This window comes from Collinsella sp. 4_8_47FAA, from assembly GCF_000763055.1.
Classification (GTDB): Bacteria; Actinomycetota; Coriobacteriia; order Coriobacteriales; family Coriobacteriaceae; genus Collinsella.
On record NZ_KN214136.1, the window covers coordinates 90,558 to 147,314 of the forward strand.

Genomic DNA, 56,757 nt, shown 5'->3' on the forward strand with positions numbered 1-56,757 from the left:
CCGCAGCGCCNCGGTCGCGCCCTCGCGTAGAGCCTGCACCAGCGCTCCAGCGGGGACTTCGACCTGATCCCGAACTCGGCCATAGCGTCGGCCTTCGCCATCCCGCCGTCGACCACGGCCGACGCCGCGGCGACCCTCTGCTCGAATGTGTACCTGGATTGTTTCCCGCCCATGGACAGCAGCGCCTCGCTTCCGAACGCCCGGTATACCCACTGCCATTCTCTCACGGTCTCGCGGGGGACGGACAGGGCCTCGGCCGCCGGCTTGCAGCCGACGCCGGCGTCGAAGAGCTCGACGGCCCGCCTCCTGGACTCCAGGTCGTGCTTCACCCTGAGGTCTATACTCATGGAAAACCTCCCATTTCCCGATGTCCAAGAAATGGGAGGCAGTTCACTGTCCCCTTTGCGGTGGTTTTGGGCTGCGAATCTTAATACTGCCACATGTGATTGACGGGGCCGGAGCCTTTGCCCATGTCAAAGCCGGCGGCGAGAGCGCCCGTTAGGTAGGCCTTGCCGGCGTTGACGGCATCGGCAAGATCCATGCCCTGGGCCAGCGCGCAGGCGATGGCGGACGAGAGCGTGCAGCCGGTGCCATGTGTGTTGCCGGTCTCGATGCGCTTGTGGCGGAACCACGTGGTGAGCGGATCGCCCAGATGGTTGCCCTCGTCATCGAGCGGCGCGGGCTCCGCCAGAACGTCGTTGGCCTCGTTGACAAAATGTCCGCCTTTAACCAGAGACGCGCATCCAAAGCGGCGGGTGAGAAGCATGGCGGCATTTTGCTGAGTGCGCTCGGAATCGACCTCATAATCGAGCAACGCCATGGCCTCGGGAATATTGGGCGTGATGACGGTCGCCAGTGGGAACAGGCGGCGTGTAAGTGCTTCGGCGGCGTCCTCTGCGATCAGGCGAGCGCCCGAGGTGGCGACCATAACGGGATCGACGACGATATTTTGTGCGTCCCAGGCGCTCAGGCGGTCGGCGATAACCTCGATAATCTCGGCAGAGGAAACCATGCCGATCTTGACGGCGCTGGGTCGGATATCATCAAAAACGGTATCGATCTGCGCCGCGACAATATCCGGGGAGATGTTCTGCACAGCAGTGACGCCGAGCGTGTTTTGTGCGGTTATGGCCGTGATGGCCGTCTCGGCATACAGACGGTGCGCCGTGATGGTCTTGATGTCGGCCTGAATGCCGGCACCGCCGCTGGAATCGGATCCTGCGATGGATAGAACGGCGGGTACCTTACTGCGATCCATGTTCGCTCCCTTGTTCGGTCGGATTCAAATGGGTCTTCTGCCTGCATTATAAAGTTGCCCGGGCCGGCTGTATGCCGATCCCGGGCGGGTAGTGCAATCTTTACGCAAACGCAAGCAAATGTTCACATGTCAACAATTGACGAACACCTTGTGGCCGTTTGTGGCTCCGGTGACGAGTTAGTCCTCCATGCCGAGGTCGATCGTCGTGCCTTCGAACACCTTGTTAACGGTGCGGACGGCGCACATCTTGCCACACATGGTGCAAGTGCCCTCGGTGGCGGCAGGGGATTCCTCGTAGCGCTTCTTGCCGGTGACCGGGTCGAGCGCGCACTTCCACATGGCGTCCCAGTCGAGCTTGCGGCGTGCCTGGCCCATCTTGTCGTCCATGTCGCGGGCGTGGGGCACCTTCTTGGCGATGTCGGCGGCGTGTGCGGCAATCTTGGTGGCCATGAGGCCGTCGAGCACATCCTGGGCGTTAGGCAGGCATAGGTGCTCGGCCGGCGTCACGTAGCACAGGAAGTCGGCGCCGGAGCTGGCGGAGATAGCGCCGCCGATGGCTGCGGTGATGTGGTCGTAACCCACGCCGATATCGGTCACCAGCGGCCCGAGCACATAGAACGGGGCGTTGTGGCACAGACGCTTCTGCAGCTTCATATTGGCGGCGATCTCGTCGAGCGCCATGTGGCCCGGGCCCTCGACCATAACCTGGACGCCGGCGGCCCATGCGCGCTTGCACAGCTTGCCCAGCTCGATCATCTCGGCGGTCTCGGTGGCGTCGTTGGAGTCGTAGAGGCAGCCCGGGCGGCAGGAGTCGCCGAGCGAAATCGTCACGTCGTACTCGTGGCAGATTTCGAGCAGCTCGTCAAAGTACTCGTAGAAGGGGTTTTCGTTGCCGGTGACCTCCATCCAGCCAAACAGCAGCGAGCCGCCGCGGCTGACGATGTTCATGAGACGGCCGGTCTCCTTAAAGGTTTTGGTGACCGATTTGTTGATGCCGCAGTGGATGGTCATAAAGTCCACGCCGTCCTCGGCGTGCGCGCGCACGACCTCGAAAAGGTCGTCCTTAGTAAGATTGACCAGCGGCTTTTCCATGTAGCCGATGGCGTCGTACATGGGGACGGTACCCACCATGAGCGGCGTCTCGTCGATGAGCTGCTGGCGGAACTGGCGCGTCTTGCCCGAGTTGGAGAGGTCCATGATGGCGTCGGCGCCAAAGTCCTCGGCGATCTTGACCTTCTTCCATTCCTCGGCGGCATCGGCCTTGTCGCCTGAGATACCCAGGTTGACGTTGACCTTGGTGGACAGGCCCTCGCCGACACCAAAGGCGCGCATGCCCTTTTTGATATGCACGATGTTGGCGGGAATGGCGATGCGTCCGTCTGCCACGCGCTCGCGGATGTATTCGGGGTCGCGATGCTCGCGATCGGCGACCTCCTTCATCTGCGGTGTGATCTGCCCGGCGCGGGCGAAGTCGATTTGCGTGACGAGCTTGGGCTCGGTCTGTGTGCTCATTGGCACGGCTCCCTTCGTTGGCATTACCCATATCAGGTTTGCGGGTCAGGGCGGGCGCGCCCAGTCTCAGCCTGCCGTCTTGTCCTGCAAGCTCCCCGTTTATGTGGTGGGCTCAAGTATAGCTCGAATGGGTACGATTGACGCGATGAGCATGTCCGTGGGGAGGCGAACATGGAAGACGAGCATCTATATCGAGAGACGCAGTGGGATGTGTCGGCCGAGGAAGGCCGTGCCCATCAAGGGCTGGTCGCAATTGGTTTTGCGGTGCTTGCCGTGCTGGTGATTGCCTTTTTTATCTGGACGTTTGGCGGGCGTGGGAGAGCTGCCTGGACGTTTGAGGCGGACGATGGCCTGCCGATAATGACGGTGAAGGTCGCGGGTGGCAATACCGTTGCCGCGCCGGGCGACTATTGGTATCCGCGCGACGAGTTTGTGCAACTGCAGCTGAGCGGTGGGTCCATTCCAGGCGAAGAAATCGAACGCGTGACGTTTGACGTGGCGCTCAAAACGCTCACGGTGAAGCTCAAAGATCAAGGAGATGTGCCCACGACCATGGATATCGCCCTGACGGAATGGCGCCTGGAGCCTCCATCGGGTGTTGCGGTGTCCGAGGTTGAGCACGTTAAGGTTGCCTACCAAGATGGCTCGACAAGCGAGATTGCCAAGGCAGACGGCTTGGCGGAATAGCGGGATGTTCACCGAATGTCATGAAAGCATGCCGAGGTGGAGTTCGGCGCTGGCGACAGGCTTTTAGAATGCCTGCTCGTTGATGAAGACCAGGCTATCTGGGGACGAGAGCTCGGGGACATAGCGGTAGCCAAGGTTGAACTCGGTAAGACCGGCGGCGTCCTCGACCTTGTTTTCCGCCATCCAGCGGACCATCGAACCGCGTGCCTTTTTGCTGGCGGTCGATCGCTGGATGGGCTTATCGTTGCGGACGCCTTCGCCAAAAAAGCAGGTGATAACCGTTGTATCCTGTGCAGCATGGGGCAGGACGGCTTTGGCGTATTCCACGCTGGCAAGGTTGACGATAGTGTTGTCGGAACCGGCCGGCGCAATTGCCTGCGCAAGTCGATTCCCCCAGAAGGCATAGAGATCGCGAGCGCCGTCGACGGAGAGCTTCGCCCCCATTTCGAGCCGATAGGGCGACACGCCGTGGAAGGGGCGCACGCACCCGTAGAGGCCGGAGAGGATCCACAGATGGTCTTGCAGCCATGCGAGCTGCGCGGAATCCATCACCTCGGGTGCCATGCTCTGGTATTGAATGCCGTGATAGGACATGACGGCAGGGGAGAGGTGACGGGCGAGTGCGGGATTGTCGAGATCGCCGTTTTTCAGGATGGGCTCGAACTCATGCAGGGTGCTGAGGCAAGACCCCAGCAGTTTGTCACTCACGTTCCACAACGCCTGCAGGCCGCCGCTGCCTTCATTCCGCTCGATATCTAGCAGTGCACGGTGGAGGCGAGCCGTCTCGCGCACAAAGTGTGGAATGCCCAGGACTTCAAAAGCATCTTGGGCCGCGCGCATCTGTTTGGCGGGCGAAATGATGACTTGAAGCATAGACTCTCCTCTGCCAAAAAAGTTGCGGTGGAATACGGTCTGTTTTGGCCGTTTATGGGCCAGTTTAGTCCGTATTCCACCGCAAGTTATGGGTGGGGTGGATTAGGCGCGCTCGAGGAAGGCTTTGTAGCCGCGGTAGGCCTCGTAGATGTCGGCCTTGTTGGCGACCTCCCACAGGGCGTGCATGGACAGGACGGCAACGCCGGAGTCGATGACGTTCATGCCGTACTTGGCCATGATGTAGGCAATGGTGCCGCCGCCGCCCGCGTTGACGCGACCGAGCTCACAGGTCTGGAAGTCCACGCCGGCCTCGTCCATGATGTCGCGGACGAGGGCCACGTACTCGGCATCGGCGTCGTTGGAGCCGCCCTTGCCGCGGCTGCCCGTGTACTTGTTAAAGCACAGGCCACGACCCATAAAGGCTGCGTTTTTAGTCTCGAACTTGCCGGCATAGCCCGGGTCGAAGCCGGCGGACACGTCGGAGGAGAGCATGCGGCTGCGGGCGAGTGCGCGGCGCAGGGCCAGCGGGCTATCCTCGCCGGCGAGCGTCATGATCTCGGCGACGGTGTTCTCGAAGAAGCGGCTCGTCATACCGGTGGCACCCACGGAGCCGATCTCCTCCTTGTCGACGATGAGTGTGATGCTTGTGCGCTCCACGTTGGCGACGTCGATCTGGGCGAGCATGGAGGGGTAGGCGCAGACGCGATCGTCGTGGCCATAGCCCAGAATCATGGAGCGGTCGAGGCCCATGTCACGGGCGGGACCGGCGGGCACGACCTCGATCTCGGCGGAGAGGAAGTCCTCCTCCTCGACGTCGTACTGCTCCTTGAGGATGTCCAGGAACATCTGCTTGACGGGCTCCTTGGGGGCGTTCTTGTCGTCCTCATCGAACTTGACGGGACGGCCGCCCACGATCACGTCGAGGATCTCGGCGTCGACGGCGTCCTTGGCGGGCTTGGCCATCTGCTCGCTCGAGAGGTGGATCAACAAGTCGGAGATGGTAAAGACCGGATCGTCGGCCTTGTCGCCGATGTTGATGTCGACGGTGGTGCCGTCCTTTTTGCAGATGACGCCCACGAGTGCAAGCGGGGAGGCCACCCAGTGGTAGCTCTTGACGCCACCGTAGTAGTGCGTGTCGAGGTAGGCCATGTCGCCGGCCTCGAAGGCGGGATTCTGCTTAAGGTCCAGGCGCGGCGAGTCCACGTGGGCGCCCAGGATGTTAAAGCCCTGCTCGAGCGGGGCGGTGCCCAGGTTGACGAGCATAAGGTCCTTGCCGTGGTTGGCGGCGTACACCTTGTCGCCTGCCTTGAGCTCGCGGCCTTCGGCGATCACGGTCTCCAGGTCGACGTATCCTGCCTTTTCGGCCATCTTGATGCCGGTCTTGACGCACAGGCGCTCGGTCTTGTTTTCGCTTAAAAACTGCTTATAGCCGCGGCAAAGCTCCTCGAGCTCCTCGACTTGCTGTGGCGTGTACTTTTTCCATGCGCAGGGACGCTCCATGACGCAGGCTCCTTTCGGATCGATCGTGCTGGTTGATGTACCGTGAGCCATCGTATCACGCGCGGGCTCACGGTGGCGGGGGAGCTTGATGTGAGGTGGCCGCGGGGCGGGGAGCGTGTAAACTGGAGTGAGCAAACCGTACCCAGCCCAAAGCGAGGTATTTAAAATGTCTGACAAGCGCCGCACTTTTGCCGTTATCGACGGCAACTCGCTCATGCATCGCGCCTTCCACGCCGTGCCGCCGACCATGAACGCGCCGGACGGTCGCCCCACCAACGCGATCTTTGGCTTTCTGAACATGTTTCTTAAGATGATCGATGCCTTTAACCCCGACGGTGTGGTCGTGGCGTTTGATAAGGGCAAGCCGCGCGTGCGCATGGAGATGCTGCCGCAGTATAAGGCGCAGCGCCCGCCCATGGACCCCGACCTGCACGTGCAGTTCCCTATGATCAAGGAGCTGCTCACCGCGCTCAACGTGCCGATTCTGCAGTCTGAGGGCTGGGAAGGCGACGATATCCTGGGAACCATGGCGCGCCTGGGTGAGGAGGCCGGCTGCGACATGCTGCTGGTGACTGGCGACCGCGACATGTATCAGCTTGTGACCGAGCACGTCAACGTGGTCTCGACCCGCAAGGGCCTGTCCGACGTGGCGATTATGACGCCCGAGAGCGTGGATGACCTGTATCACGGCATTACGCCGGCGCTCGTGCCCGATTTTTACGGTCTAAAGGGCGATACGTCGGACAACATTCCCGGCGTACCGGGCATCGGCCCCAAAAAGGCGAGCGCGCTCATCGCACAGTACGGCAGCTTGGACGGGGTCATCGCGCATGCCGACGAGGTCAAGGGCAAGATGGGCGAGAACCTACGTGCGCATATCGACGATGCCTTGCTGAGCCGCAAGGTTGCGACCATCCGCACCGATGCGCCTGTCGAGCTCGACTTTGACGAAACGTCCTTCCCGACGTTTTCTGCCGACGAAGTCTCCGCGGCGCTGGGCGCACTCGGCATTACGGCCATGCAGAACCGTTTCTTGTCGCTGATCGGTGGCGAGGGTGGGGCTGCGGCCACTGTCAGCACGTTTGAGATACCCGCGGTTTCGCGCGCTGCCGCCGGCGATGCCGAGGCGCTCATTGTCGCTGCCGCCGAGATCTCTCGCGCGATCGAGGCAGGCGAGTGGATTGCCGCTGTGGTGGACGATGACAAGGAGGAGGGCGCGCTTTTTGGCTTGACGCGCACGCTGTGGCTGGCGACGTCCAAGGGCCTGTTCGCGCTCGAGGAGGGCGACAGCTGTGCGGCGGCTGAAGTTGAGGGCTTCAACTTCGCCCACGGCGTGATCGCCGGCGTGCTTGCGCGCCTGTTTATGGAGGGCTGCGTGGCGAGCCCGGATACGAAGGCTCTGCTGCATGAGCTTTCGCCCATCGATTCTTCCGAGCCTGAGCTCATGGATCCGCTGGCAATCGATTCCACGCGCATCTTCGATACCGTGGTTGCCGCCTATCTGTTGGATTCCGACCGCTCCGAGTTTGACGAAGCGTATCTGGCTGATACCTATCTGCAGATGGCGCTGCCTGCGGTGCGCGGTGCAGAGGGCGCCGGCGAGGACGCTCCTGCGCCCGCCGCTCGCACGGTGGCCTTGACGTTGGCGCTGGTCGCACCGCTGCGCGACCGCATGGCCCGCGAGAACGCCGCCAACGTGTTCGATGGGATCGAGATGCCGCTCGTGCCGGTGCTTGCCAAGATGGAGCGCGCGGGCATGCTTGTAGACCCCGACCGTCTGCATAGTCTGTCCGAGGGGCTTGCTACCCAGATTGCCGAGGTCGAGCGCAGCATTCGCGACCTAGCCGGCGACGAAACCTTTAACATCGGCAGCCCCATGCAGCTCTCGCATGTGCTGTTTGACGTCATGGGGCTTCCGACCAAGGGCCTCAAAAAGACCAAGCGCGGCTACTATTCGACCAACGCCAAGGTGCTGAGCGACCTTGCCCGCGACCACGAAATCGTGCGTCTGATTTTGGACTGGCGTGAGAAGTCCAAGATCAAGTCCACCTATCTGGACACACTGGGCCCGCTACGCCGTGGTGACGGTCGCGTACACACTACGTACAACCAGACCATCACCGCGACGGGGCGTCTGTCCTCGAGCGACCCGAACCTGCAGAACATCCCGACGCGCTCGGAGCTGGGTCGTACCGTCAAGACGGCGTTTTCGGCAGGCGAGGGAAGTGTCTTTTTGGCGGTGGACTACTCGCAGATCGAGCTGCGTCTGCTGGCGCATCTCTCGGGCGATGAGCACCTGGTGCGCGCCTTTAACGAGGGCGAGGACTTCCATGCCGAGACGGCGGCGCGCGTGTTTGGTGTGCCGGTGTCCGAGGTAACACCCGACCTGCGCAGTCGCGCCAAGGCCGTGAACTTTGGCATCGTGTACGGTCAGCAGGCCTATGGCCTGTCGCAGTCGCTGCATATCTCGATGGCCGAGGCGCGCGACATGATCGACCGCTACTACGAGGCCTACCCAGGCGTGCGCACGTTCCTCGACAACGTGGTGGCACGTGCCAAGCAGACGGGCTACGCCGAGACCATGTACGGCCGCCGTCGCCATATTCCGGAACTCAAGGCTAAAAATCCGCAACTCCGCGGCTTTGGCGAGCGCACGGCCATGAACCACCCCATGCAGGGCACCGCCGCCGACATCATCAAGATCGCGATGGCCCGCGTAAGCCGCCGCCTGGAAGAAGAGGGCTTTGCTGCCCACATGATTCTGCAGGTACACGACGAACTGGACTTTGAGTGCCCCGTCGAAGAAGTCGAGCGCCTGACCACCATGGTCCAAGACGTCATGGAACATGTCGTAGACCTACGCGTACCCCTAATCGCCGAAGCCAGTACCGGCATAACCTGGGCTGACGCTAAATAGGGAAGCGCCCACAATTCCAAAGTAACCAAAAGCAGAAGGGGGCTCCTTGCCAACAAGGAGCCCCCTTCATTCCAAAAAATCAGCCAAGTATCTAGACGCCAAGACGCCATTCAGGCGGCAAGCAAGTCAACGTAGCCATGCCCGGGGCCGGCCGTTTGATTTTTGTAGATTCCGCACGAGCCGAAGAGCACTTAATGTGCTCTTCGAGCGAGCCCAGGACCTGACCGAACAAAAATCAAACGGCCGGCCCCGGGCATGGCGGCGAGTTTAACGAGCCGCCAGGATGGCGTCGATGAGCGTCAGTACGCCCCCGTCGTTGTTGCTCGGAATGCGCCACTTGGCATGCGCGTTCATATGCTCCTCGGCGTTGTCCACGATAAAGCTGTGCCCGACGCGCTCCAGCATGGGGATATCGTTGTAGGTGTCGCCCACGGCGGCCGCGTCGGCGATATCGATGCCCAGGTGATCGCACAGGTGCGCGACGCCGGCGCCCTTGTCGACGCCCAGGTTCATAAAGTCGATCCACTCGCGGCCCGCATTGGTGACATAGAGTCGGTCCGAGAATGCCGGGCTGTAGTCCTCGCGAAACGCTGGCTCGGCATCGTAGGCGGGGAAGAAGATCGAAATCTTGTTGGACTCGATATCAAGGCCCTCAAAGGTGTCGACGTAGTTGATCGTGTTGTAGTACACGCTGATCTCGTCGTGGTACTGATGGTCGCGGGCGAGCACATAGAACTCGTCGTAGCAGCACAGGACGGGAACGGCGCGCGGGTCCTCCGAGGCACGAGCGAGCACCTGCTGATACAGCGCCACATCGATGTTGCTCTTATAGATATAGTTGCCGCGATAGATGACGCAGGCTCCGTTGTCGGGACAAAAAGCAAGGCGGTTTTTGATGCTCTCGAACATCTCCTCGAGCTTGGGGGCGGGACGTCCGCTGGCGGGGCAGAATACGATGCCGGCGTCGGCGAGCTTGTCCAGGCGCTCATCGAGACCCTGTGGTAACACGCGCTCGTCGGTGAGAAGCGTCTTGTCCATATCAACGGCGAGAATCTTAATGCTGCCGATATTGGCGTCCGATTCGTAAGTTTGCATAAAAGTGAGCCTTTCGTTTCGAGATTGTTTCAGACGTTATAACCATCAACTCGTAGTCGGGCGTATTTTCGCAGGATTGGCGCGTATTTGCATCACTATTCACAAACTAATGAAAAATCTTTTCAGAAATTTGAATTTGTCGCTTGTGCTGCGGGCACTTTAGCGTAATATAGCGACCATCGAAAACGGAGACGGAAAAACAACCGCTTACCGAGGAAAAGGTACCGTTTACGATATTAGAATTGCGCCCGGCGATAGGTGAAAGGAGAGGCAGATGCAGTTCGTAAAGATCATCACCACTGCAGACAATGCCATCCGACGCCAGCGCGCAATTTCCCGACGACGATAACAATCGTCTCTGTCCGCATGGGGCGCAATGCCTCAACAGAGTCATTTTGAGGTCGTTGGGTTCTAAGCACGACATAGCCGCATGTTTCTAGGGCATGCCTGTGATGCATTCTGCTGAATAACCTGATATTGCACGGTTTTTGACCTCAAGGTGACTTGCAACTGACCGATGTTCTAACTAGCTACCAAGGGCGAAAGGAAACAGCCATGAGCAAGGAAAAAGTCGTTCTCGCATATTCCGGTGGTCTTGATACATCCGTATGTGTCAAGTGGCTCCAGGACGAGAAGAATCTCGATGTCGTTTGTGTCTGCGGTAACGTGGGCCAGGAAGAGACCGGACTGGATGCCAAGAAGCAGAAGGCGCTCGACCTGGGCGTTCTCGATTGCCAGGTGCTCGACCTGCGCGACGAGTTCTCCGATGAGTTCCTGACTAAGGCCATCGCAGCAAACTCCATGTACGAGAACAAGTATCCGCTGCTCTCCGCCCTGTCTCGCCCGCTGCTTGCAAAGAAGCTTGTTGAGGTCGCCCACGAGTTTGGCGCGACCTACGTCGCCCACGGCTGCACCGGCAAGGGTAACGACCAGGTCCGTTTTGAGGCCGCCGTCAAGGCCCTCGACCCCGAGCTCAAGGTTATCGCCCCGGTTCGCGAGTGGGACCTGAAGTGCCGTCCCGACGAGGTCGCCTATGCACACGCCCACAACGTGCCGGTTCCCGAGGGTGCCAACGACAACCCCTACTCTATCGACGACAACCTGTGGGGTCGTGCCATTGAGTGCGGTCACCTGGAGGATCCCTGGAACGAGCCGCTCGACGACGCTTGGGTTATGACCAAGAACCCCGAGGACACGCCGGACACCCCGACCTACACCGAGATTGAGTTTGAGGCCGGCAAGCCCGTCGCCGTTGACGGCAAGAAGATGAAACTCTCCGAGATCGTCATCGCCCTCAACAAGATCTCCGGCGACAATGGCTTTGGCCGTCTCGATCTGGTCGAGGATCGCTTGGTGGGCCTTAAGAGCCGCGAGTGCTACGAGGTTCCCGGCGCCCTGACGCTCATCACCGCCCACAAGGCGCTCGAGGACATCTGCGTTGAGGGTGACCTGCTCAAGACCAAGATCAAGCTCGAGCAGGATTGGGCCACCGCCGTGTACAACGGCCAGTGGTACAGCCCGCTCAAAAACGCGCTCGATGCCTTTATGGCCGATACCCAGAAGTTCGTGACCGGCACTGTCCGCCTGAAGTTCTTTAAGGGCAACTGCCATGTCGTCGGCCGCAAGAGCCCCTTCAGCCTCTACGACTACGGTCTGGCTACCTACGACCGCGACACCACGTTTGACGAGAAGGCCAGCGCCGGCTTTATCGAGATCGATACGCTGTCGCTCAAGACGTGGGCAAAGGTCCAGGGCCCCAGCTCTGCTGCCGCCCAGGCCTAGCGCCTCCTTCCCTTGGTATCCGCGCGGCCCATCCGCGTGATACATAACGGGCGCACGGGGTCCCTACCTTTCGTTATGCTTGCTGACACTTCTTAACATCGGTGGCCCCTACGTTCCGCCCGCATATATGATGCCGCGTCTGCGGCTGAGTCCGAGCCCCGCCGGGGTTGTCCGGCGGGGCTCCTTCTATCAATTTGGCGGCTCTGCGCCTATATATATGAGGAGTATCCATTATGTTCAATGCTTTCGCGCATGCTTTACTTGCCCTCGCGCCCGAGTTCGATGCTGCAAAGGTCGAGGACGTTCCTATGAGCCTAAAGGCCTGGATCGATGGTTCGCAGGGCAACATCCGGAGGGAGACGTTGGGCGCCAAGTGCATGGCGCGTCACTTCTTTGCAAATTAGCTACATGGCTCCGCACACGGTTGGGAATGTGTAAAACTAGCGGTTGAAAAATCGCTTTAGCGATATGGCGCATTGCTTTGGGCGCTTGTTTTGGTATTTGGAGAAAGGGGACGGTTCCATGGCTCTTTGGGGCGGTCGTTTTGAGGCAGGCGTGGCCGAGGTCACGCAGGAATTTGGCGCGTCGTTGCCGGTCGACAAACATCTCTATAAGCAGGATATCGCCGGCTCTAAGGCGCATGCCAAAATGCTGGCGGCCCAGGGCATCATCAGTGCTGAGGACGAGCAGGCGATTGCCAAAGGCCTGACCGGAATCGAACAGGATATCGATGCCGGCAACTTCACCTTCGACATCAACGACGAAGACATTCATATGTCCATCGAGAGCGAGCTGACGCGTCGCATCGGCGAGGCCGGTAAGCGCTTGCATACCGGACGTTCGCGCAACGACCAGGTGGCGACCGACACACGCCTGGGCGTCAAGGCGCTGGCCAAGGAGCTCATGGAGGCCAATCTTGAGCTGCGCCATGTGCTGGTGGATGCGGCCAAGAAGTACGACAAGGTGATTCTGCCGGGCTACACGCACATGCAGCACGCTCAGCCCGTGCTGCTGTCGCATCATCTGCTGGCGTATTCCTGGATGTTCGCGCGCGACTTTACGCGCCTGAAGGCCGCCTTTGATGCCGCCGACAACTGCCCGCTGGGTGCTGCCGCGCTTGCCGGTACGAGCTATCCGCTCGATCGCCAGATGACGGCTGCCGAACTTGGCTTTGCGGGCGTGATTCCCAACTCGCTCGATGCGGTTTCCGACCGTGATTTCCTGCTCGATCTGCATTACGCCGGCTCCGTCATGGCCATGCACCTGTCGCGTCTTTCCGAGGAGATCGTGCTGTGGTCGAGCTCCGAATTTGGCTTTATCACGCTTTCAGACTCCTACTCCACCGGCTCGTCTATCATGCCGCAGAAGAAGAATCCCGACTTTGCCGAGCTTATTCGCGGCAAGAGCGGCCGTGTGTATGGCAACCTGGTGCAGCTGCTCGTGACCATGAAGGGCCTGCCGCTTGCTTATAACAAGGACTTGCAGGAGGACAAGGAGGGCGCGCTCGATACCGCCCATACGCTCATGCAGTGCCTGTCGGTTATGGCCGGTATGATTTCGACTTGGGCCGTCAACGAGGATGCCATGGCGCGCGAGTGCGGCGTGGGTCACCTTGCCGCCACCGATGTTGCCGATTACCTGGCTAAGCGTGGTCTGCCGTTCCGCGAGGCTCATGCCGTGGTGGGGCATCTGGTTCTGATGTGTGAGAAGTGCGGCTGCAATCTTGAGGACCTGCCGTTTGAGGTGTTCCAGGAGGCAAACCCGCTCTTTGAGCGCGACATTACCGAGGCGCTCGACATCCCGTCGATTGTCGCCGCGCGTACGACCGAGGGCGGCACCGCCCCTGCCGCCGTTGCCGTGCAGCTTGAGCGCGCCGAGGCACAGCTCGTGACTGACGAGGGTGTGTTTGGGTCACTGACTAAGGTCGTCGAGATGGGCCACGGGGTAAAGTAGGGATTTGGCTGAAGCCGTTTTGGCCATTTATTGATAAATCGTTTTCACTTTACGGGCGCCTGCTGATGTGGGCGCCCGTATTTTGTTGCTATGGGGGAGGGGCTTGTCGAGAACTTCTGTAGGACCTTTGGGCAGGTTGTGAAGGGGTACGTTCGCGGGCGGCAACCGACCGCCTGCTCTGTTCGATGCGGTTGATGGGCGGTCGGATGGTACTCTAATCGGGCTTCGAAACAGAAGTGACACATATGGAGCGCTTTAATAAATTGCAACGTTTCAATAAACAGCTTTTTGTTTAACTGCAGCTAAAACTCTGTTACGATGCAGTCCAGGCGGGTGCCGGAATGGGACTTGGGCACGCGCGAACCTACTTGAAAGGCTACTTTTATGGCTATCGAGAAGACCTTCATCATGATTAAGCCCGACGCCGTGCGCGACCGCAAGATCGGCGAGATCGTTGCTCGCATTGAGCGCAGCGGCCTTGTCATCGAGCGCATGGAGATGACCACGCTCGAGCGCGCTACCGTCGAGGAGCACTACGCCCATCTGGCCGACAAGCCCTTCTTTGGCGGTCTCTGCGACTTTATGACGAGCGGTCCGGTCGTCAAGATGGTCGTTTCCGGTCTCTCCGCTGTTGCTAAGATGCGCACCCTCATGGGCGCTACCAACCCGCTTGAGGCTGCTCCTGGTACCATCCGCGGCGACTTTGCCGTCGATGTCAACGCCAACGTGATCCATGGCTCCGACTGCCTGGAGAACGCCGAGATTGAGATCAAGCGCTTCTTTGGCTAAACCAGCTTTGACTCCTTAAAGCTGTTAGCGTGTGGCTTGGGCGCCGCGGAACTCCATCCGCGGTGCCCTTTTATTCCAAAATCTATGCAGGGGCCCGCTCGGACATGTGTTCCGAGCGGGCCCCTGCTGTTAGCTTGTGGCACTGAATAGTTTAGGCTTCGTCGACGATCTTAAGGCCGCGCGTGTGATCGATCTCGTTGAGGAGGTTAACGCGACGCTCGTGACGACCGCCCTCAAACTCGGCGTCGAGCCACTCGTCGACAATCATCTTGGCGAGCTCGGAGCCCACGACGCGGGCGCCAAAGGCGAGCACGTTGGTATTGTTGTGCATGCGGGAGAGCTTGGCGCTGAAGGGCTCGGAGCACACAACGGCGCGTACGCCCTCGACCTTGTTGGCAGCCAAGCTAATCCCGACACCGGTGCCACAGATGAGGATGCCCAGGTCGACGTCGCCGTTGGCAACGGCCTTACCCACCTTGTAGCCGGCGATGGGGTAGTCAAAGCTCTCGGAGGTGTCGGTGCCAAAGTTCACGACCTCGCAGCCGCGCTCCTTCAGGTGCTCGGAAATGATGTTCTTGAGCTCGACGGCGGCGTGGTCGTTACCGATACCGATCTTCATGGATGGTTCCTCTCTGGTCTGTGCGGCGCAAATGCTAAAGGTGTTTACCGCGTTCGACTGCATGATAGCGCGACTTTTGCGTAAACGCTCGGGCGTTTTTTGGTCAAACGCTTTAGCATGCAACAAGACCGGCTTCTCGTGAATGAATGTCGTCAGTTTGCGCTTGAGCGCCGTCTGCCGGAACCATGGTTGCGGTTTTTGATGCATTGTTATCAAATAAAAGAACTAATTATTTTCGAGAGCCCAGTCCGTTATACAAGTAGGAGATACCTATGCCTACCGATTCCCTTCGTGATGCCGCGTTTTGCGATGTTTTGAACCGCGAGCTTGTCTGTGCGCTCGGCTGCACCGAGCCCATTGCCGTTGCCTATGCAGCGGCACTGGCGAGCCAGACGCTCGGTTGCGAGCCCGATCATATGGACGTTGCCTGCTCGGGCAACATCATCAAGAACGTTAAGAGCGTGACCGTGCCCAACTCGGGTGGTATGCACGGTATTGAGGCGGCAGCCGTGCTGGGTGCCGTGGGTGGCGACGCTAAGAGCGCTCTCGAGGTGCTCGAGAGCGTTAACGATGAAGACCGTGCACGCGTGGCCGAGCTCCTCGCCGACGCCGGCTACTGCGATGTGTCGCTTGTCGAGGGTGTGCCCAACCTCTACATCAAGGTGACTGCCACGGCCGGGGGCCATACCGCGGTCGTCGAGATTACCGATCATCACACCAATGTCACGTGCCATACGCTCGACGGTATTCCGGTATGCGGCAAGTCGGCGGGGGAGTGTGCCGCCTGCGCCGAGCGTGTGGTGGCCGAGCGGGCGGCGGATAAGGCCGACACGCCCATGTCGATTGAGTCCATCATCGACTTTATTGAGGACGGCGACATTGAGGACGCCCGCGCTGCCGTTGAGCGTCAGATTGAGCTGAATGGCGCAATCAGTACCGAGGGCCTTGCGCACGCTTGGGGCGCCGAGGTGGGTCGTACGCTGCTGGGTGCTCGTGCCGATGACGTCGCCTGCCGTGCCCGTGCCCGTGCGGCCGCCGGGTCCGACGCCCGCATGAACGGCTGCGCGCTGCCGGTCGCCATTGTGTGCGGCTCGGGCAATCAGGGCATTACCTGCGCATTGCCCGTCATGGAGTATGCCGAGTACCTGCGTTGCGACCACGAGCGCCTGGTGCGCGCCGTGATGCTGTCCGATCTTATCGCCGTGCATATCAAGAGCTATATTGGTGCGCTCTCGGCGTTTTGCGGTGCTATTTGCGCCGCGTGCGGCGCCGGCGCCGCGATTACCTGGCTGTGCGGTGGCACGCGCGAGCAGATTGGCGCGACGGTTTCGAACACGCTCGGCAACGTGGGCGGCATCGTGTGCGATGGCGCCAAGGCGAGCTGTGCTGCCAAGATCTCGGCTGCCGTCGATGCGGCGATTCTGGGCCATGATATGGCCATGCAGGGTCGCGGCTTCCGCGCCGGCGAGGGCCTGATCCAAGATACCGTTGAGCAGACAATCGCCAGTATGGGCTACGTAGGCCGCGTGGGCATGAAGGACACCGACGTCGAGATCCTCAACATCATGATCGGCAAAACCCAGGTTTGTTAGTTACGCGGTTTTACCAAACCGCGTAACCGGTCGACGCTGCAAACGCCCCTAAGCGGCAATCTACCTTTCAATCGTCGGGCATGGCCAGAAGGCCTATGCCCTCCTCTTTCAAGGCACATTGCTCGCTTAGGGGCGTTTTCGCTGGCTTATGCTCAACCTGCGGCGTTGTTTTGTTTGGAGCGAGTGAGGGGTTCTATGACAGTTCGTTGGCTATTTGGTGTTCGTAGAAGGCTTCGATTACGGCGTTGAAGTCGCGGGCGAAGTCTTCCATGGTTCCGCGCCAGGTGGCTCGACTGGGCTTGCCCTGGCCCACAAAGGCGGTTTGGATGCCGCAATCGGGGGACGGGAAGTCGCGTTTGGGATCGTTGCCCACCATAAGGACCTCGTGTGGCTCGAGCCCCATCACCTGAAGCTGCTCTAGATAGTAGGTGGCATCAGGCTTGCAGCGGGTAGCGTTTCCCATGTGCGTGACGAGCTCAAAGGGGGCGTCAGCCAGGTCGCCCCAACCCATGCGGCATTCGATGGCCCCCTGGGGAAAGCTGGGGTTGGTAAAGAGCGCGTAGCGCAGCCCTGCGTCCTGTACGGCCTGGAGCGCGGCGTGTGCGCCCGGCATGGCGTGGGCGTTAATGATATCGTCGTTCTTGTACGGAAGAACTTCGCGCTCGTAGTAGGTAAACGCCTCGTAGATGAGGGGATCGGAGAGGCAGATCCCGCATCGGCGCTCGACCTCTTCTTGGTAAAACTCAAGATTGGTGCGGTTGTCCGTGCCGCTGCGGCGATTGGCGTTGAGGTCGACCAGGATGGTGCCGAGGCGTGCCATCGTGCCACCGCGGCTGCGGCGGCCGATATCCGCGAGCATCGAAGAGACATCCTTAAAATAGCGAAGGATGAACGCGTTGAGGTTGATGCTGAGAAGCGTCTCGTCCATATCGAAAACGACTGCTTTGAGCACGCGGGCACCTTTCTCGTAAATTTGATCTAGAGTCGTTGGCTCCGGATACTTTACCCCAAAGCCGAATGCCTGGCTGGTTATCGTCAAGTTGCGGAGACGTGTGTTCATAAGATTACGAAAAAGTCTCCACACGAGTAAAAAATCGCAGTTCACGCTTGAAATCGAACTCATTTCCCCGTAACCTATACGAACGTGATTGCATAAGCGTCACATTAGTATCTGTCGGCTCCCGAGTGTTCCTAAACGTTGTGTGCTTGTCGCACCCTTCTGTAGGTCCTAGCAATCGGGGCCCCGTAGTTCGAAAGGGGTCCACCTTTGAGTGAGATTCAGAACTCGTCCATTTTCTCTCTTGACGATGTCAACGAGGAGGAGATGAACAACCTCATCGACGGTACGATTACCGACTTTGATGAGGGCGATCTCGTTAACGGCACTGTCGTTAAGATCGAGCATGACGAGGTGCTCGTTGACATCGGATTCAAGTCCGAGGGCGTTATCCCGGTCCGCGAGCTGTCCATCCGCAAGGACGCTAACCCTGCAGACATCGTTGCACTCGGTGATCCCATCGAGGCTCTGGTTCTCCAGAAGGAGGACAAGGACGGTCGTCTGGTCCTGTCCAAGAAGCGTGCCGAGTACGAGCGTGCTTGGAACCGCATCGAGGAGAAGTTCAACTCCGGCGAGAACGTCGAGGGCGAGGTTATCGAGGTTGTCAAGGGCGGCCTGATCCTCGACATCGGCCTGCGTGGCTTCCTGCCTGCTTCCCTCGTCGACCTCCGTCGCGTCAAGGACCTCACCTCTTACATGGGCACCCGCATCGAGGCTCGCGTCATCGAGATGGACCGTAACCGCAACAACGTCGTCCTCTCCCGTCGCGTCGTGCTCGAGGAGTCCCGTAAGGCCGAGCGCTCCGAGATCCTGTCCAAGCTCAAGTCTGGTATGCGTCTCCAGGGCACCGTTTCCTCCATCGTCGACTTCGGCGCCTTCGTCGACCTCGGCGGTATCGACGGCCTCATCCACATCTCCGAGCTCTCCTGGAACCACGTCAACCATCCTTCCGAGGTTGTCAAGGTCGGCCAGGAGGTCGAGGTCGAGGTTCTCGACGTCGATCTCAACCGCGAGCGCATCTCCCTGGGTCTCAAGCAGACCACCGAGGATCCGTGGCGTGCACTGGTCAAGAAGTACCCCGTCGGCGCTATCGTCGAGGGCACTGTGACCAAGCTTGTCCCGTTCGGCGCTTTCGTCGATCTGGGCGAGGGCATCGAGGGCCTGGTGCACATCTCCGAGATGGCCAACAAGCACGTCGATCAGCCTTCTCAGGTCACCCACGTGGGCGACAAGGTTCAGGTCAAGGTCATGGAGATCGACCTCGACCGTCGTCGTATCTCCCTGTCCATGAAGTCCGCTGCTGAGACCCTGGGCGTCGAGATCGAGGTTACCCCGCTGCCTTCCGAGAAGAAGGACGAGGAGACCGACGCCGAGTAAATCGGTTTGACGATCACTTGTTTTAAGGGATCCGTCCGTAATGGACGGGTCCCTTTTTGCATTTGGTGCCGAGATACGCGATGCTGCCCATGCTGTACACAGGCTATTTGGTTGTCGGTGCATGAAAAAATGCCGACATCCCGCCTCGGGGAGGAGGCGGGAACGCACCGAGTAGACGGAGGGGTGCGGAGCGCGGTCGCGTCTCGACTGACGACATTGCCCATCGACAACCCTATTGTACTGCATGGCGTGGTTCTTGGTTTATCGTGTCGAACGCTTGTGTTGTGCCATTGCCTGCGGCAACGGTGTGCTACACTCTTGCACTGCTGAGTGGGCCAGACGGTCGCGCGATGTGCTGCTTGCAGCACGCGTGAGGAAAGTCCGGGCTCCAGAGGGCGGGATGCCGGCTAACGGCCGGGCGGAGTGATCCGACGGAAAGCGCCGCAGAAAAGAAGACTCCCACCTGCGCCGCAAGGCGTAAAGGGAAAAGCTGAAACGGTGGTGTAAGAGACCACCAGCGTCGTGGCAACACGGCGGCTTGGCAAGCCCCATCCGGAGCAAGCGCGAATAGGAACGCTATGGGCCGGCCCGGTCCGCGTTCGGGTAGCGTGCGTGGAGCTGCATGGTAACGTGCAGACAAGATAAATGACCGTTCACGACAGAACCCGGCTTATAGGCACACTCAGCTTTCTTGTCGACGCTGCGGCGGCGTCAGCTGGCCGATTTGGCGCTCATTCGTCGGTCGCCGCCATAAGGCGTGCTCCCTCCTCTTTCGGGCCAAATCGACTCAGCTGACGCCGTCTCGCTGTCTTTGCCTGATCATCGACAGCCTCATTTTTGTTGCAATCTCGACTTTCAAGGCACCTTGCTCGCGCTGACGGGTTCTCGCTGTTGGTGGCGGCATCATTGGCGTTTCCGCTCTTGTTGGCGAGGGCAACAGTGCTGTCTTTGCCGTATTATTGAGGCTGTTTGTTGCTGCGCTTTATTCTGTTGAGGGGCTTTGTTGGACAGCTATTTTACTCTGCAATCGAATATTGAGGTTTCGGGCGAGTTTTTGGACCGCAAGAGCCGGTTTATTGCCCAGCTGGTCCATATTGAGTCCGAGGACGAGGCGAATGCCTTTATCGAGATGGTTCGAAAGCGTCATTACGACGCTCGACATAATGTGCCCGCGTGGATTTTGGTCGATGGACGCGAGCGCCAGAGCGATGACGGTGAGCCGAGCCGCACGAGCGGTATGCCGACGCTCGAGGTGCTGCGCGGTGCGGGGCTCAAAAATGTTTGCTGCGTAGTGACGCGCTATTTTGGCGGCACGTTATTGGGGCCGGGTGGCTTGGTACGCGCCTATACCGCGGCGACGCAGGCGGCGGTGGCCGCGGCTCAGGAGGCCGGGCAGATCGTTGAGATGACAAGCGTCGTGCCGGTTGACGTGCATGTGGCCTATCCGCAGTATGAGCAGGTGCTTCGTTTGGCTCAGGATTCGGGTGCCAAGGTTTCGGATACCGATTACGCGGATGCCGTGACGATTCATTTGGTGTTTAAGGCGGGGGAGCAGGAGTCATTTTGCGTTAAGATGCGCGAGCTTATGGCGGGGCGCGAGGAGATTGAGGTCGGCGCTCCCGAATTTGCCGAGTTCTAACGGCGACGGCCGGCGTGCTTTTGGATGGATCCCAAGCGCGCCGGCCGTCGTTTTTCTGTTGCTGCCGTTTACTCGGCGAGCTGCTTTAGCACATCGCAGGCGATGGCGACGGCATCGTCGATGCAGCCGGGGCAGCTGCGGAGCGGACCCTTATCCGATCCGATGCCCTTGAGCGTGCCGCAGACGGTCGTCGTATTCTTCTCGCCAAAACGCTTGGCGATTTCGCGCGACAGCTTGTAGGTCTGGACTTTGGTCTTGGGGTTCTCCATGCCGTCGCTCATTACAAAGCCCATGATGGCAACAGCGCCCGAGATGGCGCCGCAGGTCTCGGTCATGCCACCCATGCCGGCGCCAAAGCCCTCGGTGAGGGTAAAGGCGGTCTGGGGGTCGAGCCCGACGGCAGGTGCGAGCGTGCAGGCAACGGCCTGTGCGCAGTTAAAGCCGCGGGCGTGGTATTCGGCAGCCTGAGCCTGGCAGGCGGCGGTGTCGAGCTGGGTGGTATCGATCTGCTTCATCGTTGTCTCCTTGGTCACGGTGTACCCGCCTATGGTACCCGTGACGGGGCATGTAATCATCGAGAGCTTCATGTATGCCTCATTTTTATCTATCGAGCAAATGCCCAAGGCTTGAGATAAATACCCCTAATCAATTTGTCCCATAACCCACCTTGAGGATGGGTTGAGAGGGGTGCAGGGTAGCGGTATCGTGAACCGAATAAAACGTAACCCAGGCAAGGGAGATAGATATGAGCGAGCAGACTATCGGTACTACATGTGTTCAGGGCGGCTATCACCCGGGAGATGCGGAGCCGCGCCAGGTGCCCATCTACCAGTCCACCACGTGGAAGTACGACACGTCCGAGCACATGGGCAAGCTTTTTGACCTGGAGGAGTCGGGCTACTTCTATAGCCGTCTGCAGAACCCCACGTGCGATCTGGTTGCCGCCAAGATCTGCGAGATGGAGGGCGGCACTGCCGCGATGCTCACGAGCTCGGGCATGGCCGCGAATTTCCTTGCGATCTTTAACGTGGCCGGTGCCGGCGATCACGTAGTCGCGAGCTCTGCCATCTATGGCGGCACGTACAACTTGCTCGCCCACACCATGGGCCGTATGGGGCTGACCTGCACGTTCGTTGCCCCCGACTGCACCGATGAGGAGTTGGAGGCAGCCTTCCAACCCAACACCAAGCTCGTCTTTGGCGAGACCATCGCCAACCCCGCCCTTGCCGTGCTCGATATTGAGCGCTTTGCCAAGGCCGCGCATGACCACGGCGTGCCGCTGATGGTCGACAACACCTTCCCGACGCCCGTGATGTGCCGCCCCTTTGAGTGGGGCGCCGACATCGTTACGCACTCCACCACCAAGTACATGGATGGACATGCTGCCTACCTGGGCGGCGTAATCGTCGACCACGGTCAGTTTGACTGGATGGCTCATGCGGACAAGTTCCCGGGTCTCACCACGCCCGACGAGAGCTACCACGGCGTGACGTATGCCGAGAAGTTCGGTCGCGAGGGCGCCTTCATTACCAAAGCAACCGCTCAGCTCATGCGCGACCTCGGCCCCATGCAGAACCCGCAGGCGGCGTTCTTCTTGAACAGCTCGCTCGAGAGCCTGCATGTGCGCATGCCGCGTCATTGCGAGAATGGCCTGGCCGTTGCCAAGTTCCTGCAGAGCCATCCCAAGGTGCGCTTCGTGAGCTATCCGGGTTTGGAGGGCGACAAGTACTATGACCTCGCTCAGAAGTACATGCCAAACGGTACCTGCGGCGTTGTGAGCTTTGGCTTTAATGGTGGTCGCGCGGCGGCCGAGACCTTTATGAAGAGCCTCAAGCTCGCCCAGATCGCCACGCATGTGGCCGACGCCCGCACCTGCTGCCTGCATCCCGCTAACGCTACGCACCGCCAGATGAACGATGAGGAGCTCATCGCCTGCGGCATCTCCGCCGACATGGTGCGCCTGTCGTGCGGCCTCGAGGACACGGCCGATCTGATTGCCGACCTTGAGCAGGCGCTCGAGCAGTGCTAGGCTAGCGTTCGCACAAGGCGCCGATGCTGGCAGAAAGCTTCGGTGGCCTTTCGTTCCGATTCCGTAGGCGGGACCCCAATTGCGACTGTTTACAGGCGATTGGGGCCCCGTTTTTGCGTTGCGCCACTCGAAAGGATGGATATGGAGAAAACTGCAGAGCAGCTGCGCCGCGAGCATATTGCCCTAGAGGGCGACACCCATGGCAAGAACAAATGGGCGATTCTATTTACCGTGCTCATCATGACGTTTATGGTGTGTTTGGATTCGACCGTCGTGACCGTGGCGCTGCCCGTGATGCAAAAGGAGCTGGGCGTGGGCCTCGATCGCATTCAGCTGGTGAGCTCGGTGTACCTGCTTGCGACATGCGTGGCTATGTTGCCGTTTGGCCGTCTGGGCGACGTGCGCGGCAAGGTGAATGTGTTCCAGCTGGGCGTCTTCGTCTTTTCGGTCGGTTCGCTGCTGTGCGGCCTTTCGTCCTCGCTCGAGGTTCTTATCCTGGCACGCATTGTTCAGGGTGTCGGTTGCGCGGCGGCCATGGCCAACAACATGGGTATCATCACCGAGTCGTTTCCGGCGCGCGAACGAGGCCGTGCCATGGGTATTCTCGCGACCTTCGTGGCCCTCGGCATGATGTGTGGCCCCGTGCTCGGTGGCATGCTGGTGGCAAGCTTTCCCTGGGAGAGCATCTTCCTCATCAACCTGCCCATTGGCGTCATCTCGTTTATCGTGGGGCTCTACACGTTGCCGCATGTTAAGCCGGAGGCCGGCGACCGTCCCATGTCCCTTGCCGAGGCCGCTCGTCGCTGCTTTGCAAATTCGGCCTTTACCATCAACCTTGCCTGCATGCTCATCGTGTTCGTTGGTATTGGCGCATCCGAGTTTATCCTGCCGTTCTATTTTCAGGACGCCCACGGCTTTGGTTCCGACATTTCCGGATTGCTGTTTTTGGCGCTGCCGATGGTGAATGCCTTTATCGGCCCGCTTTCGGGAACGGTTTCGGACCGTGTTGGCTGCGAGGGTCCTACGGCGGTTGGCCTGGGCGTGTACGTGTGCGGTCTCTTTGCGGTAAGCACGCTCGACGAGCACTCTTCTATCCCTGTGATCGTGTGCTGCGTCGCATTTATGTCGTGCGGTACGTCGATTTTCCAGAGCCCTAACAATTCGTTGTATATGGGCTCGGCTCCGCGCGAAGCACTCGGCTTCGCGGGCAGCCTGGGTAGCCTGGCGCGCTATGCGGGTATGGCACTCGGCATTACGGTGGCGTCGAATATCCTGTATGGGCAGATGAGCGTGGCGATGGGCGAGGCCGTGACTAGTTTTGTTGCAGGCCGTCCGGATGTGTTCCTGTTTGGTTTTCGCTCGGTGTTCTACGTGTTGATGGCTGTGGCCGCTGTGGGCTTTGCGCTTGCCATGGTGCGTTTGGTGAGGATACGCGTCCGCCATTAGCTTGTGGAAGCAGGCTTGCCACGAATCGGCTCATCTACTGGTCTTACGGCTTTATGGTGCGATGCGGCTTGTGGGACGGGCGGGGGTCGGTCCGTGGTAGACTATCGAACAACGTTTATTAATCGCGCGGTATCGTTGCCGCGAGAAGGGGTTGCGCCATGCAGGAGCTTGAGGATCGTATTCGCCATGACGGCATCGTAAAGGCCGGTAACGTCCTTAAGGTTGACGCCTTCCTCAACCACCAGTGCGACGTTGAGCTGTTCGACCATATGGGCGCCGAGTGGGCCCGTCTGTTCGAGGGTGTCGAGATCAACAAGATCCTGACGATCGAGGCTTCGGGCATTGGCATGGCTTGCATTGCGGCCCAGCATTTTGGCGGCGTGCCGGTGGTCTTTGCCAAGAAGGCACAGTCCATCAACCTCGACGGCGAGCAGTATGCCACGACCATCTACTCCTTTACCAAGCAGAAGGAGTACCCGGTTATCGTTGGCAAGCGCTTCCTGTCCGAGGGCGACAAGGTCCTGATTATCGACGACTTCCTGGCCAACGGCTGCGCGCTCGAGGGTCTTATCAAGATCTGTGAGGCTGCGGGTGCCGAGGTATCTGGTATTGGCATTGCGGTGGAGAAGGGCTTCCAAGGCGGTGGCGATAAGCTCCGCAAGCGCGGCTTCCGCGTCGAGAGCCTGGCCCGTATCGCCGATATGGACTGCGAGAACGGCGAGATCACCTTCGCCTAGGCTCGCAACACAAGCGATTGGTATGCGATGTGACAAAGGGACTGTCCCTTTGTCACATTTTTTGTATGAGGGGAGGTGTTGATATGGACGAGAACAAGATGGGATGGCGCGAGTATGCGCGCTATGCCGAGATGTCGGTCGAGGAGTTGGCGCGCGATTGCGAGGTGCAGGTGTTTCGCGCGACGGGTCCGGGCGGACAAGGCGTCAACACGACGGACTCGGCGGTGCGCATGAAGCATGGGCCCACGGGGATTACCGTGACGGCGCGCGAGAGCCGCAGTCAGTTCCAAAACCGTAGCAGCTGCCTGCGTAAGCTGCGCGCTGAGCTTGAGCGTCGCGGGCGTCCACCGCGCCGACGCGTAAAGACCAAGGTGCCTCAGCGCTCTCGCCAGCGCAGGCTCAATGACAAGCACTTCAACGCCATTAAAAAGGCCAACCGTCGCAAACCGGGCAGCGACGAATAGCCTCCCCATAAGTTGCGGTGAAATAGGGACTGTTTTGCGGCTTTAGCTGCATAAACAGTCCCTATTTCACCGCAACTTAGGGATGACTAGCGGGTGGGGTGCCAGATGTGGAGGGCGCCGGCAAGGATGTCGACCTCGATGCGCGAGGCGACAACGGGCTCGCCGTCGGCCTGGATGGGGTAGTCGGGCTCCTCAAAGGTGAGCTCGACATGGCGGCAGCGGCGCATGCGAACCGGCGGCAACTTGGTATGGTGGCCGTCCTTGGCCGAAAGAAACATAGGCAGGGCAACCGCGCGAGGGACGGGGCCGCAGGCGTAGCAGACGTCGAGTACGCCGTCGCAGGGGTCGGCATCGGGGCAGATGCGATAGCCCGAGCCATAGGTAGGACCCAGCTGAATCGCCATGATGATCGCCCTCACGCGCTCGGTGGGCGCCCCGTCAAAGCTGACCGTCATGGGGTAGTTGCGATAGCGCAGACCAAACTGCTCAAGTCCCGAGAGGGTGTAGAGCGGAGCGCCCGTCAAGCCGGTCTTTTTGCGTAGCTCGGTGGTGCCAAGGCCGATGGCGGCATCGATGCCGACCGAAAGCGTCTGGTCGTAGTACTCAACGGTAGCCTCGCCGCTGCCGCTCGCAGGGCTCCACGAGCGAATGCGTCCGATATCCTGGTACTGCAGCTCGTAGGTGAGCAGCGCGCCAAAATCTTTGCCGGAGAAATCTTCGATACCGAGCGTTTGGGCAAAATCGTTGCCGGAGCCCACGGGCAGGACGGCAAGGGCGGGGCGGGCGTCCTCCTCTTGCGTCATAAGCCCATTGACGACCTCGTGAATCACGCCGTCGCCGCCAAGGGCGATAACGGTGCGATAGCCCTGGGCCTGTGCGGCCAGCTCCTTGGCGTGTCCCATGCGCTCGGTTAGCACCAAGTCAAACTGGGATGCGCGTGCAGTCATGTCCAAAAAGCGTTGCAGGCGCTCGGCAACTTCGTGCGCCGCACCCGACTGGGCGGCTGGGTTGGCGATGATGAGCGTGCGGCCAAAATCAGTTGCGTGCATGGGGCGACTCCCGGCGTATGACGTGACGGTGCGGTCGCGCTCAGGTCGAATTGCCCCCGATTGTGGCTGCACGTCGAATACTTACGTCTACTCTATCAGGTCGTTGTGGCGCTCGATAGCATCCGCTACCGTACCGCCCTCATCCACAATAAGCGAACGGCGCTTGGGCGAGATGATGCGCTGGGCGGGGTACACGCCGCGGTGTCCGGCAGTTAGGTAGCTGATAAAGGCCACGATGACAAAGAACCCGGCTGCCGTGCCGTGGAACAGGTCGATGGCCATCATGCAGGTGGTGATGGGCACGTTGAGGCCGGCACAGAACACGCCGAGCATGCCGAGAGCCGCCAGAAAACTGGGGTCGATTCCGACGAGGCAACCGATCCAGCCGCCGAGCGCCGCACCGATACCAAACAGGGGCGTGACCTCGCCGCCTTGGAAGCCGGCGCCCAGGGTGAGCGCTGTGACGACCAACTTGATGGCTGCGTCCGCCAGGGTGGTGTTGCCGGCAAATCCGGCGCCGGAAAGCCACGTGGAAAGGCCGGCGTAGTTCCAGGCGTCGAGGAGGGCATAGGCAGCCAAAACCACGAGTGCGCCCACGAGTGCGCGAGTAAGGTAATTGGTGATAAAGCGACCGTACAGGCTCTTGACGGTTCGAACCGACCAGGCAAAGAGGCGTGCCGTCAAACCGAAGATAATGGCGCTGATAACAACGATGACAACCGTCCGTGGTGTCATGTTAGGAACGCTGGCGATGGCATTCGCTTCGTACTCAGTACCCAGGGCGAGTGATGTGAAGTAGCCGGTAAACGAGGCGACCAGGCAGTAGATGCCCGCGGTGTAGTCGATCTTGCCGATAAAGCACATCTCCATGCCAAAGAAAGCTCCGGCAAGGGGCGAACCGAATACGGCGCCAAAGGCCGACGAGATGCCGGCGAGCATGAGGTCGTGGTGGTCATGCTTTTTGAGGTGGGCGAGGCTCGAGATGTTGCTGGCGATGGTGCCGCCAATCTGTACCGCAGCTCCCTCGCGACCGGCCGATCCGCCCGTTAGGTGCGTGAGCGTGGAGCAGACGAAGGTGAGGACGGCCATGCGCATATGGATGAGGCGTGTGCCCAGAGCGGAGTCGATGACCAGGTTGTTACCGCGTTTGGCGGCAAGACCGTGGTTTTTGTACACCCATGCGGTGGCAACGCCCACAACGGGAAGCAAGGCGTAGACCCACACATGGTGCTCGCGATAGTCGGTCGCGATATTCAACGAGGCCAAAAACGCCCAAGCGGCAACGCCCATGGCGAGCGAGACGATGACGACGAGTACGAGCAACTTGGCGCTCGCGAGTAGGTTGCGGACGTTGCGGCGCGTGTCGGCAGCCAAGAGATGCTCGGAGCGGGTGAGCTGATGCCTGCCTGCCATGATGACGTCGTTCAGGGAGAAAAAGCCGCCGTCGTCGAGCGGCTGGGAATGATCCTGCGTTTCGTTTGCGCTTTCGGTTTTGTCGTTATGAGCCATACGTTCCTCTTTTAGGTTGCAACGCAAGCATTATAAAACGCGGTAAATGCGACGAGCCGGTGGGTTGGTTTCCATTCTGTTTCGCGGCCTGCAACCGACAGGTGTATTTGCGGGTACAGGCCGAGTCGCGGTCGTGCGTCGGGGGATTATACTGAGACAAGCATAAAGAATCGGCGCCCCTGTTGTGCGCCGTGGCATTAAGAGGTGCATATGGCAGAGAAACTCATTCCACTGGAGGACGCGCAGTCGATTGTTTTGTCGCACGTTGCTCCGACCGATCTCGTCGAGATTCCCGTGTGGCAGGCGGCTGGTTTTCCCTTGGCCGAGGACGCGGTGGCCGATATCGACATCTCGCCGTTTGCCAACAGCGCTATGGACGGATATGCCGTGCGCTCGGCGGACTTGGCGCAGGCATCTGGCGAGGCGCCGGTGACGCTCGACGTTATCGGACACGAGGCCGCGGGCCATGTGTTTGAGGGCGCAATCGGCGCGGGCGAGACGGTCCGCATCATGACGGGCGCGCCGGTACCCGAAGGTGCCGATGCCGTTGTGAAGTACGAGATCGTCGATGTGCTTGACGGTGACGGCAACGAGGGCTCGCGTGTGAGGTTCTCGGCGCCGGCCAAGGTGGGGGAGAACGTTCGCTCTGCCGCCGAGGAGGCCCATGCCGGCGATGTTGTGATGCATGCCGGCGAGGTCGTGGCTCCGGCGGGCGCGGGTCTGTTGGCAAGCGCCGGATATGCGAGCGTGAAGGTGCACGCTGCCCCACGTGTGGGCATTATCTCGCTGGGCACGGAACTGGTCGCACCGAGTAAGGTACCGGCGCGCGGTCAGATTCGCGATTCCAACTCTTCGGCGCTGATGGCCGAGGCACTCGATGCCGGCGCCGAGCCCGTGTTCTACGGCATTGCGCCCGATGATGAGCAGGCGATTGCCGAGCTGGTGCATCGTGCCGTGCAGGAGTGCGATTTTGTCATTACGAGCGGCGGTGCCTCGGCGGGCGACTACGACTATGTGACGGCACTGGTCCATCGCGAGGGCGAGGTGCTCTTCGACCGCATCTCGATGCGTCCGGGCAAGGCTATCACGTTTGGCTTGCTCGGGGGTAAGCCCTACCTGGGGCTTTCAGGCAATCCTGCCGCGGCGTATGTGGGCTTTGAGATGCTCGCCCGTCCGGCGATTCGCAAGATGCGCGGCTTTGCCGAGGGTGCGCGTCCCGTGCAGCAGGCGACGCTCACGCATAGCGTGAAAAAGCGACAGCATCGCCGCTTCTTCGATCGCGCCACGGTTTTGCGCGACCCCGAGACCGGTGAGTTGTTGGTGACCGAGGCCAAGACGCAGAATTCGGCGCTGCTTGGAACCATGCAGCGTGCGAACTGCCTGTTGCGTATTCACGAAGGACCGTGCGACCTTGCGGCGGGCGACGTCGTGGATGTCGTGCGTGTCGACCTGCCTGAGGGCACGGTGCTATAGGAGGAATGCTATGGAGTTGAAGATTTCGATTGTGACGTGCTCGGATACGCGCGATCTTGCCCAGGACGAGGCGGGTGCTGCGCTCGAGGAGCTTATCGTGGCACAGGGCTGGACGGTCGCCTCGCATGTGGTCGTGCGTGACGACGTCAGCGAGATCGGTGATGCCATTGCGGAAGCCGCCGATGAGTGCCACGCCAATGTCGTGCTCACCTGCGGCGGCACGGGGCTTTCGATGCGCGACGTAACACCCGAGGCGACGCGTGCCGTCTGTGACCGCGATGTGCCGGGTATTGCCGAGGCAATCCGTGCGTATTCGATGACCAAGACGCGCCGCGCTATGCTCTCGCGCGCTATTTGCATGCAACGAGGTCATACACTTGTCGTAAACTTTCCCGGTTCTACGAAGGCCGCCCGCGAAAGCTGGGAGGCCATAGCAGACCAGCTGGAGCATGCGGCTCAGATGACAGCGGGCGGCGGACATACCAACTAAGCGGTTTACCTGCGGCGGGGCGACCTGAACGGCTGCTCCGCCTTTGTTTTCCGCCGAAGCGACGCCGAGGTGCACGGTAATTCGAAACTATATTCTCTGACGAGAATAATTTCTCACTTTCATTATTCGCGCAGAAGTATAATCTGATTGCAGATTAAAGCCCGCGGTGGGGTACCCGGGCACAAGATCCGAAAGGGTTGAATATGTTCGATATGGTTTCACGCCGCGGATTCGTTTCGCTTTCTGCTGTCGCCGCTGCCGGCCTTGGTCTTGCCGGCTGTTCGGGCAGCAAGACGTCCGAGCCGGCCGGATCCGATGCCGGTTCTGCTAAGGCATCTTCCAAGAAAGCTGTCGAGCTGCAGGTCTTTGCCGCCAACTCGCTCGAGAAGGCTCTGCCGGAGGTTCAGGAGCTTTACACCGAGCAGACCGGCACCACGTTTGCCGACACGCAGTTTAAGGCGTCTGGCGACCTCGTCGAGCAGATGAAGGCCGGCGCTGCCGTCGACGTGCTCATCACCGCTTCCAAGGGCACCATGGATGACGCCGAGACCGCTGAGCTCGTCGATGCCGATACCCGCGAGGACATGTTCGTCAACGATCTCGTGATCATTCGCGCCGAGGGCTCCGACACCAAGGTCGAGGCCATCGCCGACGTCGCGAACCTGGACGGTAAGATCGCCATTGGCGACGCCAAGACCGTCCCCGCCGGCAAGTACGCCAACCAGGCGCTGGCTTCCGTGGGCCTCTACACCGGCACCGAGGGCGACGACGGCGAGTATGCGCCCGAGATCGCCGAAAAGGTGGCCCTGGCCGACAAAGTTGGTACCGCCGCCGCCTATGTGTCCACGGGCGACTGCGTGGCCGGCTTTGTCTACAGCTCCGATATCTTCCGCTACGACGGCATCGAGGAGGCCTTTGTGTGTCCCGAGGATTCGCACAAGCCCATCGTGTATCCGGGTGCCGTTGCCGAGAGCTCTGAGCACGCCGACGAAGCCAAGGCGTTCATCGACTTCTGTCTGTCCAACAGGAAGGCTCAGAAGATTTGGGCTAAGTACGGCTTTGAGCTTTCCGCGTAGTGCGGCTTGGCGCGATAATTCCATCGTTTTGTGTCTCACTCCGTCCTTATATTCGCTTGGAGCTTTTCGTGCTTAATAGATTCCGCATCCTTGTCGCCTGTGCTTTGACCTTCGCGCTTTGCTGGGTGCCGGGATTTGCGTTTGCTGGGGACGCTGAGGACGGGGCCCAGGTTGCTGCGACTGCTCATGGGCTTTCCTATGGGATCGAGGGTTTTGAGCGGTTGGCCAAGGGGACCGCTCGTGCCATGGAGGGCCAGCCTGAGGGCTACCGGTTTCCCGTTGACGAGGACGTGGACCTTGTAGTGGCGCCTGCTGCCGATCGCGTTGTGGTGTGGATATCGCCCAAGGCGATCGAGAGGTATGGATTGGATCCGCAGAACAACGAGTGCGTATCGGGTCTCAAGGCCCTCGTCTGTGAGCTCGACAGCGCAAACTGTATGGGAGGTGCGCAGCTAGGGGACGTGGATCTTCCTTGGTATGTCACGGCGGAAACAACGTTTGATGCCGGCGGGTATACCTATGGCTTTGACGAGCGCGGTGCGGATGGGGGCCGCTATGTGGTGATTGCATCAGCCTCGGGTGATGCCAAAGGCGGCGCGCGTTGGCTTGATAGCGCTCAAATGGTAGAAGCATCGTCTGTCGTGTTGCGGGATGAGCAGGGGCCCTTGACCTCTCTGGCCTCCTTATTGGGCGGCATCGACTACCGACCGTTTTGGGTGTCCATTAAAACGAGCGGCCTTGCCCTGCTGATCTCCTTTGCGCTGGGCCTGTTTGCCGCGTGGAAGACCATGGGCACCTCGAGTCGCATCAAGGGCCTGCTCGACTCGGTCTTTACCATCCCCATGGTGTTGCCGCCCACGGTCTGCGGCTTTCTGCTCCTTATGCTGTTTGGCCGCTCGACCGGGGTGGGCCAGTGGCTTATCGCGCACGGCGTCTCGATTGTCTTTACGTGGCCGGCGGCGGTGATCTCTGCCGTGGTGGTATCGTTTCCCCTGGTCTACCGTACGGCGCTCGGCGCCTTTGAGAGCCTCGACACGCAAATGCTCGATGCGGCGCGCACGCTGGGCTGGTCCGAGCGACGCATCTTCACCAAACTCATGATGCCGCTCGGCTGGCCCTCGATTGCCGCCGGCACGGTGCTCGCCTTTGCCCGCGCCATGGGCGAGTTTGGCTGCACCCTGTTCTTTGCGGGCAACTATGCCGGTATTACGCAGACCATTCCCATTGCGATTTACTTTGAATGGATGGGCGGCAATACGTCGGTGGCCCTCTTTTGGGTCGTGGTCGTAATAGCGTTCAGCTTCCTAGTCATCCTGTTCATCAACATGTACACGGCGCATTCGCAAAAATACCGCGAGCGTGGCCTTTCCCGTGCGGAACGTAAGCAGGCCAAAGATCTCGCCGGACAGGGCGATTCACTCGACCCGGCGGGCGGTGATGCCTTGCGTATCGATCGCGAGGCACTGGCCGAGCTCATGCGCGATGAGCCCGCTATGCAGGGAGGTCGATAGGCCATGTCACTCGTTCTAGACATAAAAAAGCGCTATCCGGGGTTTATGCTCGATATGCAGCTTGAGGCCGGCGAGGATCGTGTGGCGCTGCTTGGTGCCTCGGGCTGCGGCAAGAGCTGCACGCTGCGCTGCATTGCCGGCGTGGAGACGCCCGACGAGGGCAAGATCGTCGTCAACGGCGTGACCTTTTTTGACTCGGCGGCTGGCATCAACCTGTCACCCCAGGAGCGAAAATGCGCCCTGTTGTTTCAAAACTATCAGCTGTTTCCCAACATGACGGTGGCCGATAACGTATGCGCCGGTGTAAAGGATGCTGGCGACGCCGCCGCGCGCAAAAAGCTCGCCGAGCGCTATTTGGGCATTTTCGGTCTGGCCGATTTTGTCGATCGCTACCCCGCGCGACTCTCGGGCGGGCAGCAGCAACGCGTGGCGCTTGCCCGTATGGTGGCGGCGCATCCGGGCATTTTTATGTTCGACGAGCCCATGAGCGCGCTCGATGCGTATCTCAAGAGCGCGCTTGAGCAAAACATGCTCGACCTGTTCGATGTATGCAACCGCACCGTGCTCTACGTGAGCCACGACATCGACGAAGCGTGCCGCCTGTGCCAGCGCATCTGCGTGATGCACGACGGGCATGTTGAGGAGATCGGCTCCGTCGAGGACGTGGTCCGCCGTCCGCAGACGCTGGCGGCGCTGCGCCTGACGGACTGCAAGAACACAAGCCGGGCGCGCAAGATCGGCGACGAAGAAGTTGAGGCCCTCGACTGGGGCATGACCTTTAACGTGGGTCGCGAGGTTCCCGATAATGCAGCGTACCTGGGCATTCGCGCAAGCTACTTCCATGTTGACAATCGCGCGGAGCGGGGACGCAACAGCTATGATTTGCACGTGGCCCGTGTGAGCGATTCGCGCTTTGAGCGGCTGGTGCTGCTGGACGTGCCGCGTGCTGATGCGCCCACGCGTCTGCAGTGGAAGGTGAATAAGGTGAGTGTACCCGTGGAAGAGCTGCCGCAGGCGGGTGAGACTCTGCGCATGCATTTTGATGCAAGCAGGATTCATCTCGTTTGCCGATAATGCGGGGGCGATGCGGTCGAGGAGGTAGTCCTCGACCGCTTTGTTTTCACTTCGCCGTTCGCCGATTTCTACATGACTAAACCTTATCAGTCTGATAATTAATTATCAGATAGTGAGATGCTCACATCCCGACGCTGTCGTACGCATGTCGGCGGTGTTCGTCTGGACGACAACCGTTGATATAGTTACCTTCGACGAGAAAAGGAGGGCGCGCTGATGCCGCAGAAGACATATTCGCGTCGCGTTGCGGCGCGCGCCCTGTATATGGCTCGGAGCCGCATATGAGCAGGTATGTTCACGGCTCCGGGAGAGACGACGCACAACTAAATAATCAGCTGCAAAGCAGGTTCCCCAAAATTCCGGGTTTAGGCACGGCTGGGTTTTCGCCGCCCACCGTGCAGCAATACCGTAGTTATCCGTATTTGGTTCGAGAGGGGAACCGTCATGGCTGAAGAATTCGATTTCCATCCGATGTGGGAGAGCCTCGGCATGAATCTTGCCGATCACGACATGCTGCTGGGCGCTGTGGGCCAGATGTACGGCGATATGTTCCTGACGCAGAACAATCGCCCCAAGTCCACGTCCTACCTGGATTTTGTCGCCACCAACATCCACAGCGGCCGTATTAAGGAGATGCTCGACAAGAAGGAGGCCGGCGAGGCCACCAAGATCGTCGGTTCGTTCTGTGTGTACGTGCCCGAGGAGATCGTGCTTGCCTGCGATGGCATCCCCGTTGGCCTGTGCTCGGGTGCCGACTGGGCGACCGACAAGGTCGAGGAGCATCTGCCGCGCAACACCTGCCCGCTCATCAAGAGCTTTGCCGGCTTTAAGCTGGGCGAGGTCTGCCCCTACATTGAGTCGAGTGATCTGGTGGTGGGCGAGAACACCTGCGATGGCAAGAAGAAGGCCTACGAGTTCTTTGCCACGCAAAAGAACATGTACGTCATGGATATTCCCAACGTGCATGACGAGTCGACGTTCGTGACCTGGAAGGCCGAGGTTAAAAAGCTTGCCGCCAAGATTGAGGAAGAGTGCGGCGTCAAGATTACGCCCGAGCGCCTGAAGGCTGCCATCCACGCCGTCAACGAGAAGCGTCGCGCCCTGCAGCGCCTCGCTGCCACGCGCGCTGCCGATCCGGCGCCCATCAGCGGTCTCGACAGCCTGCTGACCGTTCAGGCCGCCTTTATGGACGACACGCCGCGTCTGACCGGAGCCATCAACGAGATGGCCGCCGAGTGCGAGCAGCGCGTTGAGGCCGGCGAGGGCGTGGCGCCCAAGGGGACCAAGCGCATCCTGTACACCGGCACGCCCATGGCCGTGCCCAACTGGAAGCTGTTCAACCTCATCGAGAAGGCCGGCGGCGTTGTGGTAGGCGAGGAGTCCTGCACGGGCTCGCGCTACTACAAGGACCTGGTCGACGAGTCCGGTGAGACGGTCGACGAGATGCTCGACGCCATCGCCGAGCGCTACTTTAAGATTAACTGCGCCGTCTTTACGCCCAACGATCAACGTATGAAGGACATTGTCCAGATGGCCAAGGACTTGCATGCCGACGGCATCGTCGACGTGGCCCTGCAGTTCTGCACGCTCTACGAGATGGAGTCGTTTGCCGTGGAGAAGGCTGCCGAGGAGGCCGGCATTCCGTTTATGCACATCACGACCGACTACGCCGGCGAGGATGCAGGCCAACTGCAAACCAGGATTGAGGCTTTCTTGGAAACCATTTAGGGGTATCCGTCCCGGCGGCTTCCCCAGGCACCCGATCTTGCCGTTCAAACCATCGTTTGCGTACCAAAGTACGCGGCGCTTCTCTTTCACGGCAACCTCGGGCACCTGGGAAAGCCGTTTCCTTGGTTGGTCAAAAGGTTTGTTAAGGAGTTATATGCCGGAAAATATTGAACAGCCGTTGCCGTCCACGTTTGAGGAGTTCAACGAGCAGCGCAAGGCGGCGTTTATTCGTGTCAAGGATTACAAGCAGGCGGGCAATCGTCTGGTCGGCTTTTTGTGCAGCTATACGCCGCTCGAGATTATCGATGCCGCGGGCGCCTCGAGCGTGGCCCTTTGCGGTACGTCCGATGAGGTGATTCCCGAGGGCGAGAAGGTGCTGCCGGCAAATCTGTGTCCGCTCATCAAGTCGACGTATGGTTTTGCCTATTCGCAAAAGTGCCCGTTTACGTACTTTAGCGACATGATCATCGGTGAGACCACCTGCGACGGCAAGAAGAAGATGTACGAGCTACTCAACGAGCTCAAGCGCACGCACATTCTGCATCTTCCGCAGGGTCGCGATCGCGCCTACGAGCGTGAAGGCTGGTACGAGGAGTGCTGCCTGCTCAAGGAGGAGCTCGAGAACTTCTACGGCATCACGATTACCGACGATGACCTGCGCGCTGCCGTCCGTCGTCGCAACCGCTTGCGTGCGGCCCAGCTCGAGATGTTTGCGCTGCAGGCCAACCAGCCGGCGGCCATGAGCGGCGTCGACCTGATGAGCACCATGTTTGCCGGCACGTTCAGCTTTGATATCGAGGCCTATGCGCAGCAGCTGGAGCAAAAGATTGTCAAGCTGCGCGAGGCCTACGACGCGGGCGAGCGCCCGGTCGCGGCGGACGCCAAGCGCATTCTGATCACCGGTTGCCCGGTGGGCGGTGTGATCAACAAGATCGGCCGCACCATCGAGTCCAACGGCGGCGTGGTCGTGTGCATGGACGACTGCTCGGGTGAGCGCACGGCGGCTATGATGATCGACCCGGACGCGCCCGACATTCTGCGCGCCATCGCCGACCGCTACCTGGATATCAACTGCTCGGTCATGACGCCTAACGACGGCCGCATGGAGAACACACTGACCATGTGCGAGAAGTACCATGTCGATGGCGTGGTAGAGAGCGTGCTACAGGCCTGCCACACCTTCAACGTTGAGAGCGCGCGCATGCAGGAGGCCGTCGAGGGTGCGGGTATTCCGTATATGAAGATCGAGACCGACTACAGCAACGGTGACATGGGCCAGATCGAGACGCGCATCGCCGCCTTCATCGAAACCCTGTAGGACAAATGCGGCAAAGGGATAGTTGCTTTGCCGCATAGAAGGAGGATGCCGTGGTTGGCATTGGTATCGACATAGGCTCGACGGCCGCGAAGGCTGCAGTGGTGGAGACGGACGGCGCCATTGCGTGGACCTGCGTCATGCCGACGGGGTATTCGTCGGTCGATGCGGCCGAGCGCTTGCGCGGCGAGCTCGCTTCAGCCGACTATGACGTGGCTGCCGACGACGTGCGCGTGATCGCGACCGGCTACGGCCGTGTCGCCGTGCCCTATGCGCACAAGGTCGTGACCGAGATCACCTGCCACGGCACCGGTGCCGTGCGCCTGTTTGGCGATCACGGCACGGTGATTGACGTGGGCGGCCAGGACACCAAGGTCATTCAGCTTAAAAGTGGCCGCGTGGCCAAGTTCGCCATGAACGACAAGTGCGCTGCCGGTACGGGGCGCTTTTTGGAGATCATGGCCGACCGTCTGGGTATTTCCCAACAGCAGATGGCCGACCTTGCGCGTTCCGGTGAGCCCACCAAGATCAGCAGCATGTGCACGGTGTTTGCCGAAAGCGAGGTCATCAGCCTGATCGGTCGCGGTGAGCCGCGCGAGAACATTGCGCGTGGCGTGATCGACAGCGTGGTCTCGCGCGTGGCGACCATGGCCGGGCAGGCCGCTGGCGCCCCGTACTACCTGACCGGTGGCCTGTGCGAGAACGCCTTCGTGGTGGAGCGGTTGGGCGAGCTACTGGGGTTGCCGGTGACCACCTCGCCTCAGGCTCGCTTTGCCGGAGCGATTGGCGCGGCGATTCGCGCACAGGCGCTCAATTAATGCATCCGCCGCTGGCTCGCATTCATGCGTATACTGGGAGAAAATGATTGACCGATGAGAGGAGGTATCGATGGCTGACGATCAGATTAGGCTCACGTCCATGACGGCCGCGAGCGGTTGAGCCGCTAAGTTGGCTCCCGGAGCCCTCGCCCAGGTCCTGGGCGATTTGCCAAATGTGCCCAACGACAATCTGCTCGTGGGGTTCGATACCTCCGACGATGCGAGTGTCTTCCGCGTAGGGGAGAACCTGGGGCTTGTGCAGTCCATCGACTTCTTCCCGCCGATGGTCGACGATCCGTTTCTGTTTGGCCAGATCGCTGCGGCCAACTCGCTGTCGGACATCTACGCCATGGGCGGGCGGCCGAGCCATGCCATGAACCTGCTGTGCATTCCGAGCTGCCTGGGCGTCGAGGTCGCCGGCCAGATTCTGGCGGGTGGCGCCGACAAGTGCGTCGAGGCCGGTTGCTCTATCGCGGGCGGCCATACCATCAACGACGACGAGCCCAAGTACGGTCTGTCCGTGAGCGGGTTTGTCGCGCTCGACCGCATGCTCGCCAACAGCGGCGCGCGCGTGGGCGATGCGTTGCTGCTGACCAAGGCGGTTGGCTCGGGCATCATCACCACGGCCATTAAGGGCGAGCTCATCGAGCAGGACGAGGCCGCAGCCATGTTTGACTCGATGCGCACCCTCAACGAGGCTCCGATTCGTCTGGCCGAGGGACTTGAGCTTCACGGCTGCACCGACATCACGGGCTTTGGCCTGATCGGGCATGCGTGCGAGATGGCCGAGGGCTCGGGCGTGCAGATTGAGCTTGCGTCGGGGGCGGTGCCGCTCTTTGACCAGGTGCTCGACATGGCGCGTCTGGGCATTATTCCCGCGGGCTCCTACCGCAACCAGGACTTCTTTGGCCCGCGCGTGGCTGCCGACGAAGACCTGGAGCCGGGCATGTTGGATTCGCTGTACGATCCGCAGACGTCTGGTGGCCTGCTCATCGCGGCACCTGCTGCCGATGTGGATGAGCTTGCGCGCCGTCTGCATGCCGAAGGACGTATTGCCGCCGTCGTCGGTCGCGTGTGCGAGCCGGTGCCAGGCGGTCCTGCCGTCCACGTTGTTCGCTAGCCCGCACGTTTATGTAACTGTTTACCGTTCTCTAGAACGGTTCTTTCGAAAGGAAAAACTATGTCTACCAAAATTGAAGTCAATGCCATGGGCGATGCCTGCCCGCTGCCCGTCGTCAAGACGCTCAAAGCCCTGAAGCAGCTCGATGGCGAGGGCACCGTGGTGACCTCGGTCGATAACGAGACTGCCGTCAAGAACATCTCCAAGATGGCGCAGGAGAAGGGCTGCACGGCCTCGGTCGAGAAGGTTTCTGACGCCGAGTGGCACGTGACCGTGGCGACCTCTGGCGCCGTTGCCGTGGCCGATCCTGAGCAGGATGGCGCTGCCTTCTGCGACGCCAGCGCCGGCAAGGGCAAACTCGTCATTTCCGTCTACACCGATTGCATGGGCCGTGGCGACGACGAGCTGGGCCACAAGCTCATGAAGGCGTTTATCTTTGCCGTGACGCAGCAGGAGGAACTGCCCGCGACCATGCTGTTCTACAACGGCGGTGCCAAGCTCACCGTCGAGGGCTCGCCGGTGCTCGATGACCTGAAGGGCCTGGCCGAGCAGGGCGTCGAGATTCTCACCTGCGGTACCTGCCTCGACCACTATGGCATTAAAGACCAGCTTGCGGTGGGCGAGGTCACGAATATGTACGTGATCGTGGAGAAGATGGAGCAGGCCGTGCGCGTCGTGCGCCCGTAGCGTATTGGTTGGAGTTGCCATGAGGGAGAAGCGCCCGGCGCTTGTCATCACGTTTCCCACCACGGCGGCCGCCATGGGGTGCGAGACCCTATGCATCGAGCGCGGCCTTCCCGGGCGCACGATTCCCGTGCCCGGGGAGGTCGCTGCCGGCTGCGGCTTGGCGTGGAAGGCGCTGCCTTCGGATGAGGAACTGCTGCGCGGCGAGCTTGCCGCAGCGGGCATTCCCACCGAGGGCTATACCGTGATTGATATGTGGGAGGTCGTGCGATGATCTACCTGGATAACGCGGCGACGACCATGCATAAGCCGCAGACGGTCATCGATGCCGTGACGCAGGCGATGTGCTCGCTCGGCAATGCCGGGCGCGGCGCCACGTCGGGTGCTCTCGATGCCGCTCGTACGATTCATGGCTGCCGTGCCAAGCTCGCGCGCCTTTTGGGTTGCCCGAGGGCGGACCATGTGTGCTTTACGCCCAACTCCACGGCGGCGCTCAACACCGCCATCAATGGCGTGGTACGTCCCGGTGATCACGTGGTCACGACGGTGCTCGAGCACAACTCGGTGTTACGCCCGCTCAACCGCTTGGCGACGGAACAGGGTGTGACGGTTGAGCATGCGGGTTGCGATGCGAGCGGCGCGCTCGACTACGACGAGCTCGAGCGGTTGGTCACGCCGGGCACGCGTGCTGTGGTGGTGACGCACGCCTCCAATGTGACCGGCAACGCGGTTGACGTTTCGCGCGTGGCTGCCATCGCGCATGCGGCCGGCGCGCTGGTGATCGTCGACGCCTCTCAGTCTGCCGGCACGGCGAAGATTGACATGGATGCCATGGGGCTCGATGTTGTGTGCTTTACCGGCCACAAGGGGCTCATGGGACCCCAAGGCACCGGCGGCCTGGCCGTGGCGGAGGGCATTGACGTGGCTCCGTGGGCCATGGGCGGCACGGGCGTGCACAGCTTCGATGCGCTGCAGCCGCTTGAGTGGCCCACGCGCCTCGAGGCGGGCACGCTCAACGGTCACGGCATAGCGGGCCTATCCGCTGGTCTCGACTTTATCGAGGCCCAGGGTGGGGTCGAGGCGATTGCTTCCAGCGAGCGTGCGCTCGCTGATCGCTTTCTTGCCGGCGTGCGCGAAATCCCGGAGATCAAGCTTTACGGCGCCTTTGACCAGCCGACGCGCTCTGCAATTGTGTCGCTCAACGTGGGCGATATCGATTCGGCCGAGATCTCGGATGCGCTCATGCAAGGGTGGGGGATTGCGACGCGCCCCGGCGCCCATTGCGCCCCGCTCATGCACCGTGCACTGGGTACCGAGCGCCAGGGCGTCGTCCGCTTCTCGTTTGGGTATTTCAACACGGACGAGGAAGTCGACACGGCTATCGATGCTCTGTGCGATTTAGCCTGCTAAAGCTGCTAGACCGTTTATACTTGCGGGACGGGTGTTTTTGCCCGTCCCGTTTTTGTTTCGACCCGAAAGGTGTGTCTATGGCCTCATCCGCCCCGCGCGGTCTGCGCTCCGACCATGTCGTCACCGTCGGCATTGCGCTGTTCTCGATGCTCTTTGGCGCCGGCAACCTCATCATTCCGCCGTTGCTGGCACTTCAGGCCGGCACGGCCACGCCGCTTGCCATGATTGGCTTTTTGATTGCCGCCATCGGCCTGCCCGTCATGGGATTTATCGCCGTCGCGCTCGCCGGCACGGCCCGCGAGCTGGCCGGGCGCGTGCATCCTAAGTTTGGCGAATTCTTCGTTGCGGCGGTCTACCTGGCCATCGGTCCGTGCCTGGCCATTCCGCGCACAAGCTCTACGGCGTTCGAAATGCTGGTGCCGCTGCTGCCCGAGGGCGTTTCGCTCGGCGTAGCACGTCTGGTGTTTGCCATCGGGTTCTTCGTCGTCGCGTTTGTGCTCACGCTGCGCCCGGGTGTCATCACGCGCGTGCTCGGCCGCATTACGGGCCCCGCGCTTATTGCACTCATCGTGCTAGTCGTGGGTGCTGCCGTGATTTCGCCGCTGGGACCGGCTGCCGCGCCTCAGGCTCCCTACGATGCAGGTGCCGCCGTGCAGGGCTTCTTGACCGGCTATCAGACCATGGACCTGCTCGCGTCACTCGCCTTCGGCATCATCATCGCCGAGACCATCCACGAGTTGGGTGTTACCGATGACAAACGCGTGGCCTTCGAGATTTCGCGTTCCGGTGTGATCGCCGGCGTGCTCATGGCCATCATCTACTGCGGCTTGGGGCTTGCCGGTATGCAGCTCGGCACCGTGATGCCCGACGCTACCAACGGTGCCGCCATCCTTGCCCGCTCTGCCTCCATGCACTTTGGCCTTGCCGGCACGGTCGTGGTCTTCGCCATCTTCTTCCTCGCCTGCATGAACGTGTGCATCGGCCTCATCAGCTGCTGCTCGCGTTACTTCTGCGAGACGTATGTGGTCGAAGGGGGAGCGGAGGCCTCCGAGGAGGCCATGAGCCGTCCCTTTGCGATTCTCGCCTTTGTGTTTGCAGCGTTTTCGTGCGTGCTCTCCAACGTAGGCCTCGACGTGATTCTTATGTTCTCGGTGCCCATGCTCAACGCCTTGTATCCCGTTGCCATCGTGCTGGTACTGATGGGCCTGGTGCACGGTTTTTGCGACGCTCATCCGCAGGTGTGGGTCTGGGTCGGCGGCGTGGTTGCCGTGCAGAGCGTGATCACCTCGGTCCGCGATGCGTTCTTTGCGGGCGCGTGGCTGCCGTTTGATGCGCTACCCCTGGCAGACATCGGCGCCGCGTGGGCGCCGGTTGCCGTGGTGGCGTTTGTGATCGGTCTGCTCCACAGCCGGTTTGTCGCACATTCGAGGAGCTAGGGTTTCTGCGCTTGCACAGGCGGGGAGTCTCCCCTATAATTTCCTTCGCTTTGGGACACGCAAGGTTTAGACCTTAGCTGCTCAACACCTTCGGGACGTGGCGCAGTTTGGTAGCGCGCCTGCTTTGGGAGCAGGATGTCGCAGGTTCAAATCCTGTCGTCCCGACCATATCTTGCGGGCGTAGTTCAATGGTAGAACCCCAGCCTTCCAAGCTGATGACGCGGGTTCGATTCCCGTCGCCCGCTCCATAAGATAGATGAATGGCTCTGATTCCTTTTGGGACCAGAGCCATTTTCATATACATGCCGGGACCCCACATCCCCTCCTAAGTTGCGGTGAAATACGGACTGTTTTTCGGCTTTTATGGCCCATGTAGTCCGTATTTCACCGCAACTATTTGTAAGGTTGGATTTTGATGCCGTTGGGAGGATCGTAGCGACCGTCTACCGAGAGTGGAAATATTTTTTGAAGCTCTGACCTGCGACGTCAAGCTTTTGGTCAGCTTTTGGCAAGGCCTGCGGACGGAAGCATGCGATAGCGTAATGGTATTCTCTCCGCCGTGATGGTTATGGGGTTGGCCATGCTCGATAAAGGCAAACATTTTCCGCAGTCCTATGCAAGGATGCTATTCTCGGCCGTTGGAATTCATCAAGATGGACAGCTGCTTATAACAATTGATCCTTGGGATGAACGCCGTGCGCGTGAGCTTATGCAGGAAGAGCTCATGCTTCGTCTTTACAACCACGTGTATGCGGATCCGGTCTATTGGAATAATCTTGGGGTTGAAGATCGCATCTTTCAGCTGGCATCCGCTATTGCGGTCGTTGAACCGGATGCTGTGTTTTGCGGATCGACAGCAGCGCTGCTCTACGGCATCGGCTCGGCGTATACGCTTCTGGATAAAGTGCAAGTACTGCTGCCACGGTCTACAAGGCGTGATACGTATGAGTTCGTTGAATACAAGCGCTGGCGGGTGGGCGAAGTGTGGCGGCTCGGTCTGTTTACGCTGACGGATCCGTATCGAACGGTTGTTGATATCGCTCGAACGAGCGCCTTTCGTTATGCGCTGGGCTATGTCGATGGCTTGGCCCGTGAGTACGATGTCGAACGCGAAGAGCTGCGGGCATATGCGCAGGCAAATTGCCGAGGGTTGCATGGCATCGCGCGTGCTTTTGACGTTTTTGAGCATATGGACGGCAGGTCAGACAATGGCGGCGAGTCCGAGGCGAGAGCAGCGATGATTCTCGCTGGGGTTGCCGCGCCTGAGCTTCAAGTTGAGATAACGCGACCGGGAAACGCTGGCTATTATCTAGCAGATTATGGCTGGCAGATGCCAGGCGGCTCATGGACGCTGGCAGAGCTGCATGGGCTAGGCAAGTTTGAAGACGAAGCTCAAAATGATCCAGAGCAGGCGGCGGCAAAAACGTATCGAGCGGCCCTCATGCGCGACGCGAACCTTCGCGCCATGGGCCACAACGTCATTCATTTCAAACTCTCGGACACCTATGACGTAGAATCGTTCGGTGCCATGATGCGCGGCTACGGCATTCCGACAACAAAACCCTACGCCGAATCCCGATAGCGAAATCGTTCGCGGTCCACCTTCAATAAGTTGCGGTGAAATACGGACTGTTTTGCGGTTTGACCAGCAAAAACAGTCCGTATTTCACCGCAACTTAGGAGGGGATGGGGTTAGTGGCGACCGTGGTGGCGGAGCTTGTCGATGGTGGAGTCGGTGCTTCGGCTGCGGGATTCGGCGGCGCGGTCGCGGGCGTCGGCAGCGGTTTGGCGCTGGCGGCGGTAATCGATCATGCCTTGGATGATGGGCTTGCCAAAGCTCACGACATCATCGTTGTAGATGGCGGTTCGGGCTGCGAGGAGGCAGTCGGTAAAGTCCATATGGGTTTTGCCAAAGAGTTTGATGGCAAGGGCGACAACGGTGGGCTCGTCGACCATGACGTCATCGAGCAGCCTTTTCATAGCCGCAGCAATCTCAACGCGGGGAACCTTATAGACGTCGCGCAGCGTGACCACGACGCGCGTGATGATTTCGGGGTAGACACGAGCGGTGCGCGTGGCGATGACCTTGGCGGCGCGCGGGGACAGAACTTCGTCGTCGTCAAGCAGGTAGCGCAGGATGACGGTCTCGTCGATGATGGTGCTACTCATGGATATCTACTTCCTCGGGACCCAAAATCGAATCGTCGTTTTCTGTGGCAAGGTACTCAATCCAGGCATTGCGTTCCTCGGCGCGGCGATTGGGGTCACCATATGCTTTGAGCGATCCATAGGCGGCGGTGCCAACCTTTGAGCGCACGGCGACTGGCTGAAAGGGAAGCTTGCGCATCAAAATGCTCTGCGCGACAAATAGGCGGACAGCCTCGGCGAGCGATGTGCCCATGGCGTCGTAGAGATGTTCGGCATGCTGCTTGTCTTCCTCGCGAATGCGCACCTGCAGGATGGCTCTTTTTTGAGTCGATGACATCACTGGCCTCCCTTAATGAGCGTGCAATATAAATGGTCAAATACAGCATTGGCTAATAATAACCAATCTTATAACCACTACTTTATTGCACTCAAGTTAATGAGCGCGAAATATATATCAAACGTATTACATTCTTTATAAACGAGCGTGAAATCTCCCTTGGATGTACGTATGTAATACACTCACCTTTATAGCTATCCGAGAATAATTCCAACCTGCCAAAACCTCTGCAATACACCCGTATTGCAGGGCCTATGCTCAAGTTTGCCCCAGGCAACTGCGTATATTTAACCTGTATATCGTTGGAGGAACTCTATCGAAGCGCCTGTTTCGCCGCATGCGCTCGATACGCCGATGCCGGACCACGGGCGGTCCGGGGTAACGTCGACAGGGTCTCTCCGGCATGGGATTCAGGAGGGAGTGAACAACATGGGCAATAAACGAGTCGTGGCTGATTCTTCACGCTGCATTGGGTGCCAAACCTGTATGGCGGCGTGCATCGAGGCACACGATATTCCCGGTAACATCGCCGCGCCGCGCCTGCGCGTGACGCGTACGTACGAGATCTCCGCACCGGTGGCTTGCCATCACTGCGAGGATGCCCCGTGCGCGAAGGCCTGTCCTACGGGCGCCTTGTTCTTTGATCCAAAGAACCATCGCATCGGCGTCAACGAGGACAACTGCATCGGCTGCAAGAGCTGCGTCATGGCATGCCCCTTTGGCGCCGTGAGCGTGGCGACCACGCAGGTCCCCGTCTTGATGGGTGACGTGCGAGTGGGTTCGCAGACTAAGAGCTTCGTGCTCAAGTGCGACCTGTGCGTGGACCGTCCCGGCGGTCCGGCGTGTGCCGAGGCGTGCCCGACCAAGGGCCTCACCCTGGTAGACGAGGAGCGTTTGGCGGAGCTGACCGCCGAGCGTGCCCGCGCCACCATCGAAAACGAGGCGTAAGCGTCGGGCGACAGGCCCAATGATTGTCAAATAAGTACCGAGCATTCGGTAGCAGAGAAAGGAAGGAGGGTGTCATGGAGAAGCATAAAGTGATCTGCCCGTACTGCGGCGCCGGTTGCCAGTTTAACCTCTTGGTCCAAAACGGCCAGGTCGTGGGTACCGAACCGCTCAACGGCATCACCAACCAGAGCGAGCTGTGCCTTAAGGGCATGAGCGGCTATGACTTCATCAACGACACCAAGATCTTGACTCCTCGCGTACTGCACCCGATGATCCGCCGCACCAAGGGCGCGGATCTTGAGCGCGTAAGCTGGGACGAGGCACTGGATTTCACCGCATCTAAGATGCAGGCCATAATTGACGAATATGGTCCTAACGCTGTCATGACCACCGGCTCTTCGCGAGGCGGCGGCAATGAGGCGAACTACGTCATGCAGAAGTTTACGCGTGCGTGCATCGGCACCCACAGCGTGGACAACTGCGCCCGTACTTGACACGGCCCTACTGTCCTCGGTCTGATGGACACGGTTGGTTCAGGTTGCATGTCATGCTCCATCCCCGGTATGGAGGATGCGGGCTGCATTTTCCTCTTCGGCTATAACCCTGCCGATTCGCACCCCATCGTCGCAAGGCGTATCGTGCGAGCCAAAGAAAAGGGTTGCAAGATCATCGTCGCCGATCCGCGCCATATCGAAACCGCGCGTATCGCCGATCTCTACCTTCCGATCAAGAACGGTTGCAACGTCGCGTTCCTCAACGCCTTTGCCAACTGCTTGGTCAACGATGGCCTTTACGACAAGGAATTCGTCGCCGAGCACACGAACGGCTTTGACGAGTGGTGGGAGACCATCAAGAACTACACTCCCGAATCCGTACAGGACATCACGGGTGTCGAGCCCGCGTTGATCCACCAAGCTGCCGAGATGTACGCCACGGCGAAGCCCTCTGCCATCATTGGCTGGGGCATGGGCGTATGCCAGCAGAAGCAGAACCTGAAGACGGTGCACACCATCGCCTCCATCGCCTGCGTTGCCGGCCAGATCGGCAAACCCAATTCCGGCCTCGCGCCCGTGCGCGGTCAGAACAACGTCCAGGGCTCCTGCGATATGGGCATGCTGCCCAACCTGTACCCTGGCTACCAGAAAGTCACCGACCCGGCTGTGCGTGCCAAGTTTGCCAAGGCTTGGGGCGTGCCCGAGGAAAAGCTCCCGCTCGAGGAGGGCTACAAGCTCACCGACCTGGGCCACCTGGTCGACGAGGGCAAGGTGCACTGCTTCTACAACTACGGCGAGGACCCGGTGCAGACCGAGCCCGATTCGGCCGGTATGCGCAAGACGCTCTCCGAGCTGGATCTGTTCATTTGCCAGGACATCTTTATGACGCAGACGACCATGCTCGCCGACGTCATCCTGCCCGCTACCTCTTGGGGCGAGCACGAGGGTGTCTTTACCGCATCCGACCGTAGCTTCCAGCACTTTGACGCGGCCGTTCCGCCCAAGGGCGAGTGCCGTCACGACTGGGAGATCTTCGCGGACCTGTCTACGCGTATGGGTTACCCCATGCACTACGACAACACCGAGCAGATCTGGAACGAGTGCATCAGCCTGTGCCCCAACTTTGTGGGCGCAACCTACGAGAAGATGGCTCCCGAGGGCGGCTACGCCCAGTGGCCTGTCAAGAGCACCGATGTGAACGACCACGGTACGCCCGACATGTTCGCTGGTGGCAAGTTCACCACCAAGGACGGTCGCGCCAACCTGATGGCGCACGACTGGGAGGCGCCCTCCGAGCTTCCCGATGATGAGTACCCGCTCATCCTGTGCACCGTCCGCGAGGTCGGCCACTACAGCTGCCGCTCGATGACCGGCAACTGCAAGACGCTGGCACTGCTTGCCGACGAGCCCGGCTTTGTCCGCATGAATCCCGCGGACGCCCAGGCGCGCGGCATCAAGAACGGCGACATCGTCTCGATTCACAGCCGCCGCGGTCAGGTATACAGCCGCGCCGACGTGAGCGACCGTATCAACAAGGGCACGGTCTATATGACCTACCAGTGGTGGATCGGCAAGTGCAACGAGCTGACCATTCACAAGGTCGACCCGGTCTCGCACACGCCCGAGGACAAGTTCTCCGCCTGCCAGGTCGACGCTATCGCCGACCAGGTCTGGGCCGAGGGCGAGGTCGAGCGTCAGTACACCGAGCTCAAGCAGGCTCTGGTAGACGCCGCCGCTCCCCAGGACGTTGAGCCCGGCGCCGCCAAGTTCGATGACGAGACGCACGTGAACCAAATCGTGTAGTCCCGTTCTCGTTGGCTTTTTGGGCCGGGCGTCCCGTACGTTCGGGAGCCCGGCCCGTTATTTTGAAAGGAAGTGGGGATGAACCGCTTCATCGACATCAACCCGGAGAGGTGCATCGGCTGCGGAACATGCCAGTCCGCCTGTGCCGACGCCCACCGGATGCAGGGTCTTCAGGATACGCCGCGCTTGGCGCTCGTGAAGACCGGCGGTATTTCGGCCGCCCTTGCCTGCCACCATTGCGAGGGTGCCCCCTGCGCCGAGGTCTGCCCGGTGAATGCCATCGAGCACGATGGCGACCGCATCCACGTCAAGGAGCAGGAGTGCATCGGGTGCAGGCTGTGCGCCATCGCGTGCCCCTTCGGAGCCATCCATCCCGATGGCACGTCTATCGCCGGTGTCGCAGGCATGTGCGACCCGACGCCTTCGTATCCTAAGTCCCTGAGCAGCCTGCTTACGTGGGCTCCCGGCCAGTACACCTGCGCTGTCAAGTGCGACCTGTGCGCCTTCGATCCGGACGGCCCGCATTGTGTGGCGGCGTGCCCCACCAAGGCGCTGACCGTCATGGGCGGCGCGGCCGATCGCGAGCTCGACGAGGCCAAGCGCCTGCGCTCGATCGAAAACGGTCCAGTCGTCGACGTTACCGCTGTGGCCCAGGGCCTGTCCGAGAAAGCAGAAGGGAGCGTAAACAATGGATAGCATGACGCTGTTTATCGCATCGCTTGCCGTCTCGTGCATCGGTGCGCTCGCCTCGGTTCTGCTGATCAAGGCCGATAACGCCGCCAAGACCGCCGGCTGCCTGATCGGCGCCGTCGCGGCCGTGCTGTCGTTCATCGCGGGCCTCGAGGCCGTGCTTGGCGACGTTTCGTCCCTCAACACGGTCTTCTTTTTCCCGTTCGCCCGTCTCGAGCTCTTGCTCAACGGCCTTGCGGGCCTGATCGTGGTCCTCATCTCAATCCTCGCCTTTGCGGGCTTTATCTACGGTCTGTCCTACTTCGATGAGTACCCGGGCAAGGTCGGGCGCGCCGGTTTCTTCATGAACACCTTCGTCGCCTCGATGATGCTCGTCATCACCGCCGACAACGTGTTCTGGTTCCTGGTCGCCTTTGAGCTCATGTCCCTTACGAGCTACTTCCTTGTCGTTATCGAGGAGAACAAGAACTCCATTAGGGGCGGTTGGCTCTACTTCGTCATCGCGCACGTGGGCTTTGTCCTTATCATGGCGAGCTTCCTGCTCATGACCAACGGCGTGGGCGGTTCCTTCAGCTTCAGTGATTTCCGTACGCATGACTTTGGACCCGCCGTCTCCTCCGCGTGCTTCGTCCTCGCGTTCTTCGGATTCGGCGCAAAGGCCGGTATCATCCCGCTGCACTCCTGGCTGCCCCAGGCGCACCCCGAGGCGCCGTCCAACGTGTCCGCCCTCATGTCCGGCGGCATGATCAAGATCGGCATCCTGGGAATCCTCAAGGTCGGTCTCGACCTGCTCGCGGGTTCGGGCGTCCAGCTCTGGTGGGGCCTCATGGTCCTGGTCTTCGGATCCATCTCGTCGGTCCTGGGCGTCGTCTACGCCCTCCACGAGCACGACATTAAGCGCCTGCTGGCCTACCACTCCGTCGAGAACATCGGCATCATCTTGCTCGGTGTCGGCGCGTCCATGACGGCGCACGCCCTGGGCAACGACGTCATCGCGACGATCGCGCTCATGGCCGCCCTCTACCACACGCTCAACCACGCCATGTTCAAGGGCGAGCTGTTCCTCGGCGCGGGCTCCCTGCTCTATGCCACGGGTACGCGCAACATGGAGAAGATGGGCGGCCTGTTCCGCCGTATGCCGGTCACGGCCGTCTGCTTCCTCATCGGTGCCCTTGCCATCTCGGCTATCCCGCCGCTCAACGGCTTCGTTTCCGAGTGGTTCACCTACCAGTCCCTGTTCAACATCTCGACGCTCTCCAACCCGGTCGTCATGGTGTTCGCCGTCGCCTCCGCGGCCGCCCTCGCCATCACCGGTGCCCTGGCCGTCACGTGCTTCGTGAAGGCCTACGGCGTCTCGTTCGCGAGCAGCCCTCGTTCCCAGGAGGCCGCGAACGCCAAGGAGTCCCCGGCTCCGATGTTGTTCTCGCAGATGCTCCTCGCGGCCATCTGCGTGGTGCTGGGAATCGGCTCTCCCGTCATCGCCCCGGTTCTGGGCGACGTCGCCCAGAGCGTGCTTGCCGGCTCTGCCATCACAGCCACCTCGGGCGTGTCTCTGGTGAACGAGATTTCCGGTGCCGCCACCTCCACCCCCGCGATCGCCATCGCGCTCGTGGTCCTCACCGGCCTCGCGTTCGTGTTGAGGTCCTGCCTCGGCACCAAGGCCCCCGCTAAGAAGACCGACCCTTGGGCGTGCGGCTACGAGCCCAACGAGCACATGCCCGTCGTCGCCACGAGCTTCGCGTCAGACGTAGAGCTCTTCATGGGCCCGCTCTACACCCTGCGCGAGGTATGCACCAAGATCTGCTGGTCCATCGCGCACGTGTTCCAGAAGCTCACCGGTGTCGCCCAGGGCGTTGAGCCCCTGCCCGACCGCTTCCTGGTCGATGCACCGAGCGAGGGTGCCGATAAGCTGGCCGGCCTCGCCTCCAAGATCGAGGGCGGCAACTACTCCGTATACATCTGCTACATCGTCGCGGCGCTCGTGGTCTTCCTCGTGCTCGCCGTGGTCATGGTCTAGAGAGAGGAGAGGATATTATGAACATCGTTCTTGCGATAGCGCAGGGCCTCGTGGTCATGCTGGTCGCGCCCTTCTTCTCCGGCCTCGCCCGTGTGATTCGCGCGAAGATGCACAATCGCCGCGGTCCGTCCATCCTTCAGGATTACCGGGACCTCGCGAAGCTCATGGCGCGTCCCGAGTCCGTGAGTTCCGACTCGAGCTTCGTGCTGCGCATCATGCCGCCGCTGTTCCTCGCGGTGTCGTTCATGCTCGCCATGGGCCTGCCCATGTTCACGCTCGAGAGCCCCATGCCCGTCTTTGGTGACGCCATCACCATCATGTACGCGCTCGCGCTGTCCCGCTTCTTCTTCGCGCTGTCCGGCGTGGATTCCTCCAACGCCTACGCGGGCTTCGGCGGTATCCGCGAGCTCCTCATGAGCGTGCTCATCGAGCCGTCCATGCTCATCGCGCTGTTTACCGTCGCCATCGTGTGCGGCTCCACGGACATTGCGACCATGGGTCAGCACGTCGTTACGGGCAACGTCTCGAGCGTCGTCGCCGTCATCCTCGCCGGCGTCGCCTTCGCGGCCGCCTGCTATATGGAGCTCGGCAAGCTTCCGTTCGATCAGGCCGAAGCCGAGCAGGAGCTCCAGGAGGGCCCGCTCGCCGAGCTCTCCGGCCCGTCCCTGGCCATGATGAAGCTCGCCATGGGCATGAAGCAGGTCGTGGTCGTCGCTTGGTTCACCTCCATCTTCATCCCCTGGGGAGAGCCCGCGACCATCGGCGTCACCGCTCTCGTGGGCGCCGTCGTCTTCCTTGTCAAGTGCCTGGTCGATTTCGTTGTCTGCGGCGTGCTCGAGAACTCCGTTTCCCGTTCGCGCTTCAAGGTGCTCGGTAACCAGACCTGGGCCGTCGTCGGCATCGCGGTCCTCGCGTTCGTCTTCGTCGTCGTAGGCGTGTAGGGAGAAGGGAGAAACTATGTCAATCGAATCGAGCTTGTCCCTCTTTGCCATGGTGGCGATCGCCGTCCCCATGCTGGGCTCCCTGCTCATCGTCATGCTGCCGCGTCCCTACGCTAAATGGGTCTGCGCCTTTGCCGGCGGCATCGCCACGGTCGCTTCCGTTGGCTTGGCCGCGACGTTTGCCGGAAACGGCATGAACGCGGTCGATGTAACCTGGGCGAGTATGGGCCAGACCTTGGTCATGGGCTTCATATTCGACCGGATGAGCACGCTGCTCGCACCCGCGTTCGTCGCTATCGGCCTGCTCGTCGTCATCTATTCGTTCCCGTACATGAGCGATAAGAACAAGGAGCATCCCGACGCGCCCCGTCGCCGCTTCTACGTGTACTTCTCCACGTTCATCGGCGCCATGGCCGGTCTCGCCTACAGCTCCACCATCGTCGGCCAGCTCGTTTTCTTCGAGATCACCGGCGTGTGCTCCTGGGGCCTCATCAGCTACTACATGACGCCCACGGCCAAGAAGGCCGGTATGAAGGCGCTCATCATCACCCATATCGGCGCTCTGGGACTCTACATCGGCGCGGCCTTCCTGTTCGCCGGAACCGGCACGTTCGCGCTGAGCGCGATCTCCCAGCTCGATTCCGGTATGAAGACCGTCGTGCTGCTGCTCATCCTGTTCGCCGCTTGGGCCAAGTCCGCCCAGTTCCCGCTCTACATGTGGCTGCCCTCCGCAATGGAGGCCCCCACGCCCGTTTCCGCCTACCTCCATGGCGCGTCCATGGTGAAGGTCGGCGTGTGCGTGTTCGCCCGCGCTCTTGCGAGTGCCGGCGATATCCCCGAGATCGTCGGTTGGGTCGCCATCATCGACGCCGTCGTGACCATGCTCTTCGGCTTCCTCATGTACCTGCCCCAGAAGGATATGAAGCGCCTGCTCGCCTTCTCGACGATCGCGCAGCTCGCCTACGTGTTCTTCGGCCTGGGCCTCTCCGTGTTCGGAAGCCAGATGGCGTTCAACGGCGCCGTCGAGCACATCTTCAACCACGCGTTCACCAAAACCCTGTTCTTCCTCATCGCCGGCTCCCTCAGCTTCACGCTGGGAACCCGTATGTTGCCCAAGATCCAGGGCCTCATGAAGAAGTACCCGGTCACGGGCGTGGGCTTCGCGGTCGCCGCGACCGCTATCGCCGGCGTGCCCCCCATGAGCACGTTCTTCTCCAAGTTCCAGATTATTTCCGGTGGCTTCGCGGTTGGTGCTTCCAACACGGTCATCTTCGTCCTCGTGTGCGTCATGGTCGTCGAGACCGTCGCCACCTTCGCATGGTTCCTGCGTTGGATGGGTAAGGTCCTGCCCGGTGAGCCGAGCGAGACCGTGGCCGCCGGCCAGCCCCTTCCGCGCGCCATGGCGTTCGTGTTCGTCGTCCTCATGATCATGGTCGTCGTCGCCGGTCCTCTGTCCTCTAGTTGGATGGGTTAGGAGGTAGGACATGGGTTATTCGTTAGTCAATATCCTGGGCGGTCTTCTGATCGTGACCTCCACCATGGTGGTCGTCTCGAAGACCATCCCGTCCGCCATTAAGTGGTACGCGATCCAGTCGGTTGTCCTGGTGGGCGTGCTGCTCACCCTGGGCCTCACCACCGGTGCCACCGAGCTTCTCATGTGGGCCGCGTCGGCCTTCGTCACCAAGGTGATCCTCGTTCCGTTCATTCTCAACCGTGCCTACAAAAAGATGGGTTCGCCTGCCGATAGCACGCTGACCTCCTCCATCAAGCCGGCCTGGACCATCATCCTCACCGGTCTGGAGGTGGCCATCTGCTTCGCGGTGGTCACGCGCCTGAGCCTGCCCACCGCTGAGGTGGCTACTCCGGCCCTCGCCATCAGCTTCGCGCACTTCTTCGTCGGCCTCACGTGCATCATCTCCCAGCGCAACATCCTCAAGCAAATCTTCGGGTACTGCCTTATGGAGAACGGTAGCCACGTGACGCTCGCCCTGCTCGCGCCCACGGCCCCCGAGATCATCGAGATCGGCATCGCCACCGACGCCATTTTCGCCGTCATCATCATGTCCGCCGTCGTCGTGAGGATCTGGAACGACACCAAGTCGCTCGACTCCCACGACCTGACCGAATTGAAGGGGTAGGCCATGGATGTTTCAATGCTGACGGTCGCCCTGCTCGCTTGTCCCCTCGTGTTCTCCCTGATTATGGCTGCGCTCCCCAAGACGACGTCCTACAGCGTCTTTGCGGGGCTCAACACCATCTCCGTCGCGGCGACCCTCGTCCTTTCGGTCGTCACCGCGGGAACCATGCTCTCGAGCGGGCAGAATATCGACGCTTTGGGCCTGTGGCTCCATCTCGATTCGCTCTCGTCGATCTTCGTCCTTCTGGTAGGCATCATCGGGTTCATCACCGGCGTGTACTCCATCTCCTATATCAAGATCGATATCGAGGAGAAGACCATGCCGGCCGAGCGCACCAAGCAGTACTACGCGCTGTTTAGCCTGTTCGTTTTCACGATGCTGCTCGCCTGCCTGTCCAACAACATCATCCTCACCTGGGCGGCGGTCGAGGCCACCACGTTGTCGACCGTGTTCCTCGTGGGCATCTACAAGAACAAGCAGGCGCTCGAGGCGTCTTGGAAGTACGCGATGGTCTGCACCGCCGGCGTGGCCTTCGGCCTGTTCGGCACGCTGCTCATCTACGCGAACGCCGCCGATATCATGCCCAACGCGCATGAGGCAGCCTTCCTCACCTCCATCATGCCCTACGCCGACCAATTCGACCCGATGCTCGTGCGCCTCGCGTTCGCGTTCATCGTCATCGGCTTCGGCACCAAGGCGGGCCTGTTCCCCATGCACACTTGGCTGCCCGACGCGCACTCCCAGGCTCCGAGCCCGGTCTCCGCGCTGCTCTCGGGCGTGCTGCTCAAGTGCGCCATGCTGGTGATCATCCGCTTCTACTCCCTGTCCATCATCACGGTGGGCGACACCTATCCGCGTACGCTCCTGCTCATCCTGGGCACGCTGTCCATCCTGGTGGCCGCCCTGTGCATCTTTAAGCAGGACGATATCAAGCGCCGCTTCGCGTACTCCTCCGTCGACAACGTCGGCGTGGTCGCGCTGTGCCTGGGTATCGGTGGTCCGCTCGGTATCGCCGCCTGCCTGCTGCACTGCATCTTCCACGGTTTCACGAAGGCGCTCGCCTTCTGCATGGCCGGTAACATCCAGCACATCTACCACACCCGCGACCTGAACAAGATCAAGGGCGTCGTCGAGATCGCTCCCGTCACGGCAGCGCTCACCATCATCGCCCTGCTCGCGCTCGCCGCCTTCCCGCCGTTCGCCCTGTTCATCTCCGAGTTCCTCACCTTCGTGGCCGGTGTCCAGTCCGGTCCCATCTGGGTGGTCGTGCTCGTGGCCATTGGCCTCACCGGCGTGTACTTTGCCCTTACCGGCATCGCGCTCAAGTCCATCTTCGGCAAGGCGCCCGAGGGCATGAAGCGCCACGAGGTGCCCGCCCTCATGATCATCCCCGAGATCGCCCTCGCGATCGTGGTCATGTGGTTCGGTATCGCCACCCCGGTCGCCATCACGAGCGGCGTCGAGGATGCAACGTCCGTCGTTTTGAACCAGAGCGTCGAAGAGCTCCACGAGGCTCCTCTCTACCGCATGGTGTTCAGTTCCCAGACCAAGACAAGCGAGGTGAATTAGCACCATGGCAGAACCTGAAAAGAAGGACTACGCTCGTCGTTGCGAAAGTCACGTCGAGGCCCTGCGCGCCGCAGTGCCGGGCGCTATCGAGAAGGTTGAGTGGCAGTGCGAGGACCAGCTGACGATTACCGTCAAGCAGGACAAGCTGCCCGAGGCCGTCCACTACCTGTACTACGAGCGCTACGGCTGGATTCCCGTGATCATCGGCAACGATGAGCGCAGCCTGTGCGGCCGTTACGCCGTGTATTACGTCATCTCCATGGAGGGGGAGGACCCCGGCTGGGTGACCGTGCGCACCGAGGTCGATCCCGCCAAGATGACGTTCCCGTCCGTGACGCCGTTCGTCCCCGCCTGCGTGTGGGGCGAGCGCGAGCTGCGCGACATGTTCGGCCTGATCCCCGAGGGTCTGCCCGACCGTCGCCGCCTGGTACTGCCCGATGACTGGCCCAGCGGCCTGTACCCGCTGCGCAAGGACTCCATGGACTACCGCTTCCGTCCCGCTCCCGCGAGCGACATGGAAAACTACGAGTTCTTGGCCGACACCAAGGGCAAGGAGACCACGCTCGTCCCCATGGGCCCGCTGCACATTACCTCCGACGAGCCTGGCCACTTCCGCCTGTTCGTCGAGGGCGAGACTATCGTCGACGCCGACTACCGTCTGTTCTACGTGCACCGCGGCATGGAGAAAGTCGCCGAGACGCGCCTGAACTATGATGCCGTGACGTTCCTCGCCGACCGCATCTGCGGTATCTGCGGCTGCGCCCACTCGGTGGCCTACGCCGAGGCCGTCGAGCGCGCCCAGGGCATTCATGTCCCGCCGCGCGCCCAGTACATCCGCGCCATCATGCTCGAGGTCGAGCGTCTGCACTCGCACCTGCTCAATATTGGCCTCGCATCGCACTACACGGGCTTCGACTCCGGCTTCCAGCAGTTCTTCCGCGTCCGCGAGAAGTCCATGGACCTGGCCGAGAAGCTCTCCGGTCACCGCAAGACCTACGGTCTCAACGTGATCGGCGGCGTGCGTCGCGACATTTTGGCCGAGCAGAAGCTCTCCACGCTCACGACCATCCACCAGCTGCGCTCCGAGGTTCAGGAGCTCGTCGACGTCTTGCTCTCCACGCCCAACTTTATCGAGCGTACGAGCGGTATCGGCATTCTGGACCGCAAGATCGCACGCGACTTCTCGCCGGTCGGCCCGCTCATGCGTGGCTCGGGCTATGCCCGCGACGTGCGCTTCGACCATCCCTTCGACGGCTACGCCGATCCGGATGTTCAGAAGATGCATGCTGCCACGGCAGACACCTGCGATGCCTTCGGCCGCACCGCCGTCCGCATCCAGGAGGTCTACGATTCGATCGACATGATCGAGACCATGCTCGAGAACTGCCCGTCGGGCCCCATCCTCACCACGGATTGGGAGTACACCCCGCACAAGTACGCCATCGGCGCCACCGAGGCTCCGCGCGGCGAGGACGTGCACTGGGCCATGCTCGGCAACAACCAGAAGTGCTACCGCTGGCGCGCCAAGGCGGCCACGTACAGCAACTGGCCGGTCCTGCGCTACATGTTCCGCGGCAATACCGTGGGCGACGCGGCGCTGATCGTCGGCTCGCTCGACCCGTGCTACTCCTGCACCGACCGCGTGACGGTGAC

At 60.7% G+C, this 56,757-nt stretch carries 48 protein-coding genes, 2 tRNA genes, 1 other RNA gene, 1 pseudogene and 1 riboswitch (1 of these 53 cut by a window edge); of the genes and pseudogenes, 39 read left to right on the forward strand and 13 right to left on the reverse strand.

Annotation, left to right across the window (positions count from 1 at the left end; all coding sequences use genetic code 11):
* From HMPREF9463_RS11155 to thiC, 3 genes and pseudogenes are all read right to left on the reverse strand, one after another.
* A pseudogene (locus HMPREF9463_RS11155) lies at positions 1-347 on the reverse strand (helix-turn-helix domain-containing protein); the annotation flags it as partial.
* Positions 348-427: 80 nt separating this feature from the next.
* Entirely contained in the window at positions 428-1,258 is an 831-nt protein-coding gene (gene thiD / locus HMPREF9463_RS06780) for a bifunctional hydroxymethylpyrimidine kinase/phosphomethylpyrimidine kinase (RefSeq protein ID WP_035137988.1), read from the reverse strand.
* Between the two features lie 177 nt (positions 1,259-1,435).
* Entirely contained in the window at positions 1,436-2,770 is a 1,335-nt protein-coding gene (gene thiC / locus HMPREF9463_RS06785; RefSeq protein WP_035137990.1) for a phosphomethylpyrimidine synthase ThiC, read from the reverse strand.
* A riboswitch (TPP riboswitch) is annotated at positions 2,763-2,878 on the reverse strand. Its footprint overlaps the gene before it by 8 nt.
* Before the next feature lie 63 nt (positions 2,879-2,941).
* On the opposite strand from thiC, the gene HMPREF9463_RS06790 reads away from it, so the two are divergent.
* Positions 2,942-3,457: a hypothetical protein gene (locus tag HMPREF9463_RS06790; RefSeq protein ID WP_035137991.1), complete on the forward strand. Its 516-nt coding sequence runs from the start codon at positions 2,942-2,944 to the stop codon at positions 3,455-3,457.
* A gap of 63 nt (positions 3,458-3,520) precedes the next feature.
* Here HMPREF9463_RS06790 and HMPREF9463_RS06795 read toward each other — a convergent pair whose 3' ends face one another.
* On the reverse strand, positions 3,521-4,330 hold the full coding sequence (locus tag HMPREF9463_RS06795) for a YaaA family protein (RefSeq protein WP_035137993.1): 810 nt from the start codon (positions 4,328-4,330) through the stop codon (positions 3,521-3,523).
* Positions 4,331-4,432: 102 nt separating this feature from the next.
* Positions 4,433-5,830, reverse strand: a complete 1,398-nt coding sequence (locus tag HMPREF9463_RS06800; RefSeq protein ID WP_035137995.1) for an aminopeptidase — start codon at positions 5,828-5,830, stop codon at positions 4,433-4,435.
* Between the two features lie 166 nt (positions 5,831-5,996).
* Between HMPREF9463_RS06800 and polA the strand changes: the two genes are divergently transcribed.
* On the forward strand, positions 5,997-8,747 hold the full coding sequence (gene polA / locus HMPREF9463_RS06805) for a DNA polymerase I (protein ID WP_035137997.1): 2,751 nt from the start codon (positions 5,997-5,999) through the stop codon (positions 8,745-8,747).
* Between the two features lie 267 nt (positions 8,748-9,014).
* Here polA and HMPREF9463_RS06810 read toward each other — a convergent pair whose 3' ends face one another.
* Positions 9,015-9,842 carry a Cof-type HAD-IIB family hydrolase gene (locus HMPREF9463_RS06810; protein ID WP_035137999.1) on the reverse strand — a complete coding sequence of 276 codons (828 nt, stop codon included), beginning with the start codon at positions 9,840-9,842 and terminating at the stop codon, positions 9,015-9,017.
* Between the two features lie 555 nt (positions 9,843-10,397).
* Between HMPREF9463_RS06810 and HMPREF9463_RS06815 the strand changes: the two genes are divergently transcribed.
* From HMPREF9463_RS06815 to ndk, 4 genes are all read left to right on the forward strand, one after another.
* On the forward strand, positions 10,398-11,624 hold the full coding sequence (locus HMPREF9463_RS06815; protein ID WP_035138001.1) for an argininosuccinate synthase: 1,227 nt from the start codon (positions 10,398-10,400) through the stop codon (positions 11,622-11,624).
* A gap of 233 nt (positions 11,625-11,857) precedes the next feature.
* Positions 11,858-12,028, forward strand: a complete 171-nt coding sequence (locus tag HMPREF9463_RS10925) for a hypothetical protein (RefSeq protein ID WP_156961417.1) — start codon at positions 11,858-11,860, stop codon at positions 12,026-12,028.
* 118 nt (positions 12,029-12,146) lie between these two features.
* Complete coding sequence (gene argH / locus HMPREF9463_RS06820) at positions 12,147-13,577, forward strand: argininosuccinate lyase (RefSeq protein ID WP_035138004.1); 1,431 nt, start codon at positions 12,147-12,149, stop codon at positions 13,575-13,577.
* Positions 13,578-13,961: 384 nt separating this feature from the next.
* Positions 13,962-14,366, forward strand: coding sequence for a nucleoside-diphosphate kinase (ndk, locus tag HMPREF9463_RS06825; protein ID WP_035138006.1), 405 nt, complete (start codon positions 13,962-13,964; stop codon positions 14,364-14,366).
* Between the two features lie 151 nt (positions 14,367-14,517).
* Here the strand turns inward: ndk and rpiB are convergent, their stop codons facing one another.
* On the reverse strand, positions 14,518-14,985 hold the full coding sequence (rpiB, locus tag HMPREF9463_RS06830; protein ID WP_035138007.1) for a ribose 5-phosphate isomerase B: 468 nt from the start codon (positions 14,983-14,985) through the stop codon (positions 14,518-14,520).
* A 272-nt stretch (positions 14,986-15,257) separates the two neighbouring features.
* Between rpiB and HMPREF9463_RS06835 the strand changes: the two genes are divergently transcribed.
* On the forward strand, positions 15,258-16,577 hold the full coding sequence (locus HMPREF9463_RS06835; protein WP_035138008.1) for an L-cysteine desulfidase family protein: 1,320 nt from the start codon (positions 15,258-15,260) through the stop codon (positions 16,575-16,577).
* Between the two features lie 193 nt (positions 16,578-16,770).
* Here the strand turns inward: HMPREF9463_RS06835 and HMPREF9463_RS06840 are convergent, their stop codons facing one another.
* A complete protein-coding gene (locus HMPREF9463_RS06840) occupies positions 16,771-17,529 on the reverse strand; it encodes an HAD family hydrolase (RefSeq protein WP_035138010.1) in 759 nt (252 codons plus the stop codon).
* 315 nt (positions 17,530-17,844) lie between these two features.
* Between HMPREF9463_RS06840 and rpsA the strand changes: the two genes are divergently transcribed.
* From rpsA to HMPREF9463_RS06850, 3 genes are all read left to right on the forward strand, one after another.
* Positions 17,845-19,011: a 30S ribosomal protein S1 gene (rpsA, locus tag HMPREF9463_RS06845; protein WP_022095232.1), complete on the forward strand. Its 1,167-nt coding sequence runs from the start codon at positions 17,845-17,847 to the stop codon at positions 19,009-19,011.
* A gap of 327 nt (positions 19,012-19,338) precedes the next feature.
* Positions 19,339-19,700: RNase P RNA component class A (gene rnpB / locus HMPREF9463_RS10520), an RNA gene on the forward strand.
* Between the two features lie 311 nt (positions 19,701-20,011).
* Entirely contained in the window at positions 20,012-20,650 is a 639-nt protein-coding gene (locus tag HMPREF9463_RS06850) for a YigZ family protein (RefSeq protein WP_198019947.1), read from the forward strand.
* A 68-nt stretch (positions 20,651-20,718) separates the two neighbouring features.
* Here HMPREF9463_RS06850 and HMPREF9463_RS06855 read toward each other — a convergent pair whose 3' ends face one another.
* Positions 20,719-21,165: a C-GCAxxG-C-C family protein gene (locus tag HMPREF9463_RS06855; protein WP_035138334.1), complete on the reverse strand. Its 447-nt coding sequence runs from the start codon at positions 21,163-21,165 to the stop codon at positions 20,719-20,721.
* Positions 21,166-21,395: 230 nt separating this feature from the next.
* Here HMPREF9463_RS06855 and HMPREF9463_RS06860 point away from each other — a divergent pair, with 230 nt between their 5' ends.
* From HMPREF9463_RS06860 to HMPREF9463_RS06875, 4 genes are all read left to right on the forward strand, one after another.
* Positions 21,396-22,679 (forward strand): O-acetylhomoserine aminocarboxypropyltransferase/cysteine synthase family protein, encoded by a 1,284-nt coding sequence (locus HMPREF9463_RS06860; protein ID WP_035138013.1) that lies wholly within the window; start codon positions 21,396-21,398, stop codon positions 22,677-22,679.
* A 141-nt stretch (positions 22,680-22,820) separates the two neighbouring features.
* Entirely contained in the window at positions 22,821-24,125 is a 1,305-nt protein-coding gene (locus HMPREF9463_RS06865; RefSeq protein ID WP_035138014.1) for an MFS transporter, read from the forward strand.
* Positions 24,126-24,283: 158 nt separating this feature from the next.
* Positions 24,284-24,862 (forward strand): xanthine phosphoribosyltransferase, encoded by a 579-nt coding sequence (locus tag HMPREF9463_RS06870; protein WP_035138016.1) that lies wholly within the window; start codon positions 24,284-24,286, stop codon positions 24,860-24,862.
* Positions 24,863-24,945: 83 nt separating this feature from the next.
* Positions 24,946-25,326, forward strand: a complete 381-nt coding sequence (locus HMPREF9463_RS06875) for a peptide chain release factor family protein (protein WP_022095226.1) — start codon at positions 24,946-24,948, stop codon at positions 25,324-25,326.
* 86 nt (positions 25,327-25,412) lie between these two features.
* Here the strand turns inward: HMPREF9463_RS06875 and HMPREF9463_RS06880 are convergent, their stop codons facing one another.
* On the reverse strand, positions 25,413-26,375 hold the full coding sequence (locus HMPREF9463_RS06880) for a diacylglycerol/lipid kinase family protein (RefSeq protein WP_035138018.1): 963 nt from the start codon (positions 26,373-26,375) through the stop codon (positions 25,413-25,415).
* Positions 26,376-26,462: 87 nt separating this feature from the next.
* Positions 26,463-27,884, reverse strand: a complete 1,422-nt coding sequence (locus HMPREF9463_RS06885) for a chloride channel protein (protein ID WP_198019949.1) — start codon at positions 27,882-27,884, stop codon at positions 26,463-26,465.
* 210 nt (positions 27,885-28,094) lie between these two features.
* Here HMPREF9463_RS06885 and glp point away from each other — a divergent pair, with 210 nt between their 5' ends.
* The 16 genes from glp to HMPREF9463_RS06965 all read left to right on the forward strand — a co-directional run bounded on the left by glp (position 28,095) and on the right by HMPREF9463_RS06965 (position 43,601).
* Positions 28,095-29,357 carry a molybdopterin molybdotransferase MoeA gene (gene glp / locus HMPREF9463_RS06890; RefSeq protein ID WP_035138019.1) on the forward strand — a complete coding sequence of 421 codons (1,263 nt, stop codon included), beginning with the start codon at positions 28,095-28,097 and terminating at the stop codon, positions 29,355-29,357.
* Positions 29,358-29,367: 10 nt separating this feature from the next.
* Positions 29,368-29,847: a MogA/MoaB family molybdenum cofactor biosynthesis protein gene (locus HMPREF9463_RS06895; protein WP_035138021.1), complete on the forward strand. Its 480-nt coding sequence runs from the start codon at positions 29,368-29,370 to the stop codon at positions 29,845-29,847.
* A gap of 203 nt (positions 29,848-30,050) precedes the next feature.
* Positions 30,051-30,923 carry a molybdate ABC transporter substrate-binding protein gene (gene modA / locus HMPREF9463_RS06900; RefSeq protein ID WP_035138023.1) on the forward strand — a complete coding sequence of 291 codons (873 nt, stop codon included), beginning with the start codon at positions 30,051-30,053 and terminating at the stop codon, positions 30,921-30,923.
* Between the two features lie 68 nt (positions 30,924-30,991).
* A complete protein-coding gene (gene modB, locus HMPREF9463_RS06905; RefSeq protein WP_232219771.1) occupies positions 30,992-32,434 on the forward strand; it encodes a molybdate ABC transporter permease subunit in 1,443 nt (480 codons plus the stop codon).
* Between the two features lie 3 nt (positions 32,435-32,437).
* Complete coding sequence (locus HMPREF9463_RS06910; protein WP_035138024.1) at positions 32,438-33,508, forward strand: sulfate/molybdate ABC transporter ATP-binding protein; 1,071 nt, start codon at positions 32,438-32,440, stop codon at positions 33,506-33,508.
* Between the two features lie 444 nt (positions 33,509-33,952).
* The gene (locus HMPREF9463_RS06915) at positions 33,953-35,236 is read left to right on the forward strand and encodes a double-cubane-cluster-containing anaerobic reductase (protein ID WP_035138027.1); all 1,284 of its coding nucleotides are present in this window, start codon (positions 33,953-33,955) and stop codon (positions 35,234-35,236) included.
* A 154-nt stretch (positions 35,237-35,390) separates the two neighbouring features.
* Positions 35,391-36,554, forward strand: coding sequence for a double-cubane-cluster-containing anaerobic reductase (locus HMPREF9463_RS06920; RefSeq protein ID WP_035138028.1), 1,164 nt, complete (start codon positions 35,391-35,393; stop codon positions 36,552-36,554).
* 50 nt (positions 36,555-36,604) lie between these two features.
* The gene (locus HMPREF9463_RS06925; protein ID WP_035138029.1) at positions 36,605-37,369 is read left to right on the forward strand and encodes an acyl-CoA dehydratase activase; all 765 of its coding nucleotides are present in this window, start codon (positions 36,605-36,607) and stop codon (positions 37,367-37,369) included.
* A 70-nt stretch (positions 37,370-37,439) separates the two neighbouring features.
* Positions 37,440-38,489, forward strand: a complete 1,050-nt coding sequence (gene selD / locus HMPREF9463_RS06930) for a selenide, water dikinase SelD (protein ID WP_084591824.1) — start codon at positions 37,440-37,442, stop codon at positions 38,487-38,489.
* A gap of 60 nt (positions 38,490-38,549) precedes the next feature.
* Complete coding sequence (gene yedF, locus HMPREF9463_RS06935; RefSeq protein WP_035138030.1) at positions 38,550-39,176, forward strand: sulfurtransferase-like selenium metabolism protein YedF; 627 nt, start codon at positions 38,550-38,552, stop codon at positions 39,174-39,176.
* 19 nt (positions 39,177-39,195) lie between these two features.
* Entirely contained in the window at positions 39,196-39,447 is a 252-nt protein-coding gene (locus tag HMPREF9463_RS06940) for a putative Se/S carrier protein (protein WP_035138031.1), read from the forward strand.
* The gene (locus HMPREF9463_RS06945; RefSeq protein ID WP_035138035.1) at positions 39,444-40,583 is read left to right on the forward strand and encodes an aminotransferase class V-fold PLP-dependent enzyme; all 1,140 of its coding nucleotides are present in this window, start codon (positions 39,444-39,446) and stop codon (positions 40,581-40,583) included. Before HMPREF9463_RS06940 ends, HMPREF9463_RS06945 begins: the two co-directional genes overlap by 4 nt.
* 77 nt (positions 40,584-40,660) lie before the next feature.
* Complete coding sequence (gene brnQ, locus HMPREF9463_RS06950) at positions 40,661-42,019, forward strand: branched-chain amino acid transport system II carrier protein (RefSeq protein ID WP_035138037.1); 1,359 nt, start codon at positions 40,661-40,663, stop codon at positions 42,017-42,019.
* A gap of 91 nt (positions 42,020-42,110) precedes the next feature.
* Positions 42,111-42,187 (forward strand) — tRNA-Pro (locus HMPREF9463_RS06955).
* Between the two features lie 6 nt (positions 42,188-42,193).
* A tRNA-Gly gene (locus tag HMPREF9463_RS06960) sits at positions 42,194-42,267 on the forward strand.
* A gap of 332 nt (positions 42,268-42,599) precedes the next feature.
* Positions 42,600-43,601 (forward strand): hypothetical protein, encoded by a 1,002-nt coding sequence (locus tag HMPREF9463_RS06965; protein ID WP_148334199.1) that lies wholly within the window; start codon positions 42,600-42,602, stop codon positions 43,599-43,601.
* A 110-nt stretch (positions 43,602-43,711) separates the two neighbouring features.
* On the opposite strand, the gene HMPREF9463_RS06970 is transcribed toward HMPREF9463_RS06965, so the two are convergent.
* Both HMPREF9463_RS06970 and HMPREF9463_RS10475 read right to left on the reverse strand, forming a co-directional pair.
* Positions 43,712-44,188: a PIN domain-containing protein gene (locus HMPREF9463_RS06970; RefSeq protein ID WP_052044131.1), complete on the reverse strand. Its 477-nt coding sequence runs from the start codon at positions 44,186-44,188 to the stop codon at positions 43,712-43,714.
* Entirely contained in the window at positions 44,181-44,504 is a 324-nt protein-coding gene (locus HMPREF9463_RS10475) for a type II toxin-antitoxin system RelB/DinJ family antitoxin (RefSeq protein WP_052044132.1), read from the reverse strand. The genes HMPREF9463_RS06970 and HMPREF9463_RS10475 overlap by 8 nt, the downstream gene beginning before the upstream one ends.
* Positions 44,505-44,933: 429 nt before the next feature.
* Between HMPREF9463_RS10475 and HMPREF9463_RS06980 the strand changes: the two genes are divergently transcribed.
* The 9 genes from HMPREF9463_RS06980 to HMPREF9463_RS07025 form a co-directional block, all read left to right on the forward strand.
* Positions 44,934-45,452 (forward strand): 4Fe-4S dicluster domain-containing protein, encoded by a 519-nt coding sequence (locus HMPREF9463_RS06980; protein WP_022095206.1) that lies wholly within the window; start codon positions 44,934-44,936, stop codon positions 45,450-45,452.
* A 74-nt stretch (positions 45,453-45,526) separates the two neighbouring features.
* Positions 45,527-47,749 carry a formate dehydrogenase subunit alpha gene (fdhF, locus tag HMPREF9463_RS11505; RefSeq protein WP_082421866.1) on the forward strand — a complete coding sequence of 741 codons (2,223 nt, stop codon included), beginning with the start codon at positions 45,527-45,529 and terminating at the stop codon, positions 47,747-47,749.
* Positions 47,750-47,827: 78 nt separating this feature from the next.
* Complete coding sequence (locus HMPREF9463_RS06995; protein WP_022095203.1) at positions 47,828-48,445, forward strand: 4Fe-4S dicluster domain-containing protein; 618 nt, start codon at positions 47,828-47,830, stop codon at positions 48,443-48,445.
* Complete coding sequence (gene hyfB, locus HMPREF9463_RS07000; protein WP_035138040.1) at positions 48,438-50,456, forward strand: hydrogenase 4 subunit B; 2,019 nt, start codon at positions 48,438-48,440, stop codon at positions 50,454-50,456. The genes HMPREF9463_RS06995 and hyfB overlap by 8 nt, the downstream gene beginning before the upstream one ends.
* A 17-nt stretch (positions 50,457-50,473) precedes the next feature.
* On the forward strand, positions 50,474-51,397 hold the full coding sequence (locus tag HMPREF9463_RS07005; RefSeq protein WP_035138041.1) for a respiratory chain complex I subunit 1 family protein: 924 nt from the start codon (positions 50,474-50,476) through the stop codon (positions 51,395-51,397).
* 16 nt (positions 51,398-51,413) lie between these two features.
* Positions 51,414-52,871, forward strand: a complete 1,458-nt coding sequence (locus tag HMPREF9463_RS07010) for a hydrogenase 4 subunit D (RefSeq protein ID WP_035138043.1) — start codon at positions 51,414-51,416, stop codon at positions 52,869-52,871.
* A 10-nt stretch (positions 52,872-52,881) separates the two neighbouring features.
* Positions 52,882-53,535 carry a hydrogenase 4 membrane subunit gene (hyfE, locus tag HMPREF9463_RS07015; protein WP_035138044.1) on the forward strand — a complete coding sequence of 218 codons (654 nt, stop codon included), beginning with the start codon at positions 52,882-52,884 and terminating at the stop codon, positions 53,533-53,535.
* A 3-nt stretch (positions 53,536-53,538) separates the two neighbouring features.
* The gene (locus HMPREF9463_RS07020) at positions 53,539-55,104 is read left to right on the forward strand and encodes a hydrogenase 4 subunit F (protein ID WP_035138046.1); all 1,566 of its coding nucleotides are present in this window, start codon (positions 53,539-53,541) and stop codon (positions 55,102-55,104) included.
* Positions 55,105-55,108: 4 nt separating this feature from the next.
* Positions 55,109-56,757: the 5' portion of a hydrogenase large subunit gene (locus HMPREF9463_RS07025; protein WP_035138048.1), read on the forward strand. Its footprint extends 124 nt past the window's final position; only the first 1,649 of its 1,773 coding nucleotides appear in the window; the start codon lies at positions 55,109-55,111; its stop codon lies off the right edge, out of view.

Bases quoted from the DNA above. Each gene is read 5' to 3' on its own strand.
- HMPREF9463_RS07020 (WP_035138046.1), top strand. From the start codon at position 53,539: ATGGATGTTTCAATGCTGACGGTCGCCCTGCTCGCTTGTCCCCTCGTG.
- HMPREF9463_RS06800 (WP_035137995.1), bottom strand. From the start codon at position 5,830: ATGGAGCGTCCCTGCGCATGGAAAAAGTACACGCCACAGCAAGTCGAG.
- HMPREF9463_RS06915 (WP_035138027.1), top strand. From the start codon at position 33,953: ATGGCTGAAGAATTCGATTTCCATCCGATGTGGGAGAGCCTCGGCATG.
- HMPREF9463_RS06815 (WP_035138001.1), top strand. From the start codon at position 10,398: ATGAGCAAGGAAAAAGTCGTTCTCGCATATTCCGGTGGTCTTGATACA.
- HMPREF9463_RS06790 (WP_035137991.1), top strand. From the start codon at position 2,942: ATGGAAGACGAGCATCTATATCGAGAGACGCAGTGGGATGTGTCGGCC.
- HMPREF9463_RS06875 (WP_022095226.1), top strand. From the start codon at position 24,946: ATGGACGAGAACAAGATGGGATGGCGCGAGTATGCGCGCTATGCCGAG.
- HMPREF9463_RS06855 (WP_035138334.1), bottom strand. From the start codon at position 21,165: ATGAAGCAGATCGATACCACCCAGCTCGACACCGCCGCCTGCCAGGCT.
- HMPREF9463_RS06965 (WP_148334199.1), top strand. From the start codon at position 42,600: ATGCTCGATAAAGGCAAACATTTTCCGCAGTCCTATGCAAGGATGCTA.
- hyfB (WP_035138040.1), top strand. From the start codon at position 48,438: ATGGATAGCATGACGCTGTTTATCGCATCGCTTGCCGTCTCGTGCATC.
- modA (WP_035138023.1), top strand. From the start codon at position 30,051: ATGTTCGATATGGTTTCACGCCGCGGATTCGTTTCGCTTTCTGCTGTC.
- HMPREF9463_RS10925 (WP_156961417.1), top strand. From the start codon at position 11,858: ATGTTCAATGCTTTCGCGCATGCTTTACTTGCCCTCGCGCCCGAGTTC.
- HMPREF9463_RS06910 (WP_035138024.1), top strand. From the start codon at position 32,438: ATGTCACTCGTTCTAGACATAAAAAAGCGCTATCCGGGGTTTATGCTC.
- HMPREF9463_RS06835 (WP_035138008.1), top strand. From the start codon at position 15,258: ATGCCTACCGATTCCCTTCGTGATGCCGCGTTTTGCGATGTTTTGAAC.
- rpiB (WP_035138007.1), bottom strand. From the start codon at position 14,985: ATGAAGATCGGTATCGGTAACGACCACGCCGCCGTCGAGCTCAAGAAC.
- yedF (WP_035138030.1), top strand. From the start codon at position 38,550: ATGTCTACCAAAATTGAAGTCAATGCCATGGGCGATGCCTGCCCGCTG.
- HMPREF9463_RS07005 (WP_035138041.1), top strand. From the start codon at position 50,474: ATGAACATCGTTCTTGCGATAGCGCAGGGCCTCGTGGTCATGCTGGTC.
- HMPREF9463_RS06970 (WP_052044131.1), bottom strand. From the start codon at position 44,188: ATGAGTAGCACCATCATCGACGAGACCGTCATCCTGCGCTACCTGCTT.
- hyfE (WP_035138044.1), top strand. From the start codon at position 52,882: ATGGGTTATTCGTTAGTCAATATCCTGGGCGGTCTTCTGATCGTGACC.
- HMPREF9463_RS06940 (WP_035138031.1), top strand. From the start codon at position 39,196: ATGAGGGAGAAGCGCCCGGCGCTTGTCATCACGTTTCCCACCACGGCG.
- HMPREF9463_RS06885 (WP_198019949.1), bottom strand. From the start codon at position 27,884: ATGGCTCATAACGACAAAACCGAAAGCGCAAACGAAACGCAGGATCAT.
- HMPREF9463_RS06810 (WP_035137999.1), bottom strand. From the start codon at position 9,842: ATGCAAACTTACGAATCGGACGCCAATATCGGCAGCATTAAGATTCTC.
- HMPREF9463_RS06880 (WP_035138018.1), bottom strand. From the start codon at position 26,375: ATGCACGCAACTGATTTTGGCCGCACGCTCATCATCGCCAACCCAGCC.
- HMPREF9463_RS06860 (WP_035138013.1), top strand. From the start codon at position 21,396: ATGAGCGAGCAGACTATCGGTACTACATGTGTTCAGGGCGGCTATCAC.
- thiC (WP_035137990.1), bottom strand. From the start codon at position 2,770: ATGAGCACACAGACCGAGCCCAAGCTCGTCACGCAAATCGACTTCGCC.
- HMPREF9463_RS07010 (WP_035138043.1), top strand. From the start codon at position 51,414: ATGTCAATCGAATCGAGCTTGTCCCTCTTTGCCATGGTGGCGATCGCC.
- HMPREF9463_RS06995 (WP_022095203.1), top strand. From the start codon at position 47,828: ATGAACCGCTTCATCGACATCAACCCGGAGAGGTGCATCGGCTGCGGA.
- HMPREF9463_RS06920 (WP_035138028.1), top strand. From the start codon at position 35,391: ATGCCGGAAAATATTGAACAGCCGTTGCCGTCCACGTTTGAGGAGTTC.
- HMPREF9463_RS06795 (WP_035137993.1), bottom strand. From the start codon at position 4,330: ATGCTTCAAGTCATCATTTCGCCCGCCAAACAGATGCGCGCGGCCCAA.
- thiD (WP_035137988.1), bottom strand. From the start codon at position 1,258: ATGGATCGCAGTAAGGTACCCGCCGTTCTATCCATCGCAGGATCCGAT.
- HMPREF9463_RS06895 (WP_035138021.1), top strand. From the start codon at position 29,368: ATGGAGTTGAAGATTTCGATTGTGACGTGCTCGGATACGCGCGATCTT.
- argH (WP_035138004.1), top strand. From the start codon at position 12,147: ATGGCTCTTTGGGGCGGTCGTTTTGAGGCAGGCGTGGCCGAGGTCACG.
- brnQ (WP_035138037.1), top strand. From the start codon at position 40,661: ATGGCCTCATCCGCCCCGCGCGGTCTGCGCTCCGACCATGTCGTCACC.
- HMPREF9463_RS06870 (WP_035138016.1), top strand. From the start codon at position 24,284: ATGCAGGAGCTTGAGGATCGTATTCGCCATGACGGCATCGTAAAGGCC.
- glp (WP_035138019.1), top strand. From the start codon at position 28,095: ATGGCAGAGAAACTCATTCCACTGGAGGACGCGCAGTCGATTGTTTTG.
- polA (WP_035137997.1), top strand. From the start codon at position 5,997: ATGTCTGACAAGCGCCGCACTTTTGCCGTTATCGACGGCAACTCGCTC.
- ndk (WP_035138006.1), top strand. From the start codon at position 13,962: ATGGCTATCGAGAAGACCTTCATCATGATTAAGCCCGACGCCGTGCGC.
- HMPREF9463_RS06980 (WP_022095206.1), top strand. From the start codon at position 44,934: ATGGGCAATAAACGAGTCGTGGCTGATTCTTCACGCTGCATTGGGTGC.
- HMPREF9463_RS06865 (WP_035138014.1), top strand. From the start codon at position 22,821: ATGGAGAAAACTGCAGAGCAGCTGCGCCGCGAGCATATTGCCCTAGAG.
- HMPREF9463_RS10475 (WP_052044132.1), bottom strand. From the start codon at position 44,504: ATGTCATCGACTCAAAAAAGAGCCATCCTGCAGGTGCGCATTCGCGAG.
- HMPREF9463_RS06945 (WP_035138035.1), top strand. From the start codon at position 39,444: ATGATCTACCTGGATAACGCGGCGACGACCATGCATAAGCCGCAGACG.